Here is a 53501-nt window from a genome sequence, read left to right as displayed (position 1 = left end):
AACAGCGCGGTGGTCCCACCTGACCCCATGCCGAACTCAGAAGTGAAACGCCGTAGCGCCGATGGTAGTGTGGGGCCTCCCCATGCGAGAGTAGGGAACTGCCAGGCATCAAACCAGTAAGGAAGCCCCGGACGAGAGTCCGGGGCTTTTTTACGTCCGTACTCCGGCAAATTTGCCGCCAAAAACCCCCTCCATAACGACTTATTTAACCCTGAAAAAATTCTAACGCACTCTTATTCCGACCTTATTGCTGCTGCTCACCGCGCGGCGCTCGCGGCTATTGCCGTTCAATGCTGAAACATTTTCATAAACCGCATGAAGACTCGACATCCAGCGGCAGCCAGGCTAATCTCGGGCATCTGGATGTCTAAACGTTTATATGGTTATCAGCAAGAGGTCAGCAGGTTATGCCAATCAGGATCCCCGACGAATTACCGGCAGTGAATTTTTTGCGTAATGAGAATGTCTTTGTCATGACCTCATCGCGCGCCAGTGTTCAGGAGATTCGTCCGCTTAAAGTGTTGATCCTTAACCTGATGCCTAAAAAAATTGAAACGGAAAACCAGTTTCTGCGCCTGCTCTCTAACTCGCCGCTGCAGATCGATGTCCAGCTGTTACGCATCGACAGTCGCGAGTCGCGCAACACACCAAGCGAGCATCTGAACAACTTCTACTGCAACTTCGACGATATCGCTAACGATAACTTTGACGGCCTGATTGTCACCGGCGCGCCGCTGGGGCTGGTTGATTTCAATGATGTTGCCTACTGGCCACAGATTCAGCGCGTGCTGCACTGGGCGAAAGAGCACGTCACTTCTACCCTGTTTGTTTGCTGGGCGGTGCAGGCGGCGCTTAACATCCTGTATGGCATTCCTAAACAGACGCGACAGAACAAGCTTTCTGGCGTCTATGAGCATCAGATCCTTCATCCGCACGCGCTGCTGACGCGCGGTTTTGATGACAACTTCCTGGCGCCGCATTCACGTTATGCAGATTTCCCCAGCCAGCTGATCCGCGACTACACCGATCTCGAGCTGTTTGCCGAATCGGAAAGCACCGGTGCCTATCTGATGGCGAGTAAAGACAAACGCCTGGCGTTTGTCACTGGCCATCCGGAATATGACGCTCTCACGCTGTCGGGTGAGTACCATCGGGACTACGAGGCCGGCCTGCACCCTGAGGTACCGTTCAATTACTTCCCGCAGGACAACCCGGAATTGCCGCCGCGCGCCACCTGGCGTAGCCACGGCAACCTGCTGTTCTCCAACTGGCTCAACTACTACGTCTACCAGATTACGCCATTCGATCTGCGCCACATGAATCCAACGCTCGAGTAAAACGCCTGCTAACAACGCGTTTAAACCTGCCGTGACAGCCGCGTGTTGTCGCGGCTTTTTTTTGCCTTTTTTCTATGATGGAACGTATTGCCTTTATTTCGTGAGATTAAATTACAGTTAAATCAGATAAATAAAATCAAATAAACACTAAAATGGAAATAGTTTTTGAAATTAAAATAAAAATGATTATGCTCTGATCTTGCCGGTTAAAAAACACCCTACAGCCCGATCCTGTTGTTAGAAAAAGGATCAAACCAGGAGGCAGCCCGCATGACAGACACGGTTATCAGCCCGACACTGACCTTTAGCCAGCCCTTTACCCACGCGGAAAAGCAGCTGCTCACGCCCGAAGCCATTGATTTCCTGCACTCGCTGGTAGTGCGCTTTGCACCCGAGCGCGAGCGTCTGCTGAAAGCGCGTCAGCAGCGCCAGCAGCGCTACGATCAGGGGGCGTTGCCAGACTTTGATTCGGAAACCGCTTCCATTCGGCAAAGTGACTGGCAGGTGAGGCCCATTCCTCAGCTGTTGCGCGATCGCCGCGTCGAAATTACCGGTCCGCCAGATCGCAAAATGGTGATCAACGCGCTGAACGCTAACGTCAAAGTGTTCATGGCCGATTTTGAGGATTCGCTGGCACCGACCTGGCAAAAACTGCTTGATGGCCAGCTGGCGCTGCGCGATGCGGTTAACGGCACGCTGAGCTTCACCAGCGAAAACGGCAAGATCTACCAGTTACGATCCGATCCAGCGCTGCTGATGTGCCGGGTTCGCGGCTTACATCTGGATGAGAAGCATGTTGAGTGGCGCGATCGGGCCATTCCCGGCGGGTTATTCGACTTTGCGCTCTATCTGTTTCACAACGTCACCGCGCTGCTGGAGAAGGGCCACGGTCCGTGGTTCTATCTGCCGAAAACCGAGCATGCGGCGGAAGTGGCATGGTGGCGGGAAATCTTCCGCTTCAGTGAAGATCGTTTCGATCTGCCGCGCGGCACCATCAAAGCCACGGTACTGATCGAGACGCTACCCGCGGTATTCCAGATGGATGAGATCCTGTGGGAACTGCGCGATCACGTGGTTGGCCTCAACTGTGGTCGCTGGGATTACATCTTCAGCTACATCAAAACGCTGGGCCAGCATGGTGACCGCATTCTGCCGGATCGTCAGCAGATCAGCATGGACCAGCCGTTCCTCGAGGCTTATTCGCGCCTGCTGATCAAAACCTGCCACCGGCGCGGTGCGCTGGCGATGGGCGGCATGTCGGCGCTGATCCCGGCCAAAGACGCTGAACGCAACGCCTGGGTGATGCAGAAAGTGCAGGAGGATAAGGCGCGTGAAGCGGGCAACGGCCATGACGGTACCTGGGTCGCCCATCCTGGCCTGGCGGATATCGCCATGGCGGAGTTTGACCGTCAGCTGGGCGATCGCCCCAATCAGCTGCACGTCAGTCGTGAACAGGATACGCCGATCACCGCCGAGCGCCTGCTGCGCCCGTGCCGTGGTCAGCGCACCGAAGCCGGAATGCGCGCCAACATCCGTGTTGCGCTGCAGTATCTGGAAGCGTGGATCAGCGGCAATGGCTGCGTGCCTATTGATGGGCTGATGGAGGATGCCGCTACCGCGGAGATTGCCCGCACCTCCATCTGGCAGTGGATTCACCACAAGCAAATCCTCAGCGATGGTCAGCTGGTGACCGCCGCGCTGTTCGAACAGTTTCTTGATGAAGAGCTGGCGGCCCTGCGCCACAGCCTGGGTGACTCGCGCTTTGACGCCGGTCGCTATGAAGATGCGGCTGCGCTGATGGCGCAAATCACCACCGACGAACAACTGGTTCCTTTCCTCACCCTGCCGGGCTACCGCCTGCTGCCCTGACTCTGGAGATACTGCTATGTCAAATCGTACCCAACAGATCGCTCAACTGGAAAATAGCTGGCTGGCATCACGCTGGCAGGGCATTACCCGTCCTTACAGCGCCGAAGAGGTCATTAACCTGCGCGGCTCCGTTAATCCCGCCTGCACGCTGGCGGATCGCGGCGCGAGAAAGCTGTGGGCACTCCTGAACGGTGACGCGCGCAAAGGCTATATCAACAGCCTCGGTGCCCTGACCGGCGGACAGGCGGTGCAGCAGGCGAAAGCCGGCATTGAGGCGATTTATCTCTCCGGCTGGCAGGTGGCGGCCGATGCAAACCTGGCCGGGCAGATGTATCCGGACCAGTCGCTGTATCCGGTCAATTCGGTGCCGAACGTGGTGGAACGTATTAACCAAAGTTTTCAGCGCGCCGATCAAATCCAGTGGGCGAGCGGACTGTCGCCGGACGATGACGGCTTTATCGATTACTACCTGCCGATTGTCGCCGATGCGGAAGCCGGATTTGGTGGGGTGCTCAATGCTTTTGAGCTGATGAAAGCGATGATTCAGGCCGGCGCCGGCGCGGTGCACTTTGAAGATCAGCTGGCGGCGGTGAAGAAGTGCGGGCACATGGGCGGCAAGGTGCTGGTGCCGACGCAGGAAGCGATTCAGAAACTGGTGGCGGCGCGGCTGGCGGCCGATGTGATGGATGTGCCCACGGTGCTGATTGCACGCACCGATGCCGACGCTGCCGATCTGATTACCTCCGATTGCGACGAGCGCGATGCGCCGTTTATTTCCGGGGAACGGACCGCTGAAGGCTTCTTCCGCACCCATGCCGGTATCGAACAGGCGATAGCCCGTGGCCTGGCGTATGCGCCGTATGCCGATGTGCTGTGGTGCGAAACTTCCACGCCGGATCTGGCGCTGGCGCAGCGCTTCGCCGAGGCGATTCACGCGCAGTATCCCGGCAAGCTGCTGGCTTACAACTGCTCGCCTTCGTTTAACTGGAAGAAGAATCTCGACGATCGCACCATTGCCCGCTTCCAGCAGGCGCTGAGCGAGATGGGCTACCGCTTTCAGTTCATCACTCTGGCCGGCATTCACAGCATGTGGTTCAACATGTTCGACCTCGCGCACGCTTATGCGCAGGGCGAAGGTATGCGCCACTACGTGGAAAAGGTGCAGCAGCCGGAATTTGCCGCACGCGAACGCGGCTACACCTTCTCTGCGCATCAGCAGGAAGTGGGCACCGGTTATTTCGATCGCATCACCACGGTGATTCAGGGCGGCAGCTCGTCGGTCACCGCGCTGACCGGCTCCACCGAAGCCGCACAGTTCTGATCAGCGTACTCGCGGTGCGCAGCATGGCGCACCGTTTCACTGGCTCACGCTTGCCGGAGATTGCCGATGTCACCGAGAGAATCCCTTATCGCCCACACGATTCTGCAGGGTTTTGATGCGCAGTACGGCCGCTTTCTCGATATTACCGCAGGCGCGCAGCAGCGCTTTGAACAGGCGGACTGGCAGGCGGTGCAGCAGGCGATGAAAGCGCGTATCCATTTGTACGACCATCACGTCGGGCTGGTCGCCAATCAGCTGCGCATCCTCAACGAGATGGCCGACTGGGATGACGCTTTCTGGCTACGGGTAAAAAGCCACTATGCCACGCTGCTGCCGGGCTATCCGCGTCATGAAATCGCCGAAAGCTTTTTTAATTCTGTCTATTGTCGCTTGCTGGGGCACAGCCACTTACTGCCTGAGCGGCTGTTTATCCTGCCGTCACAGCCGTACGCGCCCGCGCCGCCGGCGCAGCGACCGCTGTCGCGCCTGTACCGGCCGCAGCACAGCTGGCATGAAACGCTGCGTCAGGTATTGAATGACATTCCGTTGCGGCTGACGTGGCAGGATCAGACGCGCGACATCGGCTGGATTGTGCGTCATCTGCACGAGCAGTTCAGCGCGGCACAGCTGGCCCATGCCACGCTGGACGTCGCCAGCGAGCTGTTTTATCGCAACAAAACCGCCTGGATTGTGGCGCGGCTGCAGCTGAGCGCGGGCGAAATCGTGCCGTGCCTGCTGCCGATCCAGCGCGATGACGCCGGGCGGTTGTGGATTGATACCTGTCTCACCGACAGCAATGACGCCAGCATCGTGTTTGGCTTTGCCCGCGCCTATTTCATGGTGTATGCGCCGGTGCCGGCCGCGCTGGTGGCCTGGCTGCAGCCGATTTTGCCGGGCAAAACCCTCGCCGAGCGCTATATGGCGATTGGCTGCCAGAAACACGGTAAAACCGAATGCTATCGCGAATATTTAGATTACCTGGCGCACAGTCAGGAAGCGTTCACCATCGCGCCCGGCGTGCGCGGTATGGTGATGCTGGTATTTACGCTGCCCGGTTTTGATCGGGTATTTAAGGTGATTAAAGATCGCTTCGCGCCGCAAAAAGAGGTGACGGATGCGCAGGTGCGCGCCTGTTACCGGCTGGTCAAAGAGCATGACCGCGTCGGGCGCATGGCTGACACCCAGGAGTTTGAGCATTTCGCCATTCCGCGCGCGCGCATTCCGGCGGCGCTGATGGCGGAATTTGAGCGCGAGATTCCGGAAAAAATCGAGCTGCGCGATGACGTAGTGATCATCCGCCACTTATGGCTGGAGCGTCGTATGCAGCCGCTTAACCTGTGGCTGATGCATGCGACGCCGGAACAGCGCCAGCACGCCATTGAGGAGTACGGCGATGCGATTTGTCAGCTGGCGGCGGCCAATATCTTCCCCGGTGATATGCTGTTTAAAAACTTCGGCATGACGCGCCATGGCCGCGTGGTGTTTTACGACTATGATGAAATCCGCCCGATGACCGAGCTGGTGTTCCGCGATGTCCCGGCGGCGCGTTACGAAGAGGATGAGCTGCAGGCCGAGCCGTGGTACAGCGTCGGGCCGGATGATGTGTTTCCGGAAACCTTCCGCTACGCGCTGTGCAGCGAACCGGCGACCGGAAAATTGCTGCAGGCGCTGCATCCGCAGTTGTTCGATCCCGGCTGGTGGCGCGCACTGCAGGCGCGGATCCGTGCCGGGCATATTGAAGAGGTGATGGCGTGGCGCGCCGGACAGCGTTTCAGCGCGCGCTACGCGTCAGTGGCCGCCTAGCGGCCGGCATAGCTCAGTGTTACCTGCTTCGCCGCGCGGATCACCAGCGCCCCGAGCTCGGTAATGCGGTCGTCGGTCATGCGCGCCAGCGGGCCGGAGATGGAGATGGCGGCAAACGGTTCGCCGTGTTCATCATAAATCGGTGCCGCCACACAGCGAAGGCCGAGCGCGTGCTCCTCGTCGTCGTGCGAAAAACCCATCTTACGGATCAGCGCCAGATTCTCCTTCAGGCTATGCGGCGACATCAGGGTTTTCGGCGTGTAGTGATGCAATCCCTTCTGATGCAGCAGGGCGGTGACCTGATCATCGCTGAGGTGAGCGAGAAACGCTTTGCCGGCACCGGACGCATGCATCGGCAACTTGCCGCCAATCGGCGCTGACATGCGCATCAGCTGGGTGCACTGTACCTGGTCAATAATCACCGCCTGATAATCACTGAGATCCAGCACCGCCAGATTCACGGTTTCGCCGGCTTCTTCCATCAGCCGGCGCAGAATCGGGTGCACAATCGCCAGCAGATTGCGGCTCTGCAGAAAACTGCTGCCGACCACAAAGGCATGAGCGCCAATGGTCCATAAACCGAGGTCGCCCACCTGATGCACAAATCCCTGCTGCTGCATGGTGGTCAGCAGGCGATGAGTGGTGGAGTTGGGTAGCCCGGCCTGTTGCGCCAGCTCGGTCAGCGCCACGCTACCGTGTGATTCGGCAATCAGCTCCAGCAAACGCAGCCCGCGCGTCAGAGATTGTACCTGGCCGCCGGCAGGGGCACTGGCCGCCGGAGCCGTACGGGGTTTTTTGCCGCGTTTCGCGGGCGCAGGGGTTGCCATAACATCTCCACAGTCATTGCAGGTATGGAAACCATTTTCGTTTTTAATGGTATGAATGCAAACGCTGGCTGACTGGTCGGATCTGCTGGTCATTTTGCCGCCGGTGCCCGCAAACGGGTGACTTTTGCTCATTTGAAAGTTGTGCCAGTATGACTGGCTGGCATTTAGCCAGCGTAATGACGTGGATGGGGCAAGAGTGAGCAATAAAACCGCAACGCTACAGCAGCAGCTGGCACAACGCATCATGATTCTGGACGGTGGCATGGGCACCATGATCCAGAGTTACAAACTGGATGAGCAGGATTTTCGCGGCAGCCGCTTCGCTGACTGGCCGTGCGATGTGAAGGGCAATAATGACCTGCTGGTGCTGAGTAAGCCGGACGTCATTCGCGAAATCCACGATGCTTACCTGGCGGCTGGCGCGGATATTCTCGAAACTAACACCTTCAACGCCACCCCGATTGCCATGGCCGATTATGAAATGGCCGCGCTGTCGGCGGAGATCAACTTCGAAGCGGCGAAACTGGCGCGCGCCTGCGCCGACGCGTGGACGGCAAAAACGCCCGATCGCCCGCGCTACGTTGCTGGCGTGCTCGGCCCGACCAACCGCACCTGCTCGATCTCGCCTGACGTTAACGATCCCGCGTTTCGTAACATCACCTTCAATCAGTTGGTGGACGCCTACCGCGAATCGACCCATGCGCTGATTAGCGGCGGTGCTGACATCATCATGATCGAAACGGTGTTCGATACCCTGAATGCCAAAGCGGCGATCTATGCGGTACAGAGCGAGATGGAAGCGATGGGCGTGACGCTGCCGCTGATGATCTCCGGCACCATTACCGATGCGTCAGGCCGTACGCTCTCCGGCCAGACCACGGAAGGATTCTACAACTCACTGCGCCACGCGGAGCCGCTGTCGTTCGGCCTCAACTGCGCGCTTGGCCCGGACGAACTGCGCCAGTATGTGCAGGAGCTGTCGCGCATTGCCGAAGGCTATGTCAGCGCCCACCCCAACGCCGGTCTGCCGAATGCCTTCGGCGAATATGACCTTGATGCGGCGACGATGGCGGCGCAGATTGGCGAGTGGGCGCGCGCCGGTTTCCTCAACATTATCGGTGGCTGCTGTGGCACCACGCCGCAGCACATTGCGGCGATGGCGGCAGCGGTCGAGGGCGTGCCACCGCGCCCGCTACCGGAAATAGCCGTCGCCTGCCGCTTGTCTGGCCTCGAACCGCTCAATATTCAGGCCGATTCACTGTTCGTCAACGTGGGTGAGCGCACTAACGTGACCGGCTCGGCCAAATTTAAGCGCCTGATTAAAGAAGAGAAGTACAACGAAGCGCTGGACGTGGCGCGACAGCAGGTGGAAAACGGCGCGCAGATTATCGATATCAATATGGATGAAGGCATGCTGGATGCGGAAGCGGCCATGGTGCGCTTTCTCAACCTGATTGCCGGTGAGCCGGATATTGCGCGTGTGCCGATCATGATTGACTCCTCGAAATGGGAGGTCATTGAAAAAGGCCTGCAGTGCATTCAGGGCAAAGGCATCGTCAACTCCATCTCGATGAAAGAGGGCGTCGAGCCATTTATTGCGCACGCGCGCAAAGTGCGGCGCTACGGCGCGGCGGTGGTGGTGATGGCGTTCGACGAAGTGGGCCAGGCGGACACCCGCGCGCGCAAAATTGAGATTTGCCGCCGCGCCTACCACATCCTCACTGAAGAGGTTGGTTTCCCGCCGGGAGACATCATTTTCGACCCCAATATCTTTGCCGTGGCCACCGGCATCGAAGAGCACAACAACTACGCGATGGATTTCATCGGTGCCTGTGAAGACATTAAACGCGAACTGCCGCATGCGATGATCTCCGGCGGCGTCTCCAACGTGTCGTTCTCGTTCCGCGGTAACGAACCGGTGCGTGAGGCGATTCACGCGGTGTTCCTCTACTACGCCATCCGCAACGGCATGGACATGGGCATCGTCAACGCCGGTCAGCTGGCGATTTATGACGATCTGCCGGCGGAGCTGCGCGATGCGGTTGAGGACGTGATCCTCAACCGGCGCGACGATGGCACCGAGCGACTGCTGGCGCTGGCGGAGAAGTATCGCGGCAACAAAGGCGAGGGTGAGCAGGACAAGCAGCAGGCCGAATGGCGCAGCTGGGACGTGGTGAAGCGGCTGGAATATTCGCTGGTGAAAGGCATCACCGAGTTTATCGAGCAGGACACCGAAGAGGCGCGCCAGGCTGCGGCACGGCCGATTGAAGTCATTGAAGGGCCGCTGATGTCCGGCATGAATGTGGTAGGCGATCTGTTTGGCGAGGGCAAAATGTTCCTGCCGCAGGTGGTGAAATCGGCGCGTGTGATGAAGCAGGCGGTGGCCTACCTCGAACCCTTTATCCAGGCGAGCAAAGAGGCCGGCCGCAGCAACGGTAAAATCGTGCTGGCGACGGTAAAAGGCGACGTGCACGACATCGGCAAAAACATTGTTGGCGTGGTGCTGCAGTGTAACAACTACGAAATCATCGACCTGGGTGTGATGGTGCCGGGCGACAAAATCCTGAAAACCGCGCGTGAGGAAAACGCCGACATCATCGGACTTTCCGGCCTGATTACCCCGTCGCTCGACGAGATGGTTAATGTGGCTAAAGAGATGGAGCGCCAGGGCTTTACGCTGCCGCTGCTGATTGGCGGGGCCACTACCTCGAAAGCGCACACAGCGGTGAAGATTGAGCAGAATTACAGCGGCCCGACGGTTTATGTGCAGAACGCCTCGCGTACCGTCGGCGTGGTCTCTTCGCTGCTGTCGCCCACGCTGAAAGAGGCGTTCGTGGCGCGCACGCGTAAAGAGTACGAAACCGTGCGGATTCAGCACGCGCGTAAAAAGCCGCGCACGCCGCCGGTCACGCTGCAGGCCGCGCGCGATAATCATTACGTCATTGACTGGCAACGCTACACGCCACCGATGGCGCATCGTACCGGCGTCAGCGCAGTGGAGGCCAGTATCGATACGCTGCGCAACTACATCGACTGGACGCCGTTTTTTATGACCTGGTCGCTGGCCGGCAAATATCCGCGCATCCTGGAAGATGAGGTGGTGGGTGAAGAAGCCACGCGGCTGTTTGCCGATGCCAATGCGATGCTGGATAACCTCAGCGCGCAGGGCACGCTCAGGCCGCGCGGCGTGGTCGGTATTTTCCCGGCGAACCGCGTCGGCGACGACATTGAAATCTACCGTGACGAGACCCGGCACGAGGTGCTGTGCGTCAGCCATCATTTACGTCAGCAAACGGAAAAAACCGACTTTGCCAACTACTGTCTGGCGGACTTCGTGGCGCCGAAATCCAGTGGTAAAGCGGATTATCTCGGCGCGTTTGCCGTCACCGGCGGGCTGGAGGAGGATGCGCTGGCGGCGGCGTTCGACCAGCAGCACGATGATTACAACAAAATCATGGTAAAAGCGGTGGCGGATCGCCTGGCGGAGGCGTTTGCCGAATATCTGCATGAGCGCGTGCGTAAGGTGATCTGGGGCTATGCCGCCCATGAAAATCTCAGCAACGACGAGCTGATTCGCGAAAATTACCAGGGCATTCGTCCGGCACCGGGCTATCCGGCCTGTCCGGAACACACCGAGAAGGCACAAATCTGGCAGCTGCTGGATGTGGAGCATCACACCGGCATGAAGCTGACCGAATCCTTTGCCATGTGGCCCGGTGCCGCGGTGTCCGGCTGGTATTTTAGTCATCCGGAGAGTAAATATTTCGCCGTGGCGCAGATTCAGCGCGACCAGGTGGAAGATTACGCGGCGCGTAAAGGCATGAGCGTCAGCGACGTGGAGCGCTGGCTGGCACCAAATTTAGGCTACGACGCGGATTGATGAATTGCCGGCGCAGAGCGCGCGCAATGAAATGTGCCCTATTGTTTGCGCAATAAATTGCGCCGCTACAAATACGTGCACACTCTGTAGCGGCGCGATTCATCGCGCGTTTTTTAAAACCGGCGCGGGTTCTACCCGCGCTGCAATTTAATTGAAACGCGCATCGCGATCGGAGGTCAGATCGTACAGCTGGTACTTACGGCCCAGCATCTGACCACCGTCACGCGTCAGCGGCACCCAGTTCACCTGCGCACGGCCACGGGTTGGCGTGACGGTAAACAGATCCATCGGAATCGAAATATAGAAACCTTTGGTGAAATCCCCTTCGCCATACGCTTCGGCTGACACGTTGGTTTTGGTGGCGTAGAAGCCGACCATCACGCCGCTGTCAAAGCGCTTCGACACATCCAGCGTGACCCCTTTGTCCTTCGCCAGATATTCACCGACGCTGGCTTTCACCAGCACATCCTGCATGAACCACGGACGCCAGTAAGCGGTAAGGTGCCCGGTGGGCGCCTTGTAATCGGTGAACTGCATCATGTTGTCCCAGTCACGCTGCTTCACGTAGTTCGCATCGAGACCGAAAGCCCAGTTGCTGTCCACCGGGCGAAACAACAGCTCGCCGCCCACGCCGCCGTACATGGTTTCCAGATAGCCACCATACACCTGGCCGTAGAAGCCATTGCCGAGATAGCGCATGTAGTTGGCCTGCAGATCATTCACGTAAACGTTGTTCTCCACGTAGTCGCGAATGTGGGTGCGCACGCGCGGCAGCGTCGAGTCGGCTGGCGCGCCGTTGTAGTTGAACTTGTCATAGTTATTGGCGATGTTGCCAAACAGGCTGCCGCCAATCAGCCAGTGATCGGTCAGCCAGTAATCGACATTGCCCATTACGCCGAGCTGATACATGTAGAAGCTTTCCGGACCGCCGACCGACTGGTTCAGCACCGGCGACAGGCTGTAGTTAAGGCGATCCTTGCGGATGAAATAGCCCTGTTCGGTGGTGCCCGGATCGATCGGTTCTTCACGCGTCTGCTGCAGCGGCTGCTCGTGACCGAGCGGATAGCCGCGCAGTTCGTTATTCAGGCTGGCCACATCGGTGCGCGTGGTGACCTGCGGCATGTTAAAACGCGACTCGGTGACTTCAATCGTATCAATGCCCGCCGGCAGATTGTTCATGATAATGCGGTTAGCGCGGTCAACGCCTTCGCGCGTGTCGCGATATTTGGTCTGCTCACCGGAGACGTACAGCGTGCGGCCTTTGGTCTGGATGCGCGGACCATCCAGTCCGGCATTGTATTTCAGATCGGTAAGCTGATTAGCGACCACCGTCGGCTGCAGCAGATCGCCCTGCGGCTGTGGCTGATAAGCCGGTTTTGCGCTATCAAGGTGCGACTGGTGTAACGAATTAAAGTTGGTGCGTACGGTCACGCCAAACATAAAGGTATTGCCGCGCTCGTAGCTGGCGTTGATATCCGCCCAGTCGGTAAGGCGATAGATTGCGCCAACGTTGACCTTACTGCGCTGCTCCAGCCGGCCGGCAAAATCGTCCTGATAATCGTTGCCTTCATACTCCAGCTTGAGACGCAGTGGCTGCCACGGCGTCTGGTATTCGATGCCACCAAACAGTGCCGCCGGACCGTGGAACATCTGCGAGCCGTTAATGGAACCCGCCGAACCGCCGCCGGTGCGGCTGCAGAAGCTATCGCTGTAGGAGCAGAACGGGTTTTTGATAGTGCCGCTGTTGCCGAGATAGCCCCAGCCCAGGCCGAGGCTGAAATCAAACGGCCCCCAGGCTTTACTCGCCACCAGATATTCACTGTCGAACAGGCCGGTACCGCCCAAATCGCGCGAACCCACCGCCACTTCCGGCAGCCAGAAGCTCTCCTGCCACAGGCGCAGCTTCAGGTCGAAGGCTTTGTCTTTATAGCTCTGGTTGCCGCTGAAGCCTTCCACCGCACTGTAGCGGCGGGTGCGTACGTCGGTATAGCGCACCGTGGTTTCCAGCCACGGGAACAGCTGCAATGACGCAGAATAGTAGCGATATTGATCGTTATCGCGGAAGTTCAGGCTAAATTCGCCCTCTTTTGCCATGCGCGCGGTCGGGGTTTGCATCAGGCCCACGCCGCCAAAATCAGATTGTGAAGGACCGACCGGTTCCGGCCAGGTTTCCGCCTGCACCTGGCATGCGGCGGCGACAGAAGCAGCCAACAGGCTGAGGAGTAATTGTTTTTTCATCAGTCTGGCATCCGGTGAGTCAGAACGGAAAGCATGCGCGCATTCAAATCAGGCTGGCCCCAGGGCAGGCTCCATGTGGAAAAGCCCAGCCAGATGATGCTGCCAGGCTCGACTTCAACATGCCGCTGATTCCAGTAAGCGATCGGCACCTGCTGCGTCTCACCTGACGGCGCAATCACCGTGGCCACGCTGCGTTCGGCACCCGATAAACGCGCATGCGGCGCGAGATAGTCACGCACCGTGCGTCCTGGCTGCCAGCTCTCACTGCCGGGATGGCTGAGTGCGCCCATCACCCGTACCTGCGTCGGCGCTGCCACGATGTACAGGTCGTAGCTGCCCTGCAGTTTACGGTTGGCTTCCGGACGCAGCCGCACCCAGTCGGGATCGAGCGAAGTAAACTGGCGCCCGGTAACCTGCAGGGCGCTGAGCTGCTGGATTACGCTGCCGATGGTTGCGGCCAGTGAAGTACCGCTGTCGGCCTGCCAGGCGCGCAGATCCGCCAGCAGCTGAGCGTGCTGCTGCTGCGCCACGGCGGTCGCACCGCGTTCGGCAATCACCGTGCCCGGCCACCAGCTGTGCAGCGCCGGGTTCGTTACCAGTTCGCTCAGGGTGCTGGCATGATCGATCTGGAAACTGCGCTGATCGTGCGCAGGGTGTACCGTCACCTGGCTATCCGCCAGCGCATGGCTGGCCGCCGTGAGGGCGAGTGTCGCCAGCAAGAGATTGATTTTTTTCATGATTTCGCCGGCTTCAGAAGGGTGGTTGCAATCGGGAACTGGTCAGCCGCCAGCATCTGCTGCGCCTGCAGCACCGTACCGTCGCGGTTATCGATCCAGAAGGTGTTCTGCCAGCTGACGCCGGGGCTCTCCATCTCTACCGTTTCGTGCCAGACGCGGCAGGGCACCCGCTCGCCGGCGAGGTTCAGCACTTCATCGTCGCCGCGCTGAAAGGTGGAGTGAGCGGTGGCGGCGCGCACGTTGTCCTGCTCGCGCCACTGCACGACGCGCGTCCACTGCGCGCCATTTTGCAGCCGCAGCGCATCGGCCAGCGGATCCTGCGCCAGGTTACTGACGGCCTGCAGGTTGTCGCGCAGGCCGAGGGTTTTCACCAGGCGGCCGTGCTGCATCACCAGCATGGCTTTATCCTGGGTCACCCATTTCTGCTGGCCGTTTTCCAGGTAGCCCAGCACCACAAAGATGCGCGGACCGTTGTCGACGCGCGCATACAGGCTGGCATAGGGCAGATTAGCGATTTGTTCATCGCTGACGGTGACATCGTCCGGACCGCTGATGGCCAGCATCACGGTCTGTTCGAGGCCTTTTTGCGTTTGTGTGCAAGCCTGCAGCAACAGGCAAAGAAGCAGCAAAGAGAGTCGGCGCACTGTGTATCCCTGTCTCAATAGAGGCAAAAAAACAAAAAATAACCACACGACTGTGTGGTTATGTTTAAAGGTGCTACATCAACGAGTGGTGCTCGTTGTGGTAGTGGTTGTTGTACCGGTATTTGCACCGTCGCCACCGCCAGCAGCGGCAACGCCGAGACCCACTAACGCACCGAGTGCGCCGATACCCACAGCGGTGGTCGCACCGGTCGAGATTGCTCCCGCCTGCGCGCCTGCTGCAGCACCGGCTTCTTCCGGTGCGGCAATCGCAGCGGAAGAAACGGCAACGTAAAGTAAGGCTGCACCGGCAACCATCAGTTTTTTCATAACAACGTTTCCTGCATCTTGATAAAACGTGAATGAAGGATATTACCCGTCATACCGTACGCTGCCGTCCGATGGCCGCTGGGCCGCATGCAGCTGGCTAACCGTGGTCAGCGCGCAATAATGTTTCCCGGGCCGCCGGGCGACAGCGGGGAAGTATTCAGGGCAGCCTTGAAGGCGCGTTCAGTATAGGGCAACAAATTACCAGAGTTCAGCGCCAGAAAAAGAGGGGGATTAAGCAGGACATTTCTGGTGATAAATAAGGCGAATTGGCGTTAGCTGCTTTTTTTAATTGCGCTTTTTTCGCTGGCTGGAATATTTGCGCAGGACGTTATAGCACAGCAGCATTTTTCACTTTTGCATTAAAAAATGGCACGGAATAGGAATAATCAGATTTTCCTGAAAGGGTTAAAATAGAAAGGTAAATTTAATCAGTTGCTTAGGTGGGCGAGGTGGACAAATCAGATCCATTTTTTATCAGATAAGCCCGCCACGAATGATGGCATCTTCCGATTTTCCTTAGGGCATTTTAAGAATTATCTAACCGCAGCGTGGCAGCAAAATCCGCTTATTTGCGGCGGGGCAGTTGATCGGAACAAAAAAAAGGCGGCATGTGCTGCCGCCTGATGAGCCTGGGCGTGAAATTAACGCCAGGATTTGTAGCGATTAATTAAGCCATTGGTGGAGCTATCGTGGCTGTTAATCTGCGCATCGTTTTCCAGCTCCGGCAGAATGCGGTTAGCCAGCTGTTTGCCCAGCTCAACGCCCCACTGATCGAAAGTGAAGATGTTGAGAATCGCGCCCTGAGTGAAGATCTTGTGCTCGTACAGCGCAATCAGCGCGCCGAGGCTGAACGGAGTGATTTCACGCAGCAGAATCGAGTTGGTCGGGCGGTTACCTTCAAACACCTTGAACGGCACGATGTGCGCGACGGACTCCGCCGATTTACCGGCATCGGTAAACTCTTTCTCTACCACCTCGCGGGCTTTACCAAACGCCAGCGCTTCGGTCTGAGCAAAGAAGTTGGAAAGCAGCTTCTGGTGGTGATCGGCCAGCGCGTTGTGGGTCTGCGCCGGCGCAATGAAGTCGCATGGAATCAGCTTGGTACCCTGATGGATCAGCTGATAAAACGCGTGCTGCCCGTTGGTGCCGGGTTCACCCCAGATAATCGGACCGGTCTGGTAATCCACCGGGTTGCCGTCGCGGTCGACGTACTTACCGTTGGACTCCATGTTGCCCTGCTGGAAGTAAGCGGCAAAACGGTGCATGTACTGGTCGTACGGCAGAATCGCTTCGGTTTCGGCACCGAAGAAGTTGTTGTACCAGATACCGATCAGCGCCAGCAGCACCGGCAGGTTTTGCTCCGCCGGCGTGTTCGCGAAGTGCTGGTCCATGGCATGCGCGCCGCTCAGCAGCTGTTCGAAGTTTTCGAAGCCGATGGACAGGATGATCGACAGACCAATCGCGGACCACAGTGAGTAGCGGCCGCCGACCCAGTCCCAGAACTCGAACATGTTGGCGGTATCAATACCAAATTCGCCGACCGCTTTCGCGTTGGTTGAGAGCGCGGCAAAGTGCTTCGCCACGTGCTGCTGATCGCCGGCGGTGTTCAGGAACCAGTCGCGCGCGCTGTGGGCGTTGGTCATGGTTTCCTGCGTGGTAAAGGTTTTCGACGCCACGAGGAACAGCGTGGTTTCCGGGCTAAGCGGTTTCAGCGTTTCGGCAATGTGCGTGCCATCAACGTTGGAAACAAAGTGCATGTTGAGGTGGTTTTTATACGGACGCAGCGCTTCGGTCACCATGAATGGGCCGAGGTCTGAACCACCGATACCGATGTTCACCACGTCAGTAATCGGCTTACCGGTGTAGCCTTTCCACTCGCCGCTGATGATGCGCTCTGAGAAGGCTTTCATCTTCGCCAGCACCGCGTTCACTTCCGGCATTACATCTTTGCCATCCACGAGAATCGGCGTATTGCTGCGGTTGCGCAGGGCTACGTGCAGCACGGCGCGATCTTCGGTGCGGTTAATCTTCTCACCGGAGAACATGGATTTGATGGCGCCCGCCAGATCGGTCTCTTTCGCCAGCGCCTGGAGTTTGTCGAGGGTTTCCTGGGTGATGCGGTTTTTTGAGAAATCCACCAGCATCTGATCATCAAAGGTGGCAGAGAATTTCGCAAAACGATCGGCATCCTGCGCAAACAGGTCGGCAATCTCTACCGATTTCATCTGATCAAAATGCTGCTGCAGCGCTTTCCAGGCTGCGGTTTGTGTCGGATTGATATTTTTCATGGCAACACTCTTGTTGATATAAGAACCGTCATTCCATCCGGGCGCATCCTGTCTGGCCCGGCATGCTGAGCATTTGTTACGGCTTGCACGCGTTTCAGTATGACCACAGTTGCAACTGAAAGGAAAAAATTTGTGACGCCAGCCGCAGCGTTTCAGTTAAATCCGGCGGCGATTGTCGGCCGGTTCGCCGCGCATTACTCTGCGCGGCATCAGCAAAACACCGGTTTTTTCGCACCGCTGACTACTTTAGGCGGCTGGCGGCTGCCGGGTTTGTTTAGCAATGCGCTGCATAAGTGTAAAAATGAATTTTCCCGGCGCCGCAAGGCTGGACAGCGGAACAATTAATCAGTATTTTGTGCGCGCGACTTGCACCTCCGGGTGCAAGCCAGAAGAGGCGCGTCGCCCAGGCAGTGTGTTTGAGGATCCGTATCCGGCGAGAACACATCAGGGGGTGCGACGCCGAGGTGGTGCAACACGCGGAGTGTTGTGCTGTCGGCTGCAGGGGCTGAATCCTCTGGGTTGTCACCAGAAGCGTCCGCAGTCGGACGTTTCGCAAGGTGAAGTGCTTTTGGTGACTCATCTCCTGATCTTGTCTGTCCAATTCTGCTCTTCTCTTGTGCCAAGGCTGTTACCTGATCTTCTCTTCCGCGAATGGGAGGAGATAACCTGACACGAGGTTTTGTTACATGTCTCAATCGTTGATCGTGGCAAAATTTGGCGGCACCAGCGTTGCCGATTTCGATGCCATGAACCGCAGCGCGGACGTCGTGCTGTCTGATGCCAATACCCGTCTGGTGGTGCTCTCTGCCTCGGCGGGTGTGACTAACCTGCTGGTTTCGCTGGCTGAAGGCCAGGAACTCGAGCAGCGCGCTTATCTGCTGGATCAAATCCGCACTATTCAATATGCCATCATCGATCGCCTGCAGTCGCCGGACGTCATCCGTCAGGAGATTGATCGCATGCTGGAGAACATCATCATGCTGGCGGAAGGGGCGGCATTAGCCCGTTCGACCGCGCTGACCGATGAGCTGGTGAGCCACGGCGAACTGATGTCGAGCCTGCTGTTCGTGGAGATCCTGCGCGAGCGCCAGGTGAATGCCGAGTGGTTTGACGTACGCAAAGTGATGCGCACCAGCGACCGTTTTGGCCGCGCCGAGCCGGATGTAGCCGAGCTGAAAACGCTGGCAGCGGCTCAGCTGCAGCCGCGCACCGCAGAAGCGCTGGTGATCACGCAGGGCTTCATCGGCAGCGAAGGCAAAGGCCGCACCACCACGCTGGGCCGCGGCGGCAGCGATTACACCGCTGCGCTGCTCGGCGAAGCGCTGCAGGCGACGCGTGTGGATATCTGGACCGACGTGGCGGGCATCTACACCACCGACCCGCGTGTGGTGCCGCAGGCGAAACGCATCGAAGAGATCACCTTTGAAGAAGCGGCGGAGATGGCGATCTTCGGCGCGAAAGTGCTGCATCCGGCGACGCTGCTGCCGGCGGTGCGCAGTGATATTCCGGTGTTTGTCGGCTCCAGTAAAGATCCGGCGGCGGGCGGCACGCGCGTCTGCAACGAGACTAAAAATCCGCCGCTGTTCCGTGCGCTGGCACTGCGGCGCAAACAGACGCTGCTGACGCTGCACAGCCTGAATATGCTGCACGCGCACGGCTTCCTGGCGGAAGTGTTTGCCATCCTGGCACGCCACAGTATTTCGGTTGATCTGGTTACCACCTCGGAAGTGAGCGTGGCGCTGACGCTGGATACCACCGGTTCGACCAGCACCGCCGACAGTCTGCTGACCCAGGCGCTGCTGACCGAGCTCTCTTCCCTGTGCCGGGTAGAAGTGGAAGAGAATCTGGCGCTGGTGGCGATCATTGGCAACAACCTGTCGAAAGCCTGCGGTGTCGGCAAAGAGGTGTTCGGCGCGCTGGAGCCGTTTAACCTGCGCATGATTTGCTACGGCGCAAGCAGCTACAACCTGTGCTTCCTGGTGCCAACGCCGGACGCGGAAGAGGTGGTGCGCGCGCTGCATAAGAATCTGTTCGAATCTTAATTGACGCATAAGCCACCTGAAGCCGGACAATGTCCGGCTTTTTTTATCTCTGCCGTTCAGCCTGACGCTATTTCGGACAAATGCCAGCGGAATGCCTATGCCTGCCTGGCGATCTTTAGCAGCCGATAGGCATTTTCTGTCGTCGGCCACGCTTATGATAATGAAATGTTATGATCCGGCGCAGGTCGCTGCGGTCGTTCCCCGCGCGCCGTTTCATCTGTGGCAAAAAACCAATTAAGTAAAACGCTAAGGACATTTCTTCATGCTCGCCAAACTCACCCGCCTGTTTCCGCTCTGGGCCGTACTGCTGTCCGTTGCAGCCTATTATTCGCCGTCCACCTTCCTCGGCATCGGGCCGTGGGTAACCTACCTGCTGATGCTGATCATGTTCGGCATGGGCGTGACGCTCAACATTGACGATTTCAAACGCGTGCTGGTGCGTCCGGCACCGGTGATTGCCGGCACGTTCCTGCACTATCTGGTGATGCCGCTGGCGGCCTGGGCGCTGGCGAAACTGTTCCAGATGCCGCCGGATCTGGCCGCCGGGATGATTCTGGTTGGCAGCGTGGCCAGCGGGACAGCCTCGAACGTGATGATTTATCTGGCGAAGGGCGATGTGGCGCTGTCGGTGACCATCTCGTCGGTTTCGGCGCTGGTGGGCGTGTTCGCGACGCCGCTGCTGACGCGCTTCTACGTAGATACCCACATTCAGGTCGATGTGGTGGGCATGCTGCTCAGCATCGTCAAAATCGTGGTGATCCCGATTGGGCTTGGCCTGATTATTCACCACTCCATGAACAGCGTGGTGCGCCGCGTTGAGCCGTATCTGCCGGCGTTTTCGATGGTGTGTATTCTGCTGATCATTAGCGCGGTGGTCGCCGGTAGCCAGGGCTTTATCGGCTCGGTAGGGCTGATGGTGATCGCGGCGGTGATCCTGCACAACGCCATTGGACTGCTCGGCGGCTATTGGGGTGGCAAGCTGTTTGGCTTTGACGAATCCACCTGCCGCACGCTGGCGCTGGAAGTTGGTATGCAGAATTCCGGACTGGCGGCCACGCTGGGCAAACTGTACTTCTCACCGCTGGCCGCGCTGCCCGGCGCACTGTTCTCGGTGTGGCACAACCTCTCCGGTTCGCTGCTGGCGGGTTACTGGTCGGGTAAAACGATTGAGAAGAAGCAGAAATAACGGGGCATGCGTATCGGTGGTCATCAATGACGATCGGTTACGCACCATCGTCCTGTTGATGCCGGTGCGCATAAATGCGCACCCTACAAAAAACACGCGATAACCTTGCAGAGGGCGCAATAAATCCGCCCTCAGAAAGACGCGCAATAATCTTGTAGGGGCGCCATTCATGGCGACCGTAAACGCTCAACGGTCAAGGGTTCCCCCATAAATGCGCCCTCTGTAAAAACGCGCAATAATCTTGTAGGGTCGCCATTCATGGCGACCGCAAACACTCAACGGGCAGCGTGGCGTCATAAATAGTCATTCAAAATATTCCACTGGCGCACTAATCCTCACCTCATATAAATATGCAAGCACCAGGAACCCCTACACGGGCCGGCCCGTTTTATTCTTTTTTTACTGATGCAGGAAAAGCCAGAAAGGGAAACAGTAAATAAGGCGCAACGATCAAAAGAATAAACACTCCCCGTGAATATCCTGCATCGTTTATTCTTCTGCTGCCACAAGCCAGCGATGGCAGAACGAAAAGCAGTAAAGGAATCCATGCTATTTCATTCGTGGATGAAGCGAACACACTGAGATAACAACAAAACCAGATAATCTGGAACATCATAAAAATGATGTAGTATAAGCGGCTATCTTTGCCACTATAATCAAACGTCTTAATCAATCCATTCTTTATGGATTTTAGTAAGAGGGTCAGCGCCATTTTATTCTAACCACCACAAAAATGATGAGAGACCGCAAACTGTTCACTGTCGAAAAACACGTAAAATAGCGATTTTACGATAAAACGGATAACGCGTGTTGTGAACCTGAATGTTGTCTATAGAATACCAGGCAATAACATGTGTTGACTCATGCTATTGCCTGGTATTATTTATCGGAGCCGCCAGCATGCGAAACATTACAGTTTCAGGTAAACCCGAATCCCGTCCAGGAACATCTGCGTCGCCAGCATAATCAGGATCAGGCCCATTAATCGCTCCAGCGCGTTGACGCCTTTATCCCCCAGCAGGCGCAGGAACAGGCCGGACATCAGCAGAATCACCACCGTGACGCCCCAGGCAATCAGCAGGGCGCCGACCAGGTGCGTCATCTGATTGGGATACTGGTGTGACAGCAGCATCAGGGTGGCGAGCAGCGAGGGCCCGGCGACCAGCGGGATCGCCAGCGGCACCAGGAACGGCTCTTCGCCGGCGGGCAGGCCGCTGGTGCTGGTCTCGCCGGACGGAAAAATCATGCGAATGGCGATCAGAAACAGAATGATGCCGCCGGAAATCGATACCGTTTCGGTGCGCAGATTAAGAAACGCCAGGATGCGTTCACCGGCGAACAGGAACAGCAGCATCAGAATCAAGGCGATCAGCATCTCGCGCATCAGCACTACGCGGCGGCGCTTCGGCTCCAGGTGCTTCAGCACCGACATGAAAATCGGCAGGTTGCCCAGCGGGTCCATAATCAACAGCAACAATATGGTCGCGGATATCATTTCAGTCATCAGAGGTAAACCATCCCTTCAGGTCGGCCACAGCCGTTATAAGTTGTACTGCTGAAAAAGTTAGCGCAATCGAATTAATTCACTTGCCAGAAGTGCTGCATTTTGTAGAGTTGTGGGTCATAGGTAAACCTGATTATTACGCAGACTGGCGCGTTGCTGGCGCTGGTCTTTTTTCGCACCACCCAGGCCCCGGCCCGAGTTCCTGAGACGGACAGAAAATGAAGAATGTAGGTTTTATTGGTTGGCGTGGCATGGTCGGCTCTGTGCTGATGTCACGTATGAGCGAAGAACGCGATTTCGATGTGATCAATCCGGTCTTCTTCTCCACTTCGCAACTGGGTCAGGCTGCGCCGACGTTTGGCGGCAAGTCAACCGGTGCGCTGCAGGATGCGTTTGATATTGAGGCGCTGAAGGCGCTGGATATCATCATCACCTGCCAGGGCGGCGATTATACCAGTGAAGTCTACCCGAAGCTGCGCGAGAGCGGCTGGCAGGGCTACTGGATTGATGCGGCCTCCACGCTGCGCATGAAAGATGACGCCATCATTATTCTTGATCCGGTCAACCATCAGGTGATTCGTCAGGGCCTCGACAGCGGCATCAAAACCTTTGTCGGCGGTAACTGCACCGTCAGCCTGATGCTGATGTCGCTGGGCGGACTGTTCGCTAACGACCTGATCGAGTGGGCCTCCGTCGCGACGTATCAGGCGGCCTCCGGCGGCGGCGCGCGCCATATGCGCGAACTGCTGACCCAGATGGGCATGCTGCACGACCACGTTGCGACTTCGCTGCAAAATCCGGCCTCCGCCATTCTCGACATCGAGCGCAGCGTGACTGACTTTACCCGTTCCGGCACGCTGCCGACCGACAACTTCGGCGTACCGCTGGCCGGCAGCCTGATCCCGTGGATCGATAAGCAGCTGGACAACGGCCAGAGCCGCGAAGAGTGGAAAGGCCAGGCGGAGACCAACAAAATTCTCTCGACCCGTCACACCATTCCGGTCGATGGCCTGTGCGTGCGCGTCGGCGCGTTGCGCTGCCACAGTCAGGCGTTCACGTTGAAGCTGAAAAAAGATGTGCCGCTGAACGAAATCGAACAGCTGCTGGCCGCGCACAACGAGTGGGTGAAAGTGGTGCCGAACGATCGCGACATCACCATGCGTGAACTGACGCCTGCTGCGGTGACCGGTACGCTGACCACGCCGGTGGGCCGTCTGCGTAAGCTGAACATGGGGCCGGAGTATCTGTCGGCCTTCACCGTCGGCGATCAGTTACTGTGGGGCGCTGCCGAACCGCTGCGTCGCATGCTGCGTTTGCTGATCGACTAAGCGCAGCGCGAATCCAGACAGGCCGGGGTTTCCCGGCCTTTTTTCTTTCCACGGGAGTGCAAAACTTAACCCAAATTGCGCCCGACAAGTGATCAGCTTCCCCTTTTTGCTCGCCCGATAACAATTTTTTGCGTTCCACCCTGGCTTCTGCCAACCCCAAGCTATGATTTAACAGTGATGTGCCGGTTGTTAACTGTTTTTACTTTGCGAATGGAATAGTTGTTGTACACGGCCAGGATCTTTCCCACGGAGGGTGTCCTTCCTTGCTGCTGTATGTATGGCTCATGAAAAGCAGCGCACCTATAGCGACAATCCTGTCTCTCCGGTCGCCTGCGCAAAAAATCATAGGAAGAAAGTCATGTCAGAGCTTCCCGATCGCCATGCGATCAATGCCCTTTTCGCCGGGAATTATGCCGACCCCTTCTCAGTACTGGGGATGCACCAGACCACACAAGGTCTTGAAGTGCGTGCGCTGTTACCGGATGCATCCGAAGTCTGGGTGATTGAAACTAACACCGGCCGCAAATGCGCCCAGCTTAAATGTCTTGATTCGCGCGGCTTCTTCAGCGGCGTGATCCCGCGCCGTAAAAACCTGTTTCGCTACCAGCTGGCAGTCAACTGGCACGGCCAGCAAAACCTGATCGACGATGCCTACCGCTTTGGCCCGCTGCTGGCGGAGATGGATGCCTGGCTGCTGGCCGAAGGCACGCACCTGCGACCGTATGAAACGCTCGGCGCGCACGGTACCACCATTGATGGCGTCGCCGGCACGCGCTTCGCCGTCTGGGCCCCGAACGCGCAGCGCGTTTCGGTGGTAGGCGAGTTTAACTTTTGGGATGGCCGCCGCCATCCGATGCGTTTCCGCCGCGAGCTCGGCATCTGGGAGTTGTTTGTCCCCGGCGCGGTTAACGGCCAGCTGTACAAATTCGAGATCATTGATGCGCACGGTCAGATGCGCATCAAAGCCGATCCGTTCGCCTTCGAGGCGCAAATGCGTCCGCAGACCGCCTCGATGATCTGCGGCCTGCCGCCGAAGCTGGAGATGCAGCCACAGCGCAAAATCGCCAACGGCTTTGACCAGCCGATCTCCATTTACGAGGTGCATCTCGGTTCGTGGCGTCGCCACACCGACAACAATTTCTGGCTGAGTTACAAAGAGCTGGCCGAACAGCTGGTGCCCTATGTCAAAGAGATGGGGTTTACCCATATCGAACTGTTACCGATCAATGAGCATCCGTTCGACGGCAGCTGGGGCTATCAGCCGCTCGGCATGTACGCGCCGACGCGCCGCTTCGGCACGCGCGATGAGTTTCGTCACTTTATCGCCGCTGCCCACGAGGCGGGTCTCAACGTGCTGCTCGACTGGGTGCCGGGCCATTTCCCCAGCGACGATTTTGGCCTCGCCAAATTCGACGGTACCGAGCTGTACGAGCACAGCGATCCGCGCGAAGGCTACCATCAGGACTGGAATACGCTGATCTACAACTTTGGCCGACGCGAGGTCAGCAACTATCTCTCCGGCAATGCGTTGTACTGGATGGAGCGCTTCGGCATTGATGGCCTGCGCGTCGATGCGGTGGCGTCGATGATCTATCGCGACTACAGCCGCAAAGAGGGTGAGTGGGTGCCTAACCAATTTGGCGGCCGTGAAAACCTCGAAGCCATCGCCTTCCTGCGCCATACCAACCGCACGCTGGGCCGCGCCGCACCCGGCAGCATCAGCGTGGCGGAAGAGTCTACCGATTATCCCGGCGTGACGCGGCCATCCGAAGATGGTGGCCTGGGCTTCTGGTTCAAATGGAACCTCGGCTGGATGCACGACACCCTCGACTATATGAAGCTCGATCCGGTGCATCGCCGCTACCATCATCAGCTGATGACCTTCGGCATGCTGTACAACTACACGGAAAACTTCGTGCTGCCGCTGTCGCACGACGAAGTGGTACACGGCAAAAAGTCGATCCTCGACCGCATGCCGGGTGATACCTGGCAGAAATTTGCCAACCTGCGCGCCTATTACGGCTGGATGTGGGGCTTTCCCGGCAAAAAACTGCAGTTTATGGGCAATGAATTCGCCCAGGGGCGGGAATGGAACCACGACACCAGCCTCGACTGGCATCTGCTGGAGGGGCTGGATAACTGGCACCACGGCGTGCAGCGACTGGTACGTGACCTGAACCACAGCTATCGCCACTTTTCGCCGCTCTATCAGCTCGATTTCGATGCCAGCGGCTTCGAGTGGCTGGTGGTCGACGATCACGAAAACTCGGTCTTTGTATTTGTACGCCGCGACCGCGAGGGCAACGAACTGATCGTCGCCAGTAACTTCACGCCGGTGCCGCGTCACAACTATCGCTTCGGCGTGAATCAGCGCGGCGGCTGGCGCGAAGTGCTGAACACCGACCAGCATGATTATCACGGCAGCGATCTGCGCAATCACGGTATCGTCCATACCGATGACATCGCCAGCCACGGGCGCGCGCAGTCGTTAAGCCTGACGCTGCCGCCGCTCGCCACGCTGTGGCTGGTGCGGGAGGGCGATTGATGCTCCAGGCGGGCCAGCCGGTACCGCCGGGTGCCCATTATGACGGGCGCGGCGTCAACTTTACGCTGTTCTCGCGCCACGCGGAGCGGGTAGAGCTGTGCCTGTTTGATGAACAGGGGAGTGAGCAGCGTTTCCCTCTGCCGGCGCGTAGCGGTGACATCTGGCACGGCTATGTTCCGGCGCTAAAGCCGGGGCAGCGCTATGGCTACCGCGTGCATGGACCGTGGCAGCCAGAGCGCGGTCATCGTTTCAATCCGGCCAAACTGCTGGTCGATCCCTGTGCCAAAGCGGTATGCGGCGCGGTGCCAGACGACGCGCGCCTGCTGGGTGGAGAGTGGCAGCAGGATGATGCCGATAGCGCTGGCGTTGCCCCCAAATCGCTGGTGATCGCCGACGATTTTGACTGGCAGGACGATTGTGCGCCGCGCACGCCGTGGGGCAAGACGGTGATTTACGAGGCGCACGTTCGCGGCCTGACGCAGCAGCATCCGGAAATTCCGGAAAGGCTACGCGGGACATATGCGGCGCTGGGGCATCCTGCTATGGTGAGCTATCTGCGCCGGCTGGGTATCACCGCGCTGGAGCTGCTGCCGATAGCCGCGTTTGCCAGCGAGCCGCGCCTGCAACGGCTCGGCCTGAGCAACTACTGGGGCTACAACCCGTTTGCGCTGTGGGCGCTGCATCCGCATTACGCGGCGGGTGAAGCGGGCCAGACGCCGCTGCAGGAGTTTCAGCAGGCGGTAAAAGCGCTGCACGCGGCGGGCATTGAAGTGATTCTGGACGTGGTGTTCAACCACAGCGCCGAGCTGGAAGAGATTGGCCCGACACTGTCGCTGCGCGGCGTCGACAACGCCAGCTATTACTGGCTGGGCGATAACGGTGAATATCACAACTGGACCGGCTGTGGTAATACGCTGAACCTCAGCGATCCGCAGGTGCTTGACTGGGCGCTGGGCGCGCTGCGTTACTGGGTGCAAACCTGCCACGTTGACGGCTTTCGTTTCGATTTGGCCAGCGTGCTCGGGCGCACGCCGGATTATCGCCAGGATGCGCCGTTGTTTGTGGCCATGCAGGCCTGCCCGGTGCTGTCGCAGGTGAAACTGATCGCTGAACCCTGGGATATCGGCCCCGGCGGCTATCAGGTGGGCAACTTTCCGCCGGGCTTCGCCGAATGGAACGACCATTTTCGCGATACGGCGCGCCGCTACTGGCTGCACGGTGAGTTGAGTAACGGTGATTTTGCCCGCCGCTTTGCCGGCTCCAGCGATGTATTTCAGCGCGCGGCGCGTCTGCCACACGCCAGCATTAATCTGATCACCGCGCACGACGGCTTCACGCTGCGTGACGTGGTGAGTTATAACCAGAAGCATAATCAGGCCAACGGCGAAGATAATCGCGACGGCAGCAGCAGTAATTTCAGCCATAACCATGGTTTTGAAGGGCTGCAGGGCAACTTCGATGTGGTCGAGCGGCGGCGGCGCAGCGTGCACGCGCTGCTGACCACGCTGCTGCTGGCGCAGGGCACGCCGATGCTGCTGGCCGGTGACGAACGCGGTCACAGCCAGCACGGCAACAATAATGCGTACTGTCAGGATAATCCGCTCACCTGGCTGAACTGGCAACAGGATGATTTTGGACTGGTCGACTTCACTGCCGCGTTAATCCGGCTGCGTCAGCGTATTCCCGCGCTGACGCAGGACAGCTGGTGGCAGGAGGGCGATGGCAACGTGCAGTGGTTGAATGCCAGCGGCAAACCACTGGAAAGGGATGAGTGGGAACAGGGGATGCACAGATTGCAGATCCTGCTCTCCGGCCGCTGGTTACTAACGATAAACGCCACGGATTCGGTGAGTGACCTTGCCTTACCAGACGGAGAATGGCGAGCCATTCCTCCTTTCGCCGGGGAAGATAACCCCATCCTGACAACTGTCTGGCACGGGCCCGCACACGGCGTGTGTGTGTTCCTAAAGCAATCATAAGGAGTCAGACATGGTGAAATTAGATAGAAACGACCCCCTGATGCTGGCGCGCCAGCTCCCTACACAGACGGTTGCCCTGATCCTTGCTGGCGGGCGCGGTACGCGCCTGAAAGATCTTACCGCCAAACGCGCCAAGCCTGCCGTGCACTTCGGCGGCAAGTTCCGCATCATCGACTTTGCGCTCTCCAACTGTATCAACTCCGGGATTCGGCGCATCGGCGTCATCACCCAATATCAGTCACATACGCTGACGCAGCACATTCAGCGCGGCTGGTCCTTGTTCAACGAAGAGATGAATGAGTTTGTCGATCTGCTGCCGGCGCAGCAGCGCGCCTCGACCGAACACTGGTATCGCGGTACCGCCGATGCGGTCACGCAGAATCTCGACATCATTCGCCGCTACAACGCGCAGTACATCGTGATTCTCGCCGGGGATCACATCTACAAAATGGATTACTCGCGCATGCTGCTCGACCACGCCGATCGTGGCGCCAAGTGCACCATCGCCTGTCTGCCCGTACCGCTGCATGAGGCCACCGCGTTTGGCGTGATGGCAGTCGATGCGGACAACAATGTAATCGATTTCGTTGAGAAACCGGCGCAGCCGCCGTCCATGCCGGGCGACGACAGCAAAGCGCTGGCCAGCATGGGCATTTACGTGTTTAACGCCGATTACCTCTATGAGCTGCTGGAGGAGGATTTACAGATCGCCGACTCGAGCCACGATTTCGGTAAAGATCTGCTGCCGAAGATCGTCGCCAGCGGCGAAGCCTATGCGCACTCCTTTACGCTGTCGTGCGTACAGAACGACGAAAACGCGGAACCTTACTGGCGCGACGTCGGTACGCTGGAAGCTTACTGGCGCGCCAACCTCGATCTGGCCTCGGTGACGCCCGAACTCGATATGTATGACCACGAATGGCCGATTCGTACCCACATGGAGCCGCTGCCGCCGGCCAAATTTGTCCAGGATCGATCCGGCAGTCACGGCATGACCATGAACTCGCTGGTCTCCGGCGGCTGCATTATTTCCGGCTCGGTGGTGGTGAATTCGGTGCTGTTCCCGCGCGTGCGCGTTAACTCGTTTTGCAATATTGATTCGGCGGTGCTGCTGCCCGATGTGGTTATCGGGCGATCGTGCCGTTTGCGTCGCTGCGTCATAGACCGTGCCTGCGTCATTCCGGAAGGCATGGTGATTGGCGAAAATCCGGATGAGGATAGTCGCCGTTTTTACCGTTCAGAAGAGGGCATCGTACTGGTGACGCGCGCCATGCTGGCCAAATTGGCCGCTGCGGGTCAGTAAGTGACGAAAGGCAAAGAACATTGCCGCGTGGAACGCGGGCGATAACACAATAGGGGTTCAGGATGCAGGTTTTACATGTCTGTTCAGAGCTTTTCCCGCTGCTAAAAACCGGCGGACTGGCTGATGTCGTCGGCGCATTGCCTCAGGCACAAATTGCCGAAGGTATGGACACGCGGGTGCTGATTCCGGCGTTTCCGGATCTGCGTAAAGGGATTCCTGATACCGAAGTGGTGGCGGAGCTGCAAACCTTTGCCGGGCCGGTCCGCTTGCTGTTTGGGCCCTTCAACGGCGTGGGGATATATTTGATTGATGCGCCGGGACTGTACGATCGTCCCGGCAGCCCGTACCACGATACGTCGCAGTTTGCCTATGTCGATAACTACCTGCGCTTTGCGCTGCTCGGCTGGATGGCGGCTGAGCTGGCCAGCGGGCTGGATACTTACTGGCAGCCGGACATTGTGCACGCGCACGACTGGCACGCCGGTCTGGCACCGGCCTATATCGCCGCACGCGGACGTCCGGCGAAAACGGTGTTTACCGTGCATAACCTGGCGTATCAGGGGCTGTTTTCCGCGCGGCATCTGGACGAAATCCAGATCCCGCGCGCCTATTTTGAAATGCACGGGCTGGAATTCTACGGCCAGATTTCTTACCTAAAGGCCGGCCTGTTTTATGCCGATCATATAACTGCCGTCAGCCCGACCTATGCGCTGGAGATCACCCGGCCGGAGTTCGGCTACGGCATGGAAGCGCTGCTGGAGCAGCGGCTGCGCGAAGGACGGCTGAGCGGGATTCTCAACGGCGTCGATCCCGGCATCTGGGATCCGGCACACGACCTGCTGCTGACCGCCCGCTACGACCGCGACACGCTGGAGAGCAAAGCGGAGAATAAACGTCAGCTGCAGATTGCCATGGGGCTGAAGGTTGATGACAAAGTGCCGGTGTTCTGCGTTATCAGCCGTTTAACCAAACAGAAAGGGCTGGATCTGGTGCTGGAAGCGCTGCCGGGACTGCTGGCACAGGGCGGGCAACTGGTGCTGCTGGGCCAGGGCGATGCGGAACTGCAGCAGGGCTTCCTCGCCGCAGCTGCTGAGCATCCGGGCAGCGTCGGCGTGCAAATTGGTTATCACGAAGCGTTCTCGCACCGCATTGTCGGTGGCGCGGACGTCATTATGGTGCCCAGCCGTTTCGAACCGTGCGGTCTGACGCAGTTGTACGGCCTGAAATATGGCACGCTGCCGCTGGTCAGGCGCACCGGTGGACTGGCGGATACCGTACAGGACAGCTCGCTGGAAAACCTCGCCGACGGCGTAGCCAGCGGCTTCAGCTTCGAAGACAGCAATGCCTGGTCACTGCTGCGCGCGATTCGTCGTGCTTTTGTTTTATGGTCCCGTCCTTCACTCTGGCGTTATGTTCAGCGCCAGGCGATGGGGATGGATTTTAGTTGGCAGGTGGCAGCACAAGCCTACCGCGATCTTTATCAACGCTTGCTGTAATGAGAGATTGGGATACCGCATATGAACGCACCTTTCACCTATGCCTCACCCACGCTGACGGTTGACGCCCTCAAGCACTCAATCGCCTATAAGCTGATGTTTACCATTGGTAAAGATCCGTCGATCGCCAACAAGCATGAGTGGCTGAACGCCGCGCTGCTGGCGGTACGCGATCGCATGGTGGAGCGCTGGCTGCGCTCCAGCCGTGCGCAACTGTCGCAGGATGTGCGCCAGGTTTATTACCTGTCGATGGAGTTCCTGATGGGGCGCACGCTGGGCAATGCCTTGCTGGCGATGGGCATCTATGACGACCTCAACCAGGCGCTGGATGAGATGGGACTCGACCTCAGCGAGCTGATGGAAGAAGAGAACGATCCCGGGCTCGGCAACGGCGGTCTTGGCCGGCTGGCGGCCTGCTTCCTCGACTCGCTGGCCACGCTGGGCCTGCCCGGGCGCGGCTACGGCATTCGCTACGATTACGGCATGTTCAAACAGAACATTGTTGACGGCCAGCAGCGTGAATCGCCGGATTACTGGCTGGAATACGGCAACCCGTGGGAGTTCCAGCGCTTTAACACCCGCTACAAAGTGCGTTTTGGCGGGCGGTTGCAGCATGAAGGCAGCCGGGTGCGCTGGGTTGAGACCGAAGAGATCGTGGCTATGGCCTACGATCAGATCATCCCTGGCTTCGACACCGATGCCACCAACACGCTGCGGCTGTGGGGTGCGCAGGCCAGTAACGAAATCAACCTCGGCAAGTTCAATCAGGGCGACTACTTCGCGGCGGTGGAAGATAAAAACCACTCGGAGAACGTGTCGCGCGTGCTCTATCCCGACGACTCGACTTACTCCGGGCGCGAGCTGCGCCTGCGCCAGGAGTATTTTCTCGTCTCCGCCACGGTGCAGGATATCCTCAATCGCCACTGGCAGATGCATGAAACCTGGGACAACCTGGCCGACAAAATTGCCATCCACCTCAACGATACCCATCCGGTGCTGGCGATTCCCGAGCTGATGCGCCTGCTGATTGATGAGCACAAGTTTACCTGGGACGACGCCTTTGAAGTCACCTGCCAGGTGTTCTCGTACACCAACCATACGCTGATGAGCGAAGCGCTGGAGACCTGGCCGGTGGACATGATCGGCAAGATCCTGCCGCGTCACCTCAGCATCATTTTCGAAATCAATGACTACTTCCTGAAGACCATTCAGGATTACTATCCGGACGACTGGGATCTGATGGCGCGCATCTCGATCATCGACGAAAACGATGGTCGCCGCATCCGCATGGCGTGGCTGGCAGTGGTAGTAAGCCACAAAGTTAACGGCGTGTCGGAGCTGCACTCTAATCTGATGGTGCAGTCGCTGTTCGCCGATTTTGCTCGTCTGTTCCCGGGGCGCTTCTGCAATAAAACCAACGGCGTGACGCCGCGCCGCTGGCTGGCGCTGGCCAACCCGGCCTTGTCTGAGGTGCTGGATGACGCGATTGGCCGCACCTGGCGTACCGATCTGGCTCAGCTGAGCGAGCTGGTGCCGCACATTGACTATCCGGCGTTTATTGAACAGATCGCCGATGCCAAGTTCGCCAACAAAAAGCGCCTCGCGGAGTGGGTAGCGAAGAATATGGATATCGTGCTGGATCCGCAGGCGCTGTTCGACGTGCAGATCAAGCGTATTCACGAATACAAACGTCAGCTGCTGAACGTGCTGCACGTCATCACGCGTTACAACCGCATCAAAGCCGATCCGACCGCAGAGTGGGTGCCGCGCGTCAATATCTTCGCCGGGAAAGCGGCGTCGGCCTATTACGTCGCCAAGCACATCATTCACCTGATCAACGATGTCGCCAACGTGATCAACAACGATCCGCAGGTGAAGAACAAGCTGAAGGTGGTGTTTATCCCTAACTACGGCGTCAGCCTGGCGCAGATCATCATTCCGGCGGCGGATCTCTCCGAGCAGATCTCTACCGCCGGCACCGAAGCCTCCGGCACCAGTAACATGAAGTTTGCGCTAAACGGCGCGCTGACCATCGGTACGCTGGACGGGGCCAACGTGGAGATGCGCGAGCACGTCGGCGCAGAGAATATCTTTATCTTCGGCAACACCACGCCGCAGGTGGAGAAGCTGCGCACTGAGGGCTATAACCCGCGCAAATACTATGAAGAGGATGCGGAACTGCACCAGGCGCTGACGCAAATCGCCAGCGGCGTCTTCAGCCCACAGGAGCCGGGGCGCTACCGTAACCTGTTCGACGCGCTGGTCAACTTTGGCGATCACTATCAGCTGCTGGCGGATTACCGCAGTTATGTGGATACCCAGGATAAGGTAGATAAGCTTTATCGTCAGCCGGAAGAGTGGCAGCGGCGTGCGGCGCTGAACATCGCCAATATGGGTTATTTCTCCGCCGACCGTACCATTCAGGAGTACGCGGATGAGATCTGGCATATTTCGCCGGTGAGGTTATAAACGAGGCACATTCTGTAGCGGCGCAATTTATTGCGCGGTTTTTAACAACGCGCGATAAATCGCGCCGCTACCGTTGGTGCAAACTTACTTCAGGGTAATGCTCTTCACAATCGCATCGGCATCGCTCTGCGCCTGCTGCTGATTGTCGGCGGGCAGGGTGATCTGCAGTGTCAGCAGTTTACCGTCCACCTTCGCCAGAATAACCGAGGACCAGGAGGTCTGGTTATTGGCGGAAATCACCGTATCCAGCTGCTGTGCCGGCTGGTCTTTCAGCGTCACCGCTTTATTCGACACCACCTGCAGCTGCGGATCGCGGTTGCGCTGCTGCTGCTCCAGACGCTGAGCCAGCGCATCCAGTGCTTCATTGGTCGGATCGCCCGCAATCACGATAATCGCGCGCTGGCCGGTTTCATCGGCATACACGTGCATATTGGTGGATTCCGAACCCAGCTTGCCGCTCTTATCTGACATGCCTGCTGGCAGGCTGAAACTCAGCTTACCGTCCATCAGGTTTACTGTCTGTGCTGACTGACTGGCGCTGGCGCCGTTGCTGTTTGCCGCCGTGTCGTCTTTCTTCTGATCACACGCCGCCAGGCCTAACACCAGCAGGCCGATGCCCGCATATTTCACTAATTTACGCATTCTTATCCCTTCGTAAGGTTTCCATCAGCCGTTATCAAAACGGAATCGGTGCTTAAAAGCAATCAGCGCTTTGTCAGGAAATCTTAGCGTGCCGTGGCGTTTCGTCTACGTTCAATTAGCCGAAATTCATCTGGCGCTGAGCCGAACGTTCCGCCAGGCGCTTAAGTGCCGCATTGAGCAGAACACCGTAAGCAGGCAGGAAGAAAACCATGCAGATCAGCACTTTGAAGCTGTAATCCACCAGTGCGATCTCCACCCAGTGGCTGGCCATGAACGGGTCCGGACTCTTATAAAAGGCGATAAAGAAGAAGGCCAGCGTATCGCTGATATTGCCGAGGAACATGGCACAGGCAGGCGCAATCCACCACTGCGGCAGTTTACGCAGGCGGTTAAACACGTGCACGTCAAGGATCTGCCCCAGCGCATAGGCCATAAAGCTGGCGCAGGCGATACGCGCCACGAACAGATTGACCTCCTGCAGCGAGGCCCAGCCCTGCCACGCGCCCTGATAAAACACGCATGACACGATGTAGGAGATAAACAGCGCCGGAATCATCACCGCAAGGATAATGCGCCGTGCCAGCGGTGCGCCAAAAATACGCACGGTGAGATCGGTGGCGAGAAAAATAAACGGGAAGCTAAACGCACCCCAGGTGGTGTGGAAACCGAAAATCGCGACCGGCAGCTGTACCAGATAGTTACTGGAGGTAATCACCAGCAGGTGAAACAGCGACAGCCAGAATAGCGCATGCATGCGCTGACGAGCAGAGAAGTTGATCATAAAGGCCTTTTTAGTAATGGGGTGAGGGAACCCATCCTCTTCATACTTCAGGTTTTATGTGAGCAGGCTTGCCGCCTTCCTGAAACCTGAATTATTTTGAGGAATTGGCAGTAACATTAAAAAATCGGACGGCATCTTAGCGTGTTGCGCAACAAATGCAATGGTTAATTTTAACGCAATCGTTCTCGCCTTGCGCGCGCGCTGTAGCGCGTTAGAATGAGCGCCCACCCTGAATAAAGACAGAGAATCATGAGCGATCCTTTTTCCGCTGCGGACCATACGCTTGATGCGCTTGGGCTGCGCTGCCCGGAGCCGGTGATGATGGTGCGCAAAACCGTGCGTACCATGCAGGCGGGCGAAACGTTGCTGATCATCGCCGACGATCCGGCGACCACGCGTGATATTCCCGGCTTCTGCCGCTTTATGGAGCATCAGCTGCTGGCACAGCAGACCGAGAGCCTGCCGTACCAGTATTTGATCCAGAAAGGCGCGGATGCCTGATCGCGGCATCCGCCCGCCTCAGCGCTGACGCAGCAGGCGCAGCGCGTTGGCGGTGACCAGCGCGGTGGCACCCGAATCGGCCAGCACCGCCAGCCAAAGGCCGGTAAAGCCGAGCAGCGTGGTGACGAGGAAAATCGCCTTCAGCCCCAGCGCCAGCGCAATATTCTGACGGATGATGGCGCGCGTGCGGCGTGCCAGCTGCACGGTGCGCGGCAGAATCGCCAGGTTATTCTGCGTCAGAGCCGCATCGGCCGCTTCCAGCGCCACATCGGTGCCGCTGCCCATGGCAATCCCCAGCGTCGCGGCCTTCATGGCTGGCGCATCGTTGATGCCATCGCCGACCATCGCCAGCGGCTGCTGTTCGCCCAGTTCACGCACGGCGGCTACCTTATCCGCAGGCAACAGACCGGCGCGATAGCTGATGCCGAGTTCAGCGGCTATCGCGGCGGCGGCGCGCGGATTATCGCCGGTCAGCATCACGCTATGAATCCCCAGCGCCTGCAGCGCCGCCAGCGCACTGCGCGCCTCCTCGCGCAGCAAATCCTGCAGCGCCAGCAGCCCGAGCGGCTGTGCTTCGCGCAACAGCACCACCACGGTTTTGCCCTGTGCTTCCAGCTGCGCAATCTGCTGCTGCTGCGCGTCACTCAGCGCCGCCACATCACGCGGTGCCAGCAGTTGATGCATCACGCCGTTGATCTGCGCGCGAATGCCGCTGCCGGCCAGCGTTTGCTGATGCTGCGCCGGCGGAATCACCTGCTGCTGGCGCTGCGCTTCCGCGACTATTGCTCGCGCCAGCGGATGGCCGGAGCCCTGCTCAATGGCGGCCGCGAGGCTGAGCAGCTGTTGCTGTGTATCTGCGCCAAACGGCTGCACGTCGGTGACCTGCGGTTTACCGGCGGTCAGGGTGCCGGTTTTATCAAACGCCAGTGCCTGCACCCGGCTGAGGCGTTCCAGCGCCGCGCCGCCTTTAATCAGCGCGCCCTGGCGAGCCGCCGCCGCCAGGCCGGAAGTGATAGCGGCAGGCGTGGAGATCACCAGCGCGCACGGACAGCCAATCAGCAGCAGCGTCAGCCCTTTGTAGATCCACGGCAGCCAGGCGCCTAATCCGAGCAGCGGCGGCAGCACCATCACCAGCAGCGCCAGCAGCATGATGGCCGGCGTGTAGAGGCGGCTGAAGCGATCGATAAAACGCTCCACCGGCGCGCGGTGACTTTCAGCTTCTTCTATCAACTGCAGAATGCGGTCGATAGCGCTGTGGCCCGGCTGTGAGGTCACGCGCAGCGTCACCAGCCGATCCACGCTGGTAGCGCCTGCCATCACGGCATCGCCCGGCTGATGGGCCACCGGTAGCGATTCGCCGGTCAGCGCGCTTTCATCAAAGCTGGCGCTGGCGTGCAGCAGCTCGGCATCGGCAGGCAGACGACCGCCTGCCGCTACTTCAATCACATCGCCGGGCTGCAGCGCCGCCAGTGACACCTGCTCACGCTGTGTGCCATTGACGCGTGTGGCGGTGTCCGGACGCAGCGCCATCAGCGCGGTGACGCCACGGCGCGCCCGCGCGGCGGCATAGGCTTCCAGCCGTTCTCCCAGCTGGAACAGCAGCAGCACCATGGCAGCTTCGGCGTGGGCGCCAATCACCAGTGCGCCCGCGGCGGCGAGGGTCATCAGGGTTTCAATGCTGAACGGCGAGCCGCTGCGTATGGCCTGCCACGCGCTGCGGGCTACCGGCACCAGACCGACCAGCGTGGTAAGCACAAACAGGCGATCGCCCCACAGCGGCGTGAGCTGGCTCAGCAGCCAGCTGGCAATCATCAACAGCGTGAGCAGTATGAGTGAGGCATTATCGCGCCAGCGGCGCGCCGCCGGTGCGGGGTTCTCAGTGGATTTCAGGCTAAAGCCGGCGTGGTTAACGGCCTGTTCGATAGCCGGACGAATATCGCTGTGCGCCTCCACCAGCAGATTTTCACTGGCGAATATCACCCGCGCGCTGGCGACCTGCGGCAGCTTTTGCACGGCGGTTTCGATTTTGCGGGCGCAGCTCGGGCAGTCCATGCCGGCAATCTGCCAGCGAAACTGATAGGACGCGGATGCGCGCCTGTCGCTGTCGGCGTCGCCGCCGCCGGGACTGTCGTCATCGCTGGTGCAGCAGCCGCAATCGCTGGACGCGGCCACCGGTTGCGCGGCGGAAATCTTCAGGGATGCAGGCTGAACGCTGCGTACCGCGCACAGCGGTTTTGGCTGACGGTGTGATTTGCCACAGCGGCAAGAGTGGGCATGTTGATGCATGTGACCTCCGGTTGCAGAAGCGGGCCGATGCCCGCAGTCTGCATGCTACACTCTGGAGTGGACTCCAGAGTCAAGCGGTGAGGTCAATTTTTTTAGTACAGCCACAGTGAACGCACAATCATGAAGTGACCGGCGAAGTAGCAGGCGGCGACAATCGCGCTGTCAGCGCTGAAGCGGCGGCGATAGTGCGAGATAAACCACACGATGTTAGCCAGCAACAGCAGTACGGCACCCACCAGCAGCGAGAAACTGTAATCGGTCGGACGGAAGAAGTAATTTTCCGCCGCCATCCAGTTCATCACCAGCGTCATGCCAATCAGCGTACAGATCGGCCAGCGCAGCGTATCCAGTTTTGACCAGATAATGGCGATCACGATGATACCAATCACCAGGAAGGTGAGCGGAATTGGCCAGAAGAAGCTCATGGTCATGTGCGCGGCAAAGCTGATGGTGTACAGCAGATGCGAAAGGAAAAAGGCGCCGAGCGCATACAGCATCTGCTGACGCGGCAGCAGGGTTAACGCATCGCCCACCAGCGTAGCGACCAGGCCAGCCAGAATCAGGTAGTCGGTGGTGTTAAGCGTGGGAGCCTGCCACGCCCAGGCAACCAGCAACAGCAGCGTAACGGGTTTGAACAGCCAGCGCTGCCACTGCGGGCCGCGGTAGGAGGCATCGACATACAGCCAACCGGAAAAAAGGACTGCAAGGAAAGACCAAAGCATTTTTTCTCCCTTTTGTGAACGTGTCGCCCACATTGATGAATTTTCCCAAAATCGCGATCTCAGTTTAAGTTACTGGCGGCAAATGTGACAATCGGGCAACTCTGGTTGTATGCTTTGGCGTCTTTTATCTGTTAACCCCCGACGTAAAGTGCGAGAGAAAACATGAGCAAACCACCGCTAATCTTTTTTATCGTCCTGGCTGTAATTGCCATCCTGGCAACCCGTCAGTTTATCAAGCAGCGCCGCGAAGCCGCGGTCAACGACGCTTCACCGGTGCGCTCAATGAGTGTGGAAGTGAAAACCAAGCGAGAGTTTCCGGCCCCCAATCGCCGTTCGCGTCAGCGCGAAGAGATTGTGGCGGAAGAGATGAAGTATGAAGCCTGGTTCCATCCGCTGAACGGCGCCGGTGATTTTAAGGTCAACGTCAGCGCCAGCGATTATCACCAGATGGACAAAGGCGTGAAGGGCGAGCTGAAAATGCAGGGCACGCGCTTTGTCAGCTTTACCCCGGCGCAATAGGCACTAAAGCGCACGGGGCTGAAGCCGCGCGCTGTCTTACGTTACGACGGATAGTGCTTTTTCTGCCACGCCAGCAGTTCAAATACGCCAAAGAAGAAGATTTTCGCCTGTGTGGCGCGGCTCAGCTTTGGCGCTTCCTTTGGTTGCGTGGCACGCAGCAGCACCAGCTGCAGGCCGTGCATCACCACCATAAAGAACAGCGCAACATGGACAAAGTAGCGCAGCGGCGTCGGGAAGGGGTGCACCAGGTTAAGCAGCAGAAATGCCCAGACGCAAATCATCAGCAAACGTCCCAGATTAAGCCACATCATCGGTCTCCTGTTGGCGTTGATAGAGGCGATAGGCCACCTGACCGGCAATCTTCTCGCGATACAGATCCCAGTTAGCCGGGGCCAGCGGGGTGCCGTGTTCCACTTCGCTCTCAACATAAATCAGCGCGTGGGCGGCGAGCCAGCCATTGTTCTCCAGCAGCGTTAGTGTCTCCTGCAGCAGGCCTTTGCGGAACGGGGGATCAACAAACACCACGTCGAATGGCTCGCCGGGCTGGCTCAGCCACTGCAGCGTATTGGTCTGGACGACGCTGGCGTTACTGGCGCGCAGCGTGTGCAGGTTTTGCGTCAGCTGCTGCGCCACGTGACGTTCCAGTTCCAGCAGTGTTGCGGAGGCGGCATAGCGCGACAGCGCTTCTAAGCCCAGCGCGCCGCTGCCGGCATAGCAATCGAGGCAGCGCGCCTGCTGGATATCCGGCGCCAGCCAGTTAAATAGCGTTTCACGCACGCGATCGGTGGTCGGGCGCAGGCCGGCGCTGTCCGGCACCGGCAATTTGCGGCCGCGCCACTGTCCGCCAATCAGGCGAATCTGGCCTGCCGCGCCGCTGTTGCGGGGGGATTTACTCATTTCGCTCACAACTCGTCATAATTTGTTGCGTAGTTTAACGGGCGTAGCAGGCAGAAGAAACGTTAAAAAAGGGTGCTGTGGTGCGCTGGCAGGAAAGTGTTAGACTACTAAGTTGATAAAGCGGACGTAATTGCCTGATTTTTACGCCGCTCACGCGCGAAAAAGTGAATTTTTTATCCCCTGGGAACAGCGTGCTACCGGGAATAAGCCATCGAGGAGTGTGGTCACACAATGGCAAAAGAGAAAAAACGCGGCTTTTTTTCCTGGCTGGGCTTTGGCAAAGAAGAGCAGCAGCCAGCGGAAGAGCAGGCGCAGCAGCAGCCGACCGATCAACCGGCACCCGCCGCTGAAGAGAGCGCGTTAGCAAGCGCCGAAGCGCAGGCCGCCGAAACCGTGATCGTCACTGAACAGGTGGCAGAACAGCAGGCCGAATCGCCGGTTCACGCCGACGCTGAAACGCATCCCGTTGCGGAAGCAGAAACCGCTGCCGAATCCGACGCTAACGCTGATGACGCAGAAACCGCTGCCGTCAGCGCGATTGAAGAAGAGGTACTGCCGGAAGATCATCCGCAGCCGGAGCTGATGCCGGTTGAAGAGGAGCCGCAGGCTGAAGAACTGATTATTGAAGCACCGGTTTTATCTGAGGAGCCTCAGCCAGAGGAAGCAGAGGAAGCAGAGGACGCAGAGGATGCAGACGCACCGCTGAGCGATGAAGAACTGGAAGCGCTGGCGTTAGCGGAAACCTATGCCGAAGACGCGGCTGAAGAGCGCGTGGCGACAGACACCGTGAGCGATCTGCCGCTGGCGGCCGCGCCGATTGTGGCTCAGGAGCAGGAGCGCCCCACCAAAGAGGGCTTCTTTGCCCGCCTGAAACGCAGCCTGGTCAAAACGCGTGAAAACCTCGGATCCGGCTTTATCAGCCTGTTCCGCGGCAAAAAAATCGATGACGAGCTGTTTGAAGAGCTGGAAGAGCAGCTGCTGATTGCCGATGTCGGCGTGGAAACCACGCGCCGTATCATCACCAGCCTGACGCAACAGGCCAGCCGTAAGCAGCTGCGCGATGCCGAAGCGCTGTATGGCCTGCTGAAGGCTGAAATGGCCGGCATTCTGGAAAAGGTCGATGCTCCGCTGGACGTGGCGGGCAAAACGCCGTTCGTTATCCTGATGGTCGGCGTTAACGGCGTGGGTAAAACCACCACCATCGGTAAGCTGGCGCGTCAGTATCAGGCGCAGGGCAAGTCCGTCATGCTGGCGGCGGGGGACACCTTCCGCGCGGCGGCGGTAGAGCAGCTGCAGGTCTGGGGCCAGCGCAACAATATTCCGGTGGTCGCGCAGCATACGGGCGCGGATTCTGCGTCGGTCATTTTTGACGCCATCCAGGCGGCGAAATCGCGCCACGTTGACGTGCTGATCGCCGATACCGCCGGCCGCCTGCAGAACAAAGCGCACCTGATGGAAGAGCTGAAAAAAATCACCCGCGTGATGAAGAAGCTGGACGAAGAGGCACCGCATGAGGTGATGCTGACGATTGACGCCAGCACCGGCCAGAACGCCATGAGCCAGGCGAAGCTGTTCCACGAAGCGGTCGGCCTGACCGGCATCACCCTGACCAAGCTCGACGGCACCGCAAAAGGTGGCGTGATCTTCTCGGTGGCCGATCAGTTTGGCATTCCGATTCGTTATATCGGTGTCGGGGAAGGCATCGAAGATTTACGGCCGTTTAAGGCCGCCGACTTTATTGAGGCACTGTTTGCCCGAGAGGAATAATTGGCATGATTCGCTTTGAAGAGGTCAGTAAGGCTTATCTGGGAGGACGCCAGGCGCTGCAGGGCGTGGATTTCCATTTGCGTCCCGGTGAGATGGCGTTTCTGACCGGCCACTCAGGCGCGGGGAAAAGTACCTTACTGAAGCTGATTTGTGGCATTGAGCGCCCGAGCGCCGGGCAAATCTGGTTCAGCGGTCACGATATTTCCCGGCTGCGTCACAGCGAAGTGCCTTTCCTGCGCCGCCAGATCGGCATGATTTTCCAGGATCACCACCTGCTGATGGATCGTTCGGTCTACGACAACGTGGCGATCCCGCTGATTATTTCCGGCGCCAGCGGCGAGGATATTCGCCGTCGCGTGTCGGCGGCGCTGGACAAAGTCGGCCTGCTCGACAAAGCAAAAAGTTATCCGATTCAGCTCTCTGGCGGTGAACAGCAGCGCGTCGGCATTGCCCGCGCGGTAGTGAATAAACCGGCCGTGCTGCTGGCGGATGAACCGACCGGTAACCTCGATAACGCGCTGTCGGAAGATATTTTGCGCCTGTTTGAAGAGTTCAACCGCGTGGGCGTTACGGTACTGATGGCGACGCACGACATCGGGCTGATCGCACGCCGCAATTATCGCGTGATGACGCTGAATCAGGGACGTCTGCACGGAGGCCACGATGGTCAATAAACGTAACAAGCGTCCGGCTGCGCCGAAAACGGCGAAGCAGCCGTCAAAGAGCAAAGCGCTGAAGGGCGGCTGGCAGGAGCAGTGGCGCTACGCGTGGCGCGGTACGCTGTCCGACATGTATCGTCAGCCGCTGGCGACGCTGCTGACGGTAATGGTGATCGCGATTTCGCTGACGCTGCCCAGCGTGTGCTACATGGTGTGGAAAAACGTCAGCCAGGCCGCCGCGCAGTGGTACCCGGCGCCGCAGCTGACGGTTTACCTCGACAAAGCGCTGGATGACACGGCGGCAGAGAACGTGACCGCCGAGCTGAAAAAGCTCGATGGCGTGGACAAGGTGAACTACCTGACGCGTGAAGAGGCGCAAAGCGAGTTCCGCAACTGGTCCGGCTTTGGTGGTGCGATGGATATGCTGGAGCAGAACCCGCTGCCGGCGGTGGCGATCATCACGCCGAAGCTGAACTTCCAGAACTCCGATACCATGGCCAATCTGCGCGATCGCGTAGCGAAAGTGCAGGGCGTGGATGAAGTGCGCATGGATGACAGCTGGTTTGCGCGTTTAGCCGCACTCACCGGGCTGGTGGGGCAGGTGGCGTCAATGATCGGCCTGCTGATGGTGGTGGCGGTGTTCCTGGTGATTGGCAACAGCGTGCGTCTGAGCATTTTTGCCCGGCGTGACACCATCAACGTGCAGAAGCTGATTGGCGCGACCGATGGCTTTATTCTGCGGCCCTTCCTCTACGGCGGCGCGCTGCTCGGTTTCAGCGGTGCGGTGCTGTCGCTGATTCTGTCGGAAGTGCTGGTGCTGCGCCTGCAGTCGGTGGTGGCGCAGGTCGCCTCTGTCTTCGGTACCAGCTTCGCGCTGGAGGGCTTTTCGTGGGATGAAGGTCTGCTGCTGCTGTTAATCGCGGCCATCATCGGCTGGATTGCCGCCTGGCTGGCGACGGTGCAACATTTACGTCGTTTTACGCCGCAGTAACCCATAGCAACGATTTTTTGATATACTCTTCCTCTGCTGCCGACGACCTGGGAGCAGAGGATTTCTCCGATTTCCCCCGCCGTCATCTGTGTGTAAAATATTCACTGCTATAATTGAACTTGTGGATAACTTTGACGTCCAAGTAGCACAGATTGCTTTTGGTTTTCACGCGTCGTTGACATAATGTAACGGCTGCGCAGGGAAACGAGCAGCAAGTCCATTGAATTTGTGAGGGTTTGAATGACCAAAGAAATGCAAACTTTAGCGATTGCTCCTCTGGGCAACCTGGAATCTTACGTCCGGGCTGCTAACAACTGGCCGGTATTAACGGCAGAAGAGGAAAAAGCACTGGCTGAGCGGCTGCATTACCAGGGCGATCTGGATGCAGCTAAGACGCTGATCCTGTCTCACCTGCGCTTTGTTGTTCATATCGCTCGTAACTATTCCGGTTACGGCCTGCCGCAGGCGGACCTGATCCAGGAAGGTAACATCGGCCTGATGAAGGCGGTGCGTCGCTTCAACCCGGAAGTCGGGGTGCGTCTGGTGTCGTTTGCCGTGCACTGGATCAAAGCGGAGATTCACGAGTACGTGCTGCGTAACTGGCGTATCGTGAAAGTTGCCACCACCAAAGCACAGCGCAAACTGTTCTTTAACCTGCGTAAAACCAAGCAGCGTCTCGGCTGGTTCAATCAGGATGAAGTCGAAATGGTGGCGCGCGAGCTGGGTGTCAGCAGCAAAGACGTGCTGGAAATGGAGTCGCGCATGGCGGCCCAGGATATGACCTTCGACATGTCGTCTGATGACGATGCGGGCGAAGGCAAGCCGATGGCACCGGTGCTGTATCTGCAGGATAAAACCTCTGACTTTGCCGACGGCATTGAAGAGGATAACTGGGATGCGCACGCCGCTGACAAGCTGAGCGATGCAATGCTGAGCCTTGATGAGCGTAGCCAGCACATTATCCGCGCCCGCTGGCTGGATGATGACAACAAAACCACGCTGCAGGAGCTGGCTGACCAGTACGGTGTGTCTGCCGAGCGCGTGCGTCAGCTGGAAAAGAACGCCATGAAGAAACTGCGTATGGCAATTGAAGCCTGATTAACGGCTGACAGATAAATGGGGCGACCAGCGGGTCGCCCTTTTTTATGCGCGCAATAACCGGCGACGACGCATGACCTGTGCGGATTGCAGCACGGTCGCCATGAATGGCGACCCTACAGGACGCGCATGCATAGGCATCGTTAATCACGACCCCACGCAATCTGTACGCTCGTTCGCAATCCCCGCAGGGTGCGCATTCATGCGCACCGTTAATCACGCTCCTGCGCCACATACGCATCCATGCGCACCACTCTGCACGGCGTAAAATCGCCGCTTAACGCACCCACCCGTCGCTCTGCGCGCGGAAACCACACGCCTGCATAAACGCCGCGCGTACGCGCTGATCGTCTTCGCCGTCATCGGCAACCCACCAGTGATCCAGCGCGCTGTTCTGCGCTATCGTCTCTTCCAGCAGATACTGCCCTACGCCGCGCCGCCGCGTAACTTCACGCACTTCCAGCTGCGTAATCTTGCCCAGCGTGCCGCGAATCTCCAGCCGCAGCGCCCCAAGCAGGCGATCATTAAAGCGCGCTGCATACAGCCGCTGCGCTTCACTGAGGCTGGCTTCCAGCTGCGCGATATCCTGCTGCGGCCAGACTTTGGCTAAATCCAGTCGATCCTGCGGCGTCAGCGTGCTGATGCGCTGAATAGTGAGCTTCATAACCCTTACCTGTACTGGCAGAAAGGCCTTAGTGTAGCGAATTTAGACAGTCAGAGCGCTGTCACTTTTTTGCGATGAAAAGAGGTCAAATGCCAGCCACTTTGCCAGGATTGTGGAGTAAGCCCGCATCGATCGCTGAAAAAGCCAGCATAACGCGCTGGCCTGGTGGTGAAAAACCGGCCATAAAAACCAGAGTAATCTGCTGTTCCCGTCAGCTTTTACTGAATATGTCAGTTGATTTACAGAAGAAAGTTCCTGTTTAATAACCTGAAAAATAAAGCCTTCTTAACAAAAAATGCCAGAAAAGAGCGCTAACTCATTATTCTCAAATCAGTTTTGCTCTTTGACTGGCAGATAAATAACCAATCACAACAGACACGACACAACAGATGGGGAAGTTCGCATGAAAATGAGTAAAGGACGCGCATTACTGGCGGGTTGCGTAGCGCTGGCGATGAGCCATGCGGTACTGGCGAAAGACATCAAAATTGCGATTGTCGGTGCGGCAACCGGCCCGGTGGCGCAGTACGGTGACATGCAGTTCACCGGTGCGGCCCAGGCGATCAAGGACATCAACGCCAAAGGCGGCGTAAACGGCGACAAGCTGGTTGGCGTAGAATATGACGACGCCTGTGACCCGAAACAGGCGGTTGCGGTGGCCAACAAAGTGGTTAATGACGGCATCAAATACGTTATCGGCCACCTGTGCTCCTCCTCCACTCAGCCAGCATCAGACATTTATAACGATGAAGGCATTCTGATGATCACCCCGGCGGCTACTGCGCCTGAACTGACCGCGCGCGGCTATGCCGACGTGATGCGTACCACCGGTCTGGATTCCGATCAGGGCCCGACCGCTGCCAACTACATCCTCGATCAGATCAAACCAAAACGTATTGCCGTGGTGCATGACAAGCAGCAGTACGGTCAGGGCCTGGCGGAATCCGTGCAGAAAACCCTGAAGGCGAAAGGCGGCAACGTGGTGCTGTTCGAAGGGATCACCGCTGGCGATAAAGATTTCTCCACGCTGATTGCGCGCCTGAAGAAAGAGAATGTCGACTTCGTTTACTACGGCGGTTACTACCCGGAACTGGGCCAGATTCTGCGTCAGGCCAAAACCGCCGGTCTGAAAGCCGGCTTTATGGGACCAGAAGGGGTCGGCAACGCTTCCCTGTCTAACATCGCGGGTGACGCCTCTGAAGGCCTGTACGTGACGCTGCCGAAGCGCTACGACCAGCTGCCAGACAACAAAGCGATTGTGGACGCGATCAAAGCCAACAGCGCATCAAACCGCAAAGATCCAACCGGCCCGTTCGTCTGGACCACCTATGCGGCTATTCAGTCACTGGTGGCGGGCATTGAGCGCAGCAAAAGCGATGAGCCTGATGCGATTGCTAAAAACCTGAAAGAGGGTGCGCCGGTGCCCACCGTGATGGGTAACCTGAGCTGGGACCAGAAGGGCGATCTGAAGGGCTTCGAATTTGGCGTCTTCAAATGGCACAAAGACGGTTCTTCTACCGCAGTTAAGTAAGCACGCTCCTGAATTGTCCCTCTCCTGATGGGCGAGGGCAGGGTGCGGCACCGCGCACGCGCGCTGAATGAGGCGCTGCGACGCGGTGCTCTCACCCTAACCCGGTGCCGAACGCACCGGGGATTTCCCGTTTACATGCAGGTCCTCACTATGTCCGAGCAGTTTCTCTATTTCATTCAGCAGATGTTCAACGGGGTCACCCTCGGGAGCACCTACGCGCTGATCGCCATCGGTTACACCATGGTTTACGGCATCATCGGCATGATCAACTTCGCCCACGGCGAGGTATACATGATCGGCAGCTATGTCTCCTTTATCGTGATTGCCGCCCTGATGATGATGGGTATCGACACCTCGTGGCTGATGATTGCCGCCGGGTTCGTGATGGCGGTGATTATCTCCAGCGCCTACGGCTGGAGCATCGAGCGCGTGGCGTATAAGCCGGTGCGCTCCTCCAAACGCCTGATCGCGCTGATCTCGGCGATTGGTATGTCGATCTTTCTGCAGAACTACGTCAGCCTGACGCAGGGCTCGCGCGATCTGGCGCTGCCCAGCCTGATCACCGGCCAGTGGACGCTGGGTGAGAGCAACGGCTTTGCCGCCACGCTCACCACCATGCAGCTGGTTATCTGGGTCGTCACCTTCCTCGCGATGCTGGCGCTGACGCTGTTCATCCGCTATTCGCGCATGGGCCGCGCCTGCCGCGCCTGCGCTGAAGATCTGAAAATGGCCAGCCTGCTGGGCATCAACACCGACCGCGTGATCTCACTGACCTTTGTGATCGGCGCAGCGATGGCGGCCGTGGCTGGCGTGCTGCTGGGGCAGTTTTACGGCTCCATCAACCCGTTCATCGGCTTTATGGCCGGCATGAAAGCCTTTACCGCGGCGGTACTGGGCGGCATCGGCAGCATTCCGGGCGCGATGATTGGCGGCCTGGTGCTGGGCATTGCGGAAGCGCTGACGTCAGCCTATCTGTCGACTGAATATAAAGACGTGGTGTCGTTCGCGCTGCTGATCGTGGTGCTGCTGGTGATGCCAACCGGTATCCTGGGCCGTCCGGAGGTGGAGAAAGTATGAAACGCCTCGGTCTGGTTAACGCCGTGGTCTCCACGGTGATGCTGCTGGTGCTCGCCAGCTTCTTTATGGGCATGCGCCTCGATCTCGACGGTACCAAACTGGTGGTGGCGAATGCGGGTGCCGTGCGCTGGAACTGGATCTTCCTCGGCTGCGCAGTGGTGTTTGTGTTCCAGCTGCTGCGTCCGCTGTTGCAGGGCAAGTTCAAGCGCAGTGGCAAAGGGCTGGTGCTGCCGGGTTTTGACGGTTCGACACCAAAGCAAAAACTGCTGATGCTGCTGGTGATTGTTGCCGCCGTCGCCTGGCCCTTCTTCGTGTCGCGCGGCAGCGTGGATATCGCCACCCTGACGCTGATCTACGTGATGCTCGGCCTCGGCCTGAATGTGGTAGTGGGCCTGTCCGGCCTGCTGGTGCTGGGCTACGGCGGCTTTTACGCCATCGGTGCTTACACCTTTGCGCTGCTGAATCACTATTACGGCTTTGGCTTCTGGGAAAGTCTGCCGCTGGCCGGTATTGTCGCCGGTGCCTTTGGCCTGCTGCTGGGCTTCCCGGTGCTGCGGTTGCGCGGTGACTATCTGGCGATTGTGACGCTCGGCTTTGGTGAGATCGTGCGTATTCTGCTGCTCAACAGCACATCAATCACTGGCGGTCCCAACGGAATCGCGCAGATTCCCAAGCCAAGCCTGTTTGGTATTGAATTTGGCCGGCGCGTCAGTGAAGGCGGCTGGACCACCTTCCACGATCTGACGGGCCTGGCGTACGATCCCAATCACCGCGTGATTTTCCTTTATCTGGTGGCGCTGCTGCTGGTGGTGCTGACGCTGTTCGTCATCAATCGTCTGCTGCGCATGCCGCTGGGGCGTGCGTGGGAAGCGCTGCGTGAAGATGAGATCGCCTGCCGTTCGCTCGGTCTCAGCCCAACGCGCATCAAGCTGACGGCCTTTACCATCAGCGCGGTGTTCGCCGGTTTCGCCGGTACGCTGTTTGCCGCGCGTCAGGGCTTTGTCAGCCCGGAATCTTTCACCTTTGTCGAGTCCGCGTTTGTGCTGGCGATTGTGGTGCTGGGCGGCATGGGTTCGCAGCTGGCGGTGATCCTGGCCGCGATTCTGCTGGTGGTGTCGCGCGAGCTGATGCGTGATTTGAACGAGTACAGCATGCTGGTACTCGGTGGGTTGATGGTGCTGATGATGATCTGGCGTCCGCAGGGGCTGCTGCCGATGAAGCGTCCGCACCTGAAGCTGAAACAGGCAAAACAAGGAGAGCAGGCATGAGTCAGCCTTTATTAGCCGTTGAAGGCCTGATGATGCGCTTCGGCGGCCTGCTGGCCGTCAACAACGTGGCGCTGGAACTGCATCCGCAGGAGATCGTCTCGCTGATTGGCCCGAACGGGGCGGGGAAAACCACGGTATTCAACTGCCTGACCGGTTTCTATAAGCCAACGGGCGGTACCATCAAACTGCGCGATCAGCCATTGCAGGGCCTGCCGGGGCAGAAGATTGCGCGCATGGGCGTGGTGCGGACCTTTCAGCACGTGCGCCTGTTCCGTGAGATGACGGTGATTGAAAACCTGCTGGTGGCGCAGCATCAGCATCTGAAAAGCGGCGTGTTCTCCGGGCTGTTTAAAACCCCGGCGTTCCGGCGCGGCGAGAGCGAAGCGCTGGACCGCGCGGCCAGCTGGCTGGAGCGCATTGGCCTGCTGGAGCTGGCTAACCGCCAGGCCGGAAATCTGGCTTACGGCCAGCAGCGCCGGCTGGAGATCGCCCGCTGCATGGTGACGCGTCCGGAAATCCTGATGCTCGACGAACCGGCCGCCGGCCTCAATCCGCGCGAAACGCACGAGCTGGATGAGCTGATCGCTGAACTGCGCGGCGAACACAAGGTGACGGTGTTGCTGATTGAACACGATATGAAACTGGTGATGGGCATTTCTGACCGCATTTATGTGGTGAATCAGGGAACGCCGCTGGCCAACGGTACGCCGGAAGAAGTGCGTAACAACCCGGATGTGATCCGTGCTTATTTAGGTGAGGCGTAACATGGCGAACCCGATTTTAACTTTACAGGGCGTCAGTGCGCACTATGGCCCGATCCAGGCACTGCATAACATTAATCTGCACATCAGCCAGGGCGAAATCGTGACGCTGATTGGCGCTAACGGCGTAGGCAAAACCACGCTGCTCGGTACGCTGTGTGGCGAGCCGCGCGCCACCAGCGGCACCATCACCTTTGATGGCAAAACCATTACCGACTGGCAGACGGCAAAAATCATGCGTGAAGCGATTGCCATCGTGCCGGAAGGCCGGCGCGTGTTTTCGCGCATGACGGTGGAAGAGAACCTGGCGATGGGCGGCTTTTTCGCGACGCGTCAGCAGTATCAGGAGCGCATTGAGCGCGTTTATCAGCTGTTCCCCCGGCTGGCGGAGCGCAAAGTGCAGCGCGCCGGCACCATGTCCGGCGGTGAGCAGCAGATGCTGGCGATTGGCCGCGCCCTCATGAGCCAGCCGCGCCTGCTGCTGCTGGACGAGCCATCGCTGGGTCTGGCGCCGATCATTATCCAGCAGATTTTCGACACCATCGAACAGCTGCGTAAAGAGGGCATGACCATCTTCCTCGTCGAGCAGAACGCCAACCAGGCGCTGAAGCTGGCCGATCGCGGTTACGTGCTGGAGAATGGTCACGTGGTGCTGGAGGATAGCGGTGAAGCGTTGTTATCCAATGAAGCGGTGAGAAGCGCGTATTTAGGCGCCTGACCTGGCTTTGGTCATGACGTGGGTGCGGTGATTTGCCCTCACCCTAACCCTCTCCCGCACGCGGGAGAGGGAACCGTACGGCAGCGTTTTTCAGGCCAGGTTGCTATCCTGGCATTCTCCCGGACTTCTCTCGCCCTGCAGAAGAAGGCATCAGCGCGCACGGCCTTCCATCTCCCTCTCCCCGTGGGAGAGGGCCGGGGTGAGGGCATCAGCGCGCACTAACCCCGTCATACTCCCGTCATAATCCTGTTATTTTTCCGTCATTTCCTCGTGTCATGTTACTTCGCGAACAAAAAATGCGTGATATCGCGCGCGCCACAAGCACAGGAAACCCTTATGTCCGCTTTTACGCTTCGTCCCCGCCTGATGAGTCTGCTGCTCGGTCTGGCGATCAGCGGTAATGCGCTGGCTGCTACCGAAATCCCTTTCTGGCACTCAATGGAAGGTGAGTTAGGCAAAGAAGTCGATTCTCTGGCACAGCGTTTTAACCAGGCTCACCCGGATTACAAAATCGTTCCGACCTACAAAGGCAACTACGAGCAGAGCCTGGCTGCGGGTATCGCTGCGGTGCGCAGCGGTAAGGCACCGGCCATTCTGCAGGTTTACGAAGTGGGCACCGCCACCATGATGGCCTCTAAAGCCATCGTGCCGGTGCATGAAGTGTTTAAAGACGCCGGCGTGCCGATGGACCCGAAACAGTTTGTTCCTGCCGTTGCCGGTTACTACAGCGACAGCAACGGCCAGCTGATCTCGCAGCCGTTTAACAGCTCCACGCCGGTGCTGTACTACAACAAAGACGCGTTCAAAAAAGCCGGTCTTAACCCGGATCAGCCACCGAAAACCTGGCAGGCGCTGGCGCAGGATGCCGCCGCGCTGCGTAAAGCCGGCATGAGCTGCGGCTATGCCAGCGGCTGGCAGGGCTGGATTCAGATCGAAAACTTCAGCGCCTGGCATGGCCTGCCGGTTGCCACCAAAAACAACGGCTTTGACGGTACCGACGCGGTGCTGGAGTTCAACAAACCCGTGCAGGTGCGCCACATCCAGCTGCTGGAAGAGATGAATAAGAAAGGTGATTTCACCTACTTTGGCCGTAAAGACGAGTCGACGTCCAAGTTCTATAACGGCGACTGCGGTATCACCACCGCCTCATCCGGTTCGCGGGCCGACATTAAGCATTACGCCAAATTCAACTTTGGCGTGGGCATGATGCCGTACGATGACACCGTGCCGAACGCACCGCAGAACGCCATTATCGGTGGCGCCAGCCTGTGGGTGATGAAAGGCAAAGATGCAGCGACGTACAAAGGCGCGGCGGAGTTCATGAAGTTCCTCGCCCAGCCGGATATCGCGGCAGAATGGCACCAGAAAACCGGTTATCTGCCGATCACCACCGCGGCTTATGAGCTGACCAAACAGCAGGGCTTCTATGACAAAAACCCGGGCGCGGACATCGCCACGCGGCAGATGCTGAATAAAGATCCGCTGCCGTTCACCAAAGGTATGCGTCTGGGCAACATGCCGCAGATTCGTACCATCGTCGACGAAGAGCTGGAAGGCGTGTGGACCGGCAAACAGTCGCCACAGGCAGCGCTGGACAACGCGGTGAAACGCGGCAACGAACTGCTGCGTCGCTTTGAACAGCAAGTGAAGTAACTCCGTAATGGCGGGATGGACGGGTAAGTCCGTCCCGCTGTCTCTTTCTGACGAGCCTGCTATGTCTTCATCATCACGTCCGGTTTTCCGCGCCCGTTTGTTGCCGTATCTGCTGGTGGCCCCGCAGCTGGCGATCACCGCGATCTTTTTTCTCTGGCCCGCCGGAGAGGCGCTGTGGTACTCGCTGCAAAGCATCGATCCGTTTGGCATCTCCAGCACCTTTGTTGGCCTTGATAACTTCCGCCGGCTGTTCAGTGACGACTACTACCTTGATTCGTTCTGGACCACCCTCGTGTTTAGCGCGCTGGTGACAGTATGCGGTATGACGTTCTCGCTGCTGCTGGCGGCGCTGGTGGATTACGTTATCCGGCTGAAAAAGCTCTATCAGACGCTACTGTTGCTGCCCTATGCGGTAGCGCCAGTGGTTGCGGCGGTGCTGTGGATGTTCCTGTTCAATCCCGGGCTGGGGCTGTTCAGCCATCTGCTGAACCAGCTTGGCTACAACTGGAACTATGCGCAGAACAGCGGTCAGGCGATGTTCCTGATTGTATTAGCGTCGATCTGGCAGCAAATGAGCTACAACTTCCTGTTTTTCTTTGCCGCGCTGCAGTCCATTCCTAAATCGCTGGTGGAAGCCGCGGCGATTGACGGTGCCGGACCGGTGCGCCGTTTCTTTAATCTGTCGCTGCCGCTGATTACGCCGGTCAGCTTTTTCCTGCTGGTGGTGAATCTGGTTTACGCCTTTTTCGACACCTTCCCGGTGATTGATGCTGCCACCGGCGGCGGTCCGGTACAGGCCACCACCACGCTGATCTACAAAATCTACCGCGAAGGCTTCACCGGACTCGATCTCTCGTCGTCCGCCGCGCAGTCGGTGGTGCTGATGCTGCTGGTCATCGGGCTGACCATTCTGCAATTCCGCTTTGTCGAGCGTAAGGTGCAATACCAATGATTGAAAATCGACGCGGGCTGGATATCTTCGCCCACACGCTGCTGGCGCTGGGGGTGCTGACCATTCTGTTCCCGCTGTACGTGGCGTTTGTCGCCGCGACGCTGGATAACAACGCGGTGTATCAGGTGCCGATGACGCTGGTGCCGGGCCCGCATCTCATCGACAACATCACCCACATCTGGCGCGATGGCGTCAACGGCAGCGCGGCGTTTGGCCTGATGATGCTGAACAGCCTGATCATGGCGCTGGGCATCACCGTGGGCAAAATCACGGTGTCGATGCTGTCGGCTTTTGCGCTGGTGTGGTTTCGTTTTCCGCTGCGCACGCTGTTTTTCTGGCTGATCTTCATCACCCTGATGCTGCCGGTAGAAGTGCGTATTTTCCCGACGGTGGAGGTGATCTCCACGCTGCACATGCTGGACAGTTACAGCGGTCTGACATTGCCGCTGATGGCCTCCGCGACCGCCACGTTCCTGTTCCGCCAGTTTTTTATGTCGCTGCCGGATGAGCTGATTGAAGCGGCGCGCATTGACGGCGCCAGCCCGATGCGTTTTTTCTGGGATATCGTGCTGCCGCTGTCAAAAACCAATCTCGCCGCGCTGTTTGTCATCACCTTTATTTACGGCTGGAACCAGTATCTGTGGCCGCTGCTGATCATCAACGATGCCGGCCTGAGCACTGCCGTGGCGGGGGTGAAAAGTATGATCAACACCAGCGGCGGTCCGACGCAGTGGAACGAAGTGATGGCGGCGATGTTATTAACCCTGATTCCACCGGTGGTGGTGGTGCTTGTGATGCAGCGCGCTTTTGTGCGTGGCCTGGTGGAGAGTGAGAAATAGATGGCAGCGGTAACCCTTCAGACCGTTACGAAATCGTATGACGGCAAAAACC

At 58.4% G+C, this 53501-nt stretch carries 43 protein-coding genes, 1 rRNA gene and 1 riboswitch (1 of these 45 running past the window's edge); of the genes, 29 read left to right on the top strand and 15 right to left on the bottom strand.

Annotation, left to right across the window (positions count from 1 at the left end; translation table 11 throughout):
• The 5 genes from rrf to aceK all read left to right on the top strand — a co-directional run.
• Nucleotides 1–107: ribosomal RNA gene (gene rrf, locus CBW22_RS00515) — 5S ribosomal RNA — on the top strand; the annotation flags it as partial.
• Nucleotides 108–407: 300 nt separating this feature from the next.
• On the top strand, nt 408–1337 hold the full coding sequence (gene metA, locus CBW22_RS00510) for a homoserine O-acetyltransferase MetA (RefSeq protein ID WP_031279798.1): 930 nt from the start codon (nt 408–410) through the stop codon (nt 1335–1337).
• A gap of 270 nt (nt 1338–1607) precedes the next feature.
• Nucleotides 1608–3206, top strand: a complete 1599-nt coding sequence (gene aceB / locus CBW22_RS00505; protein WP_058757600.1) for a malate synthase A — start codon at nt 1608–1610, stop codon at nt 3204–3206.
• A 16-nt stretch (nt 3207–3222) separates the two neighbouring features.
• A complete protein-coding gene (gene aceA / locus CBW22_RS00500) occupies nt 3223–4527 on the top strand; it encodes an isocitrate lyase (protein ID WP_058757599.1) in 1305 nt (434 codons plus the stop codon).
• A 66-nt stretch (nt 4528–4593) separates the two neighbouring features.
• Nucleotides 4594–6330, top strand: coding sequence for a bifunctional isocitrate dehydrogenase kinase/phosphatase (gene aceK / locus CBW22_RS00495; protein WP_088515744.1), 1737 nt, complete (start codon nt 4594–4596; stop codon nt 6328–6330).
• Here the strand turns inward: aceK and iclR are convergent.
• Nucleotides 6327–7157, bottom strand: a complete 831-nt coding sequence (iclR, locus tag CBW22_RS00490) for a glyoxylate bypass operon transcriptional repressor IclR (protein WP_058757603.1) — start codon at nt 7155–7157, stop codon at nt 6327–6329. The genes aceK and iclR overlap by 4 nt on opposite strands.
• Before the next feature lie 196 nt (nt 7158–7353).
• On the opposite strand from iclR, the gene metH reads away from it, so the two are divergent.
• Nucleotides 7354–11037, top strand: coding sequence for a methionine synthase (gene metH, locus CBW22_RS00485; RefSeq protein ID WP_088515743.1), 3684 nt, complete (start codon nt 7354–7356; stop codon nt 11035–11037).
• Between the two features lie 147 nt (nt 11038–11184).
• Here the strand turns inward: metH and CBW22_RS00480 are convergent, their stop codons facing one another.
• The 5 genes from CBW22_RS00480 to pgi form a co-directional block, all read right to left on the bottom strand.
• Entirely contained in the window at nt 11185–13275 is a 2091-nt protein-coding gene (locus CBW22_RS00480; protein ID WP_088515742.1) for a YjbH domain-containing protein, read from the bottom strand.
• Nucleotides 13275–14012, bottom strand: coding sequence for a capsule biosynthesis GfcC D2 domain-containing protein (locus CBW22_RS00475; RefSeq protein ID WP_088515741.1), 738 nt, complete (start codon nt 14010–14012; stop codon nt 13275–13277). Before CBW22_RS00475 ends, CBW22_RS00480 begins: the two co-directional genes overlap by 1 nt.
• Nucleotides 14009–14656: a YjbF family lipoprotein gene (locus CBW22_RS00470; RefSeq protein WP_058757594.1), complete on the bottom strand. Its 648-nt coding sequence runs from the start codon at nt 14654–14656 to the stop codon at nt 14009–14011. Before CBW22_RS00470 ends, CBW22_RS00475 begins: the two co-directional genes overlap by 4 nt.
• 78 nt (nt 14657–14734) lie before the next feature.
• On the bottom strand, nt 14735–14983 hold the full coding sequence (yjbE, locus tag CBW22_RS00465) for an exopolysaccharide production protein YjbE (protein WP_021508031.1): 249 nt from the start codon (nt 14981–14983) through the stop codon (nt 14735–14737).
• Between the two features lie 641 nt (nt 14984–15624).
• Nucleotides 15625–17271, bottom strand: coding sequence for a glucose-6-phosphate isomerase (gene pgi / locus CBW22_RS00460; RefSeq protein WP_021508030.1), 1647 nt, complete (start codon nt 17269–17271; stop codon nt 15625–15627).
• Between the two features lie 381 nt (nt 17272–17652).
• Nucleotides 17653–17847, top strand: a riboswitch (Lysine riboswitch).
• A 110-nt stretch (nt 17848–17957) separates the two neighbouring features.
• On the opposite strand from pgi, the gene lysC reads away from it, so the two are divergent.
• Together lysC and panS are read left to right on the top strand one after the other, a co-directional pair.
• Nucleotides 17958–19313 carry a lysine-sensitive aspartokinase 3 gene (gene lysC / locus CBW22_RS00450; RefSeq protein WP_088515739.1) on the top strand — a complete coding sequence of 452 codons (1356 nt, stop codon included), beginning with the start codon at nt 17958–17960 and terminating at the stop codon, nt 19311–19313.
• Between the two features lie 262 nt (nt 19314–19575).
• On the top strand, nt 19576–20499 hold the full coding sequence (panS, locus tag CBW22_RS00445; RefSeq protein WP_021508027.1) for a ketopantoate/pantoate/pantothenate transporter PanS: 924 nt from the start codon (nt 19576–19578) through the stop codon (nt 20497–20499).
• Nucleotides 20500–20887: 388 nt separating this feature from the next.
• Here panS and CBW22_RS00440 read toward each other — a convergent pair whose 3' ends face one another.
• Nucleotides 20888–21211 carry a DUF805 domain-containing protein gene (locus CBW22_RS00440; protein WP_088515738.1) on the bottom strand — a complete coding sequence of 108 codons (324 nt, stop codon included), beginning with the start codon at nt 21209–21211 and terminating at the stop codon, nt 20888–20890.
• Between the two features lie 198 nt (nt 21212–21409).
• Complete coding sequence (locus CBW22_RS00435) at nt 21410–22003, bottom strand: YhgN family NAAT transporter (protein WP_031279795.1); 594 nt, start codon at nt 22001–22003, stop codon at nt 21410–21412.
• Nucleotides 22004–22221: 218 nt separating this feature from the next.
• Here CBW22_RS00435 and asd point away from each other — a divergent pair, with 218 nt between their 5' ends.
• From asd to glgP, 6 genes are all read left to right on the top strand, one after another.
• Nucleotides 22222–23331, top strand: coding sequence for an aspartate-semialdehyde dehydrogenase (asd, locus tag CBW22_RS00430; protein WP_088515737.1), 1110 nt, complete (start codon nt 22222–22224; stop codon nt 23329–23331).
• A gap of 358 nt (nt 23332–23689) precedes the next feature.
• Nucleotides 23690–25876, top strand: a complete 2187-nt coding sequence (gene glgB, locus CBW22_RS00425) for a 1,4-alpha-glucan branching enzyme (RefSeq protein WP_058757592.1) — start codon at nt 23690–23692, stop codon at nt 25874–25876.
• Complete coding sequence (gene glgX, locus CBW22_RS00420; RefSeq protein ID WP_088515736.1) at nt 25876–27855, top strand: glycogen debranching protein GlgX; 1980 nt, start codon at nt 25876–25878, stop codon at nt 27853–27855. Before glgB ends, glgX begins: the two co-directional genes overlap by 1 nt.
• A gap of 10 nt (nt 27856–27865) precedes the next feature.
• A complete protein-coding gene (gene glgC, locus CBW22_RS00415) occupies nt 27866–29158 on the top strand; it encodes a glucose-1-phosphate adenylyltransferase (protein ID WP_058757590.1) in 1293 nt (430 codons plus the stop codon).
• 62 nt (nt 29159–29220) lie between these two features.
• The gene (glgA, locus tag CBW22_RS00410; protein ID WP_058757589.1) at nt 29221–30654 is read left to right on the top strand and encodes a glycogen synthase GlgA; all 1434 of its coding nucleotides are present in this window, start codon (nt 29221–29223) and stop codon (nt 30652–30654) included.
• A 21-nt stretch (nt 30655–30675) separates the two neighbouring features.
• On the top strand, nt 30676–33123 hold the full coding sequence (gene glgP / locus CBW22_RS00405) for a glycogen phosphorylase (RefSeq protein ID WP_058769996.1): 2448 nt from the start codon (nt 30676–30678) through the stop codon (nt 33121–33123).
• 84 nt (nt 33124–33207) lie between these two features.
• On the opposite strand, the gene CBW22_RS00400 is transcribed toward glgP, so the two are convergent.
• A complete protein-coding gene (locus CBW22_RS00400; RefSeq protein WP_088515735.1) occupies nt 33208–33765 on the bottom strand; it encodes a DcrB family lipoprotein in 558 nt (185 codons plus the stop codon).
• Nucleotides 33766–33880: 115 nt separating this feature from the next.
• The gene (locus CBW22_RS00395; RefSeq protein WP_021508018.1) at nt 33881–34546 is read right to left on the bottom strand and encodes a 7-cyano-7-deazaguanine/7-aminomethyl-7-deazaguanine transporter; all 666 of its coding nucleotides are present in this window, start codon (nt 34544–34546) and stop codon (nt 33881–33883) included.
• A gap of 249 nt (nt 34547–34795) precedes the next feature.
• Here CBW22_RS00395 and tusA point away from each other — a divergent pair, with 249 nt between their 5' ends.
• Complete coding sequence (gene tusA / locus CBW22_RS00390; protein ID WP_021508017.1) at nt 34796–35047, top strand: sulfurtransferase TusA; 252 nt, start codon at nt 34796–34798, stop codon at nt 35045–35047.
• 18 nt (nt 35048–35065) lie between these two features.
• Here the strand turns inward: tusA and CBW22_RS00385 are convergent, their stop codons facing one another.
• Together CBW22_RS00385 and CBW22_RS00380 are read right to left on the bottom strand one after the other, a co-directional pair.
• Nucleotides 35066–37333, bottom strand: a complete 2268-nt coding sequence (locus CBW22_RS00385) for a zinc/cadmium/mercury/lead-transporting ATPase (RefSeq protein WP_088515734.1) — start codon at nt 37331–37333, stop codon at nt 35066–35068.
• Between the two features lie 92 nt (nt 37334–37425).
• On the bottom strand, nt 37426–38055 hold the full coding sequence (locus CBW22_RS00380) for a lysoplasmalogenase (RefSeq protein ID WP_021508015.1): 630 nt from the start codon (nt 38053–38055) through the stop codon (nt 37426–37428).
• A gap of 162 nt (nt 38056–38217) precedes the next feature.
• Here CBW22_RS00380 and CBW22_RS00375 point away from each other — a divergent pair, with 162 nt between their 5' ends.
• Nucleotides 38218–38574 (top strand): DUF2500 domain-containing protein, encoded by a 357-nt coding sequence (locus CBW22_RS00375; RefSeq protein WP_021508014.1) that lies wholly within the window; start codon nt 38218–38220, stop codon nt 38572–38574.
• 41 nt (nt 38575–38615) lie between these two features.
• Here the strand turns inward: CBW22_RS00375 and CBW22_RS00370 are convergent, their stop codons facing one another.
• Together CBW22_RS00370 and rsmD are read right to left on the bottom strand one after the other, a co-directional pair.
• Nucleotides 38616–38882, bottom strand: a complete 267-nt coding sequence (locus CBW22_RS00370; RefSeq protein WP_021313674.1) for a DUF1145 family protein — start codon at nt 38880–38882, stop codon at nt 38616–38618.
• Nucleotides 38872–39471 carry a 16S rRNA (guanine(966)-N(2))-methyltransferase gene (rsmD, locus tag CBW22_RS00365; protein ID WP_059009888.1) on the bottom strand — a complete coding sequence of 200 codons (600 nt, stop codon included), beginning with the start codon at nt 39469–39471 and terminating at the stop codon, nt 38872–38874. The genes CBW22_RS00370 and rsmD overlap by 11 nt, the downstream gene beginning before the upstream one ends.
• Nucleotides 39472–39702: 231 nt before the next feature.
• Here rsmD and ftsY point away from each other — a divergent pair, with 231 nt between their 5' ends.
• The 4 genes from ftsY (at nt 39703) to rpoH (ending at nt 43986) form a co-directional block, all read left to right on the top strand.
• On the top strand, nt 39703–41238 hold the full coding sequence (ftsY, locus tag CBW22_RS00360) for a signal recognition particle-docking protein FtsY (protein ID WP_088515733.1): 1536 nt from the start codon (nt 39703–39705) through the stop codon (nt 41236–41238).
• Between the two features lie 5 nt (nt 41239–41243).
• Nucleotides 41244–41912 (top strand): cell division ATP-binding protein FtsE, encoded by a 669-nt coding sequence (ftsE, locus tag CBW22_RS00355; protein WP_021508011.1) that lies wholly within the window; start codon nt 41244–41246, stop codon nt 41910–41912.
• Nucleotides 41902–42888, top strand: coding sequence for a permease-like cell division protein FtsX (gene ftsX / locus CBW22_RS00350; RefSeq protein WP_021508010.1), 987 nt, complete (start codon nt 41902–41904; stop codon nt 42886–42888). Before ftsE ends, ftsX begins: the two co-directional genes overlap by 11 nt.
• A 240-nt stretch (nt 42889–43128) precedes the next feature.
• Nucleotides 43129–43986 (top strand): RNA polymerase sigma factor RpoH, encoded by an 858-nt coding sequence (gene rpoH, locus CBW22_RS00345; protein ID WP_021508009.1) that lies wholly within the window; start codon nt 43129–43131, stop codon nt 43984–43986.
• A 277-nt stretch (nt 43987–44263) separates the two neighbouring features.
• On the opposite strand, the gene panM is transcribed toward rpoH, so the two are convergent.
• Nucleotides 44264–44650 carry an aspartate 1-decarboxylase autocleavage activator PanM gene (panM, locus tag CBW22_RS00340; RefSeq protein WP_021508008.1) on the bottom strand — a complete coding sequence of 129 codons (387 nt, stop codon included), beginning with the start codon at nt 44648–44650 and terminating at the stop codon, nt 44264–44266.
• A gap of 403 nt (nt 44651–45053) precedes the next feature.
• Between panM and CBW22_RS00335 the strand changes: the two genes are divergently transcribed.
• The 9 genes from CBW22_RS00335 to CBW22_RS00295 form a co-directional block, all read left to right on the top strand.
• A complete protein-coding gene (locus CBW22_RS00335) occupies nt 45054–46181 on the top strand; it encodes a branched-chain amino acid ABC transporter substrate-binding protein (protein ID WP_021508007.1) in 1128 nt (375 codons plus the stop codon).
• 150 nt (nt 46182–46331) lie between these two features.
• Nucleotides 46332–47258, top strand: a complete 927-nt coding sequence (gene livH, locus CBW22_RS00330) for a high-affinity branched-chain amino acid ABC transporter permease LivH (protein WP_010615899.1) — start codon at nt 46332–46334, stop codon at nt 47256–47258.
• Nucleotides 47255–48526, top strand: a complete 1272-nt coding sequence (locus tag CBW22_RS00325; RefSeq protein WP_059009892.1) for a high-affinity branched-chain amino acid ABC transporter permease LivM — start codon at nt 47255–47257, stop codon at nt 48524–48526. Before livH ends, CBW22_RS00325 begins: the two co-directional genes overlap by 4 nt.
• The gene (gene livG, locus CBW22_RS00320; protein WP_021508005.1) at nt 48523–49290 is read left to right on the top strand and encodes a high-affinity branched-chain amino acid ABC transporter ATP-binding protein LivG; all 768 of its coding nucleotides are present in this window, start codon (nt 48523–48525) and stop codon (nt 49288–49290) included. Before CBW22_RS00325 ends, livG begins: the two co-directional genes overlap by 4 nt.
• A 1-nt stretch (nt 49291) precedes the next feature.
• Complete coding sequence (gene livF, locus CBW22_RS00315; RefSeq protein WP_088515732.1) at nt 49292–50005, top strand: high-affinity branched-chain amino acid ABC transporter ATP-binding protein LivF; 714 nt, start codon at nt 49292–49294, stop codon at nt 50003–50005.
• Nucleotides 50006–50341: 336 nt separating this feature from the next.
• Nucleotides 50342–51658 (top strand): sn-glycerol-3-phosphate ABC transporter substrate-binding protein UgpB, encoded by a 1317-nt coding sequence (gene ugpB, locus CBW22_RS00310; protein WP_088515731.1) that lies wholly within the window; start codon nt 50342–50344, stop codon nt 51656–51658.
• 61 nt (nt 51659–51719) lie between these two features.
• Nucleotides 51720–52610 (top strand): sn-glycerol-3-phosphate ABC transporter permease UgpA, encoded by an 891-nt coding sequence (gene ugpA / locus CBW22_RS00305; protein WP_031279792.1) that lies wholly within the window; start codon nt 51720–51722, stop codon nt 52608–52610.
• Nucleotides 52607–53449 (top strand): sn-glycerol-3-phosphate ABC transporter permease UgpE, encoded by an 843-nt coding sequence (gene ugpE, locus CBW22_RS00300; RefSeq protein ID WP_021508002.1) that lies wholly within the window; start codon nt 52607–52609, stop codon nt 53447–53449. The genes ugpA and ugpE overlap by 4 nt, the downstream gene beginning before the upstream one ends.
• Nucleotides 53450–53501: the beginning of a sn-glycerol-3-phosphate import ATP-binding protein UgpC gene (locus CBW22_RS00295; RefSeq protein ID WP_088515730.1), read on the top strand. It continues 1022 nt past the right edge of the window; 52 of the gene's 1074 nt are visible here — the first part of the coding sequence; its start codon is at nt 53450–53452; its stop codon lies beyond the right edge, outside the window.

Source organism: Pantoea sp. VS1 (assembly GCF_002207995.1).
Taxonomy (GTDB): domain Bacteria; phylum Pseudomonadota; class Gammaproteobacteria; order Enterobacterales; family Enterobacteriaceae; genus Pantoea; species Pantoea dispersa.
This window is presented reverse-complemented; position numbering and strand designations above follow the sequence as displayed.

Excerpts from the sequence above, each read along its gene's own strand:
- ugpB (WP_088515731.1), top strand. The coding sequence starts at position 50,342 with ATGTCCGCTTTTACGCTTCGTCCCCGCCTGATGAGTCTGCTGCTCGGT.
- CBW22_RS00375 (WP_021508014.1), top strand. The coding sequence starts at position 38,218 with ATGAGCAAACCACCGCTAATCTTTTTTATCGTCCTGGCTGTAATTGCC.
- CBW22_RS00380 (WP_021508015.1), bottom strand. The coding sequence starts at position 38,055 with ATGCTTTGGTCTTTCCTTGCAGTCCTTTTTTCCGGTTGGCTGTATGTC.
- rpoH (WP_021508009.1), top strand. The coding sequence starts at position 43,129 with ATGACCAAAGAAATGCAAACTTTAGCGATTGCTCCTCTGGGCAACCTG.
- rsmD (WP_059009888.1), bottom strand. The coding sequence starts at position 39,471 with ATGAGTAAATCCCCCCGCAACAGCGGCGCGGCAGGCCAGATTCGCCTG.
- CBW22_RS00435 (WP_031279795.1), bottom strand. The coding sequence starts at position 22,003 with ATGACTGAAATGATATCCGCGACCATATTGTTGCTGTTGATTATGGAC.
- CBW22_RS00400 (WP_088515735.1), bottom strand. The coding sequence starts at position 33,765 with ATGCGTAAATTAGTGAAATATGCGGGCATCGGCCTGCTGGTGTTAGGC.
- asd (WP_088515737.1), top strand. The coding sequence starts at position 22,222 with ATGAAGAATGTAGGTTTTATTGGTTGGCGTGGCATGGTCGGCTCTGTG.
- CBW22_RS00440 (WP_088515738.1), bottom strand. The coding sequence starts at position 21,211 with ATGGCGCTGACCCTCTTACTAAAATCCATAAAGAATGGATTGATTAAG.
- aceA (WP_058757599.1), top strand. The coding sequence starts at position 3,223 with ATGTCAAATCGTACCCAACAGATCGCTCAACTGGAAAATAGCTGGCTG.
- CBW22_RS00370 (WP_021313674.1), bottom strand. The coding sequence starts at position 38,882 with ATGTGGCTTAATCTGGGACGTTTGCTGATGATTTGCGTCTGGGCATTT.
- livF (WP_088515732.1), top strand. The coding sequence starts at position 49,292 with ATGGCGAACCCGATTTTAACTTTACAGGGCGTCAGTGCGCACTATGGC.
- ftsX (WP_021508010.1), top strand. The coding sequence starts at position 41,902 with ATGGTCAATAAACGTAACAAGCGTCCGGCTGCGCCGAAAACGGCGAAG.
- panS (WP_021508027.1), top strand. The coding sequence starts at position 19,576 with ATGCTCGCCAAACTCACCCGCCTGTTTCCGCTCTGGGCCGTACTGCTG.
- glgC (WP_058757590.1), top strand. The coding sequence starts at position 27,866 with ATGGTGAAATTAGATAGAAACGACCCCCTGATGCTGGCGCGCCAGCTC.
- glgA (WP_058757589.1), top strand. The coding sequence starts at position 29,221 with ATGCAGGTTTTACATGTCTGTTCAGAGCTTTTCCCGCTGCTAAAAACC.
- aceK (WP_088515744.1), top strand. The coding sequence starts at position 4,594 with ATGTCACCGAGAGAATCCCTTATCGCCCACACGATTCTGCAGGGTTTT.
- lysC (WP_088515739.1), top strand. The coding sequence starts at position 17,958 with ATGTCTCAATCGTTGATCGTGGCAAAATTTGGCGGCACCAGCGTTGCC.
- glgP (WP_058769996.1), top strand. The coding sequence starts at position 30,676 with ATGAACGCACCTTTCACCTATGCCTCACCCACGCTGACGGTTGACGCC.
- CBW22_RS00385 (WP_088515734.1), bottom strand. The coding sequence starts at position 37,333 with ATGCATCAACATGCCCACTCTTGCCGCTGTGGCAAATCACACCGTCAG.
- CBW22_RS00325 (WP_059009892.1), top strand. The coding sequence starts at position 47,255 with ATGAAACGCCTCGGTCTGGTTAACGCCGTGGTCTCCACGGTGATGCTG.
- ugpE (WP_021508002.1), top strand. The coding sequence starts at position 52,607 with ATGATTGAAAATCGACGCGGGCTGGATATCTTCGCCCACACGCTGCTG.
- ugpA (WP_031279792.1), top strand. The coding sequence starts at position 51,720 with ATGTCTTCATCATCACGTCCGGTTTTCCGCGCCCGTTTGTTGCCGTAT.
- CBW22_RS00335 (WP_021508007.1), top strand. The coding sequence starts at position 45,054 with ATGAAAATGAGTAAAGGACGCGCATTACTGGCGGGTTGCGTAGCGCTG.
- yjbE (WP_021508031.1), bottom strand. The coding sequence starts at position 14,983 with ATGAAAAAACTGATGGTTGCCGGTGCAGCCTTACTTTACGTTGCCGTT.
- livH (WP_010615899.1), top strand. The coding sequence starts at position 46,332 with ATGTCCGAGCAGTTTCTCTATTTCATTCAGCAGATGTTCAACGGGGTC.
- ftsY (WP_088515733.1), top strand. The coding sequence starts at position 39,703 with ATGGCAAAAGAGAAAAAACGCGGCTTTTTTTCCTGGCTGGGCTTTGGC.
- CBW22_RS00480 (WP_088515742.1), bottom strand. The coding sequence starts at position 13,275 with ATGAAAAAACAATTACTCCTCAGCCTGTTGGCTGCTTCTGTCGCCGCC.
- ftsE (WP_021508011.1), top strand. The coding sequence starts at position 41,244 with ATGATTCGCTTTGAAGAGGTCAGTAAGGCTTATCTGGGAGGACGCCAG.
- glgX (WP_088515736.1), top strand. The coding sequence starts at position 25,876 with ATGCTCCAGGCGGGCCAGCCGGTACCGCCGGGTGCCCATTATGACGGG.
- aceB (WP_058757600.1), top strand. The coding sequence starts at position 1,608 with ATGACAGACACGGTTATCAGCCCGACACTGACCTTTAGCCAGCCCTTT.
- tusA (WP_021508017.1), top strand. The coding sequence starts at position 34,796 with ATGAGCGATCCTTTTTCCGCTGCGGACCATACGCTTGATGCGCTTGGG.
- iclR (WP_058757603.1), bottom strand. The coding sequence starts at position 7,157 with ATGGCAACCCCTGCGCCCGCGAAACGCGGCAAAAAACCCCGTACGGCT.
- livG (WP_021508005.1), top strand. The coding sequence starts at position 48,523 with ATGAGTCAGCCTTTATTAGCCGTTGAAGGCCTGATGATGCGCTTCGGC.
- pgi (WP_021508030.1), bottom strand. The coding sequence starts at position 17,271 with ATGAAAAATATCAATCCGACACAAACCGCAGCCTGGAAAGCGCTGCAG.
- CBW22_RS00395 (WP_021508018.1), bottom strand. The coding sequence starts at position 34,546 with ATGATCAACTTCTCTGCTCGTCAGCGCATGCATGCGCTATTCTGGCTG.
- glgB (WP_058757592.1), top strand. The coding sequence starts at position 23,690 with ATGTCAGAGCTTCCCGATCGCCATGCGATCAATGCCCTTTTCGCCGGG.
- metA (WP_031279798.1), top strand. The coding sequence starts at position 408 with ATGCCAATCAGGATCCCCGACGAATTACCGGCAGTGAATTTTTTGCGT.
- panM (WP_021508008.1), bottom strand. The coding sequence starts at position 44,650 with ATGAAGCTCACTATTCAGCGCATCAGCACGCTGACGCCGCAGGATCGA.
- CBW22_RS00475 (WP_088515741.1), bottom strand. The coding sequence starts at position 14,012 with ATGAAAAAAATCAATCTCTTGCTGGCGACACTCGCCCTCACGGCGGCC.